We start from the raw sequence: 57,671 nt of genomic DNA, 5'->3' as shown, positions 1-57,671 counted from the left end.
TCAAAATGCCGATGTAGTTATTAGAATGCCCTGTGGAGGTGGTGTTGCTGCGGGACCGTTTCATTCGCAAACTAACGAAGCTTGGTTTACCAAAACCCCAGGTTTAAAAGTGGTTTACCCAGCTTTTCCTTATGATGCGAAAGGCTTATTAGCAACAGCAATAAACGATCCAAACCCAGTTTTGTTTTTTGAACATAAAGGCTTATACCGAAGTATTCGTCAAGATGTTCCAACAGATTATTACACATTGCCTTTTGGAAAAGCTTCAATACTAAAAGCAGGTCACGATATAACTGTTATAAGCTATGGTGCAGCAATACATTGGGCATTAGAAACTTTGGATGCTACACCTAAAGTTTCAGCAGATGTTATTGATTTAAGGACCCTTCAACCTTTAGATACCGAAACCATTTTTAAATCGGTTAGAAAAACAGGAAAAGCCATAATTCTCCAAGAAGATTCATTGTTTGGAGGTATTGCAAGTGATGTTTCAGCCTTAATTATGGAACATTGTTTTGAATATTTAGATGCTCCCGTTAAAAGGGTTGCCAGTATGGAAACACCAATTCCTTTTGCTAAACAACTGGAAGACCAATATTTGTCAAAAAACAAGTTTGAAGATGCTTTAAAGGAAGTGCTTAACTACTAATAAAACTATTATAATCTAACATTTTGAGACTTTTAGTACTCTTTCTAATCGTGATTTTTGGTTGTAAAAAAACGGAGCCTAATATAGAAGCCGACTATATTTGGGATTCCTTGTACGTTACAGCCACAGCTTATAATGCGGTTATTGAACAAACGGATTCCAATCCAAGCATTACTGCTTTTGGAGATAGTTTAAAACCAGGTCTTAAGTGTGTTGCAGTTTCAAGGGATTTACTTCGGTTAGGCTTGAGACATAATATCCCAATTAAGATAGAAGGACTTGAAGGCATATATATCGTTAATGACAAAATGCATTCTAGATGGATCAAAAGTATTGATGTTTACATGGGTGAAGATATTAAAGCAGCAAAACAATGGGGTAGAAAAAGAGTGTGTATAGATTATGGTATTCCTAAGGAAAATTACAATTGAGTTCCCTTAAGCTAATCCTAGAAATAGTTTAAAAACGACTAATTTATTTTGTTTCTGCTTCGCTTAGAATAAATGGACAAGCAGCTTTTACTTGTTTTATTTTAAGTACAATTATTTAGAACATGCTTTGCAAATCACATTCAAATCATAGGTTTGACGCAATTCATAGTAGGCCTTTGTTAATTCATTTTGTACCGCAACAAATTGTATATAAGTCGTTTGTTTTCATTCTGTAAAGCTATTACAACATCTTTTAGAAGGTCTGAAGATTTTTTTTTTTGAGGTTACAATAACTGCATGAATCATCACCATTATTAATAATAACAGACTAAATAGAGCGTTTATGTTTTATGCTATAGCAATCTCCGGTAGGACATTCAGCAGTAAATATTCTGTTTATCCATTGTGGTCACCAAAAGAAAATAAGTAATAAAAATGCAATATCAGCCATAGACCCCACATTCACCTTGGGAATTAGTTTTGAATGCCTCATGATTATCGTTTTAAATATTAATACAAATTATCATTCACAAAAACAAAACTATAACCATTAGGCTAGCGGATTAGTGCGCGTAACGCTTAGTACCTTTCCAAGTACAGTTGTTTGAAGATTGAAAATTTATAATACGTTTATTAGTCAATAAATTTTCTTGAGTAATGCTATTTAAGTGTCTTGATATTTTAATGATTGATTTCATTTTCTTTGATTAAAAATTAATATTGAATTTAATTCAACACCTTTCTGTCTAAAAGTTCAAAACTTGTTGATGAAAGGGTTTTTATTTAAAAGGCGTTACTTTTTATAACGCCTTTTAATGTCCATTGGTGTTAATAAATTGCTATTAATCTACTGTTGATACAAATTTTACAGGAATAGCATAAAACTTATAGTTGCTTTCTTTACTAACCGACAGCTTTTTTAAATTCAATCTTGTTTTAATAAATTTAGAGATTTCATGATTTTTAGAATCATTCGAAATAACAATAATTTTATTATTTTGGTTTAATTTGAATTTTATATTCACTATAATGTCATCGTAAACCGTTATTTCTGAATTTTTTAATAAGCTTTTGATTTGTTCCGATACTAGTTTTAACTCTTTTGCAGAATTGTTAATACTTATATAATCTGTTTTAAGATCTTTTATTGGGCTACTAGTATTTGCCGAAACTTGGCTGCTAAATGTAATTAATATAGCTAATGCTAATGTTTTGATTGTGTTCATTTTTTTTTGATTTAATTGATTGATGAAAAATTTTTGTTTTGTTTAAAAAAGTTATCTATCTATAACGTCTTTTACTGTTCCAATGGTTGCTTTTTGTACTATTTAAAGTTGCTGTTAATTGATTGTTGTTTAAAGTTCTCATAATTTTCGTTTTTTGATTGAATAATTGATTCATGTTGTTTTGTTGTGCAAATATCTTTTAAAGTGCTATTGTTTAGTAATTTAAATATCTGAACTGTTGTTTGATACTACTGAGTTGTTAATTATCTATAACGTCTCTTGTTATTCCAATGGTTACTTTTAGTGCCATTTAATGTTCCTGTTAATTGATTGTTGTTTAAAGTTCTCATGTTTATTGTTTTTTAATTGATTAATAATTTAATATTATTTATTTGGTTATACTAGATAGACGACCATAAATCAAAAACGTTACAGTACTATGCATAACAAAGTAGTAAATTAACATATTTTAACATATTTTGTACAAACTGAGAGGTATAAAAGCATACTTTTTAATATTATTGTGTGTTTTAGGAATGGTTATTGTTAAACACATATTAAATAATGGATGATACTTAGATTGTTTTCAGATAAAATAATAGCTTTGAAACATCTAATACCAAATGAATTTAAAATTTGTTATCATAACTATTAAACCAAATTGTAAACGCATATTAATACTAATGAAACCTTATGTTTTATATTTTGTGATTTTTCTGTTTTCGTTATCCAGCTATGCTCAGATTGATAATGAAAAGAAATCCTTTTCAATTCCAGCTATAGAAAGTCCAAAAGATTCCTCAGATATAGTGCCTTTAAGACCATCAAAGCCCATTTCTGCTAACAATAAAGCTTTTGGAATAAATAGGAAAACATCTACTAATCTTGAATTACCTAAAAAAGACTTTTCAATGTTTCCAGACGAAGAGTTTGGAAACCCTGGAGAATTGCATACTAAAAAGTTAGATAAAATAGAAAAACAACTTTTACCAGAAGGCTATGGTTCTAATGGCGGCTTAAAAGAAGACGCTTATTGGGGAGACTATTACACTAAATCTGAATATATAGATATAAGTTATAGGGATTATGGGCGTATAGATGGTGATTTATTAAATATTTTAGTTGATGATGATGTTATTAAGTCTAATGTTTATTTAAGTGGAGGATTTAAAGGTTTTAGATTACAGCTTAAAGAAGGTTTAAATAAAATTGAATTTTATGCCATTAACGAAGGGAGTTTGCTTCCAAATACTGCTCAATATAAAATTGTAGATCAGTGGAGTTCTGTTATTACCGGAAAAATATGGTCGCTTTCAAAAGGCGTAAAAGTGACTATTATTATCGTAAAAGAGTAATCTTTTAATTACTGTAAATGAACAATATTTTTTATTTATGAAATATGCTTTTTCGTTATTTCTATTAGCTATTTCTTTAAATATATTTTGTCAATCACCAGATATTGATGATGGTAATTGGTATTTAATTAACTTAAACATTAATTCAGAAAATCATAATAGACCATTAAACGTTAGTGGAAATCCAATGATATCTAATTTTAGAACTACTAACGACGGTCAAAGAAGATTTGATACTTGGATTTGTGATACATGGTTTGGCGATTTTGAAATTGATTTAGAAAATTCAACAATTACTTTTTTTGGCTTGGGAAGTACTTTGGGTGGGTGTGATACAATAGAATACGTTACTGGAATTGATACTAGGGAAATTGATATGCTTTTTTACCAATTTTATACTAATAATAATGAACCTAAAGTCTTTGATTATGAAATAACAGAAGGAAATCTTAATATACCTAGAATTTTGAAAATAACTGCAACTAACGGAGATTATATTGAATATTACTTTAATACATTATCAACATTTAATAAGTATTCTAATTTATCATTCTCAATATATCCAAATCCTGTAGTGGATGAATTATTAATTTCTTCTTCACAAAATCTGAAAAATTATAAAGTTGAAGTTTTTGATTTACTAGGAAAGTTAAAAATTTCAAAAAGTATGACAAGCTCTAATTCAATTCATGTAGAAAATTTGTCAAAAGGAATGTATATACTTTTAATTACTGATGAATTAGGCAATTCTACAGAAAAAAAGTTTGTGAAATAATTTTGTATTAAGAAATAATTTTATCAATCAATTTCAATTCGGTATCACTAAATTCTAAACAATTTAATGCCTTTGCATTTTCTTTTAGTTGATTTGCAGAACTTGCTCCAATGAGTACCGATGCCACTTGTTGTTGCCTTAAAATCCAAGCAATGGCCATTTGCGATAGTTTATGACCACGCTCTTGTGCAAGAGTATTTAGCTTTTGAATTTTTTCAATATGATTATTCACCGTATTTGCGTTTAAAAAAACCGAATCACCACCAGCTCGAGAATCTTTTGGAATACCCTTTAAATATTTGTCGGTAAGCATACCTTGAGCTAAAGGCGAAAATGCAATACAGCCCAAACCATTATTTTGTAGTGTGTCTAAAAGACCATTTTCAACCCAACGATTAAACATAGAATAACTAGCTTGATGTAAAATAAAGGGAACATTCATGCTTTTAAGCATTTTAGCAGCTTTTTCAGTTTCAGCAGGCTGATAATTTGATATGCCAACATATAAGGCTTTTCCCTGTCTAACAATATCTGCCAATGCTCCCATGGTTTCCTCTAAGGGGGTATCTGGGTCTGGTCTGTGATGATAGAAAATATCAACATAATCTAAACCCATACGCTTTAAACTCTGATCCAAACTTGATATTAAATATTTTCTAGATCCAAAGTCGCCATAAGGTCCTGGCCACATACCATAACCTGCTTTTGTTGCTATAAATAACTCATCTCTGTAAGACTTAAAATCTTGTTTAAATATAGTTCCAAAGTTCTTTTCAGCAGAGCCTGCAGGTGGACCGTAGTTATTTGCTAAATCAAAATGTGTAATTCCTAAGTCAAAAGCTGTCCTTAAAATGGCTCTTCCGTTATTAATGTCATCAACAAAACCAAAATTGTGCCATAACCCAATAGACAATGCAGGTAATTGCACACCACTTTTTCCAGAGCGGTTATAGGTCATTGAATCGTATCTAGCGTCATGTGCTAGATAACTTTCTAATTTGGAGTTTTCATTTATTTTCATGCCACAATATAAAAAGAAACAAATTTAAAATTAACGTTTAGTTTAATTCCTTTAAAATTTTCATAATAAACATGCTTAAAAAACCCTTTAAAGGTGTTATTTTTGCACGTCTGAAAACTAAAAGTATGTCCAAAATATCAACTCTAGAATTAGAAGAAAGAAAAGCAGGTAAAGATTTATATAGCTACCAAAAAGGCGCCATAGATAAAATTTTTACTGCTTTTGAAGAATCACCAGAAGACTACCATTTATTATATCAGTTACCAACAGGTGGTGGTAAAACCGTCATTTTTTCTGAAATAGTTAGACAATACTTAAAGCACCACAAAAAGAAGGTGTTAGTCATGACACATCGTATTGAGTTATGTAAACAAACCTCTAATATGCTTACAGAGTTTGGAGTGCATAACAAAGTGGTCGACAGTAAAGCCGATTTAAGTGATCAAGCAGAATATAGTTGTTTTGTGGCCATGGTAGAAACACTTAATAACAGGCTTAACGATGATAAATTAGATATATCAGACATAGGTTTGGTTATTATTGATGAAGCCCATTATAACTCCTTTACAAAATTATTCAAATTTTTTAGCCAATCGTTTATTTTAGGAGTTACCGCAACACCGTTAAGCTCAAGTATTGAATTACCCATGACCGATAATTACGATGAACTAATTGTTGGAGAGAGTATAGAATCGCTCATTGAAAATGGCTTTTTAGCACGTGCCGAAATGTTTACTTATAATGTTGGATTAACCTCATTGGTAGTTGGAGCAAATGGTGACTATACTGTTAAATCTTCAGAAGATTTATATACAGATAACGATATGTTATCTAAACTTTTACAGGCTTACGAAGAACGTTCCAAAGGCAAGAAGACATTAATTTTTAATAATGGTATTAATACCTCTTTGCACGTTTATGATACGTTTAGGCGAGCAGGTTATGCCGTAGCACATTTAGATAATACCAATACCAAAAAAGAGCGTGCCATGATATTAAAATGGTTTAAAGAAACGCCTAATGCCATTTTAACTTCGGTAAGTATTTTAACTACTGGATTTGATGAACCAACAGTAGATAGTATTATTCTAAATAGAGCAACAAAATCATTGACCTTATATTACCAAATGATAGGTCGTGGTTCTCGTATTTTAAAAGACAAGAAAACATTTTCCGTTATAGATTTAGGAAACAATTTTCATCGATTTGGCCCTTGGGGCGATGGTTTAGATTGGCAACGTATTTTTAAATCCCCTACTTATTATCTAGATTCTATTTTAACAGATGACGAATTGGAGAGTAATTTTAGGTATGAAATGCCCGATGCGTTGCGTGCAGAATTTTCAAAATCTGAAGATGTCCATTTCGACATTCAAAAAACATACGTGGATTCTATTAGAAATGGCGAATCTTCAAAAGTTGTTTTGGAACGTTCTATAGAACAGCATGGGAAAATTTGTATAGAAAATAGTGAAGATGTCTATGATGCATTGGCTTTAGCTAAAATGCTAGGTGATGATATTGATTTTAGAATCCAGCGTTATACAAAATGTATTAGCAAAAGCACCTATAATTTTGTGGATTGGTTAAAAGGGGATTATAGAAAAAAACTCAACTCGTATTTGCGTTCTAATTTTGATGAGGTTTTTGAACAGATTCATGGGTATCCGCCTGAGGATTAATTATGGTTAAAAATAGTTCTAATACATAAATATTAGCTTACTTTCTTATAAGGAACATTATTTTATGTTTTAAACTGATTATCTTGCGAAAAGGCTATTAATACGTCTATTATTATAGCATCATAAATATTAGCCGTATCTTTACAACATATTAACACAAAAAAACCCAGTAGGATTATTTAAACTATGGCAAAATCACAAGTCACATTTAACAAAATTGAAAAAGAAAAAAAACGCTTAAAGAAAAGAGAAGAAAAGCAAAAAAGAAAAGAGGCTCGAAGAGCTGAAGCTAAAGAAAACCCACAAGGTATTCAGTTTGCTTATGTAGATTTCAACGGAAATTTAACAGATACACCACCAGACCCAGCAATGCGTGAAAAAGTAGAAGCAGAAAGCATTGAATTAGGCATTCCAAAGAAAGAAGATAGAGAAGAAGAGGAGCCAGCAAACAAAGAAGGAAAAGTATCTTTCTTTGACCACTCAAAAGGTTTTGGTTTTATTATAGACAGCATTAATCAAGAAAAATACTTTGTTCATATTAGCGGAACACTTGAACCTATTGAAGAAAATGATAAGGTTACTTACGAGTTAGAGCGTGGACAAAAAGGCATGAATGCTGTAAGAGTAAAGAAAATATAATATCTTCTAGTATTTAAGTTCTAGAGGTTCATAACAAAAAGGCTATTTATGAGTGCATCGCGCAAAACGGTTCTTATCATTTTAGCCTTTTTTGCAATTTATGTTATTTGGGGTTCTACATACTTACTAAATAAAATTGCAGTAACAGAATTACCACCTTTTTTTTTAGCATCTATCCGATTTGTAATTGCTAGTATAATCATATTTATAATAGCTAAGATTTTAAAAATAGATATTTCTATTACCAAAAAACAGCTTAAAAATACAGCCATTGCAGGCTTTTTATTTTTAACTTTTGGTAATGGTGTCGTAGTATGGGCTCTTAAGTATGTAGATAGTGGTCTAACCGCTCTAGAAATTTCTGCACAGCCATTAGTTGTGCTTATTTTAATGCGTATTCTACAAGGAAAAAAAATACCAGCCATGTCTTATATTGGTGTTATTTTGGGGTTTATTGGTATTTATCTATTAGTAAGTCAGAAAGAGTTAGTTAGTCAAGATGGTCAACTTGTTGGAATGATTACCATTTTTATATGTATGATAAGCTGGGCCTATGCTAGCATATTTGTTGGAAAGGCAAATTTACCTGCTAACTTTTTTGTAAATACAGGCTATCAAATGCTTACAGGCGGAATCATGCTAGGTATTGTAAGCTTATGCCTTGGTGAAACTTGGACCAATCCAACATCTTGGACAAGCAATGTACAATGGTCTATGCTTGCCCTAATTATATTTGGTAGCATTATTGCATTTACTGCATTTAACTACTTGTTAAAAGAAGTGTCTCCAGAAAAAGTCGCCACATCCACTTACGTAAATCCAATCATTGCATTGATTTTAGGTTGGTGGGTATTAAATGAACACATTTCACTTCAATCCATAATAGCTGCAGTTGTCTTACTCACAGGCGTTTATTTTATAAATACAAAGCGTGTTTTAAAACCAAGAAGTATTGGACGTTAAATCTGCAATTAAATTCATGATTATTAGTACCATGGCATTTGCTTGCATGAATGGTATTGTTAAACATTTAATGCATATAAATGCATTTCAGATTGTTTTTTTTAGATCGGTAAGTACACTTTTTTTTACATTCGGTTTTCTTCTAAAAAACAATATTCCTCTTTTAGGCAATAATAAAAAACTCTTGGTTTTAAGAGGTTTTGTTGGGGTTACTTCTATGGCGTTATTTTTTATGTCAACTAAATATTTACCTATTGGTACGGCGGTTTCTTTACGATATATGGCGCCAATTTTTGCCGCTGTTTTTGCTGTGTTTTTATTAAAAGAAAACATAAAACAATTACAATGGCTGTTTTTTACTATGGCATTTATAGGCGTATTGGTTTTAAAAGGATTTGATACAGAACTAAGTGCTTTAGGACTATTACTGATATTTATTTCAGCTATTTTTAGTGGTTTGGTTTATATTATTATTAGTAAAATAGGGAAGGGGGATCACCCAGTAGTTGTGGTTAACTATTTTATGGTTATTTCTACAATAGTTGGGGGTGTATTCGCAATAAATAATTGGACAAACCCAGTTGGCACAGAATGGTTTTTATTATTCAGCTTAGGTGTATTTGGTTACTTCGGACAAGTATATATGACAAAAGCTTTTCAGGTAGCTGCAACAAACCAAGTGGCACCGTTAAAATATTTAGAAGTCATCTTCACGGTATTATTTGGAGTTTTCATTTTTAGTGAAGTTTATACTTTATGGAGTTTATTAGGTATAGCTTTAATCATTTTAGGTTTAATTTTGAATGCACTATACAAGAAATAAGGTCATATTCATTAAGTATAGTTCTAATCAACTTAAATATGAAGGTACAAATCATTTTGAAGGATTGAAGTAATTTGACATTTGCCTATTATTTTTATTGTCTTTTCAACGAATTTAATTGAATGCTACACTATTCGTAAAAGTAAACACCATGACTATTCTCTTGACCCGCTTTTGGATATATTTGCTTCCTTAAACGTATCAATCATCATGAAAATAGGTATACTTAAGGAAACCCAAAAAGGGGAAAAGCGGGTTTCATTATCACCAAACATTTCCAAACAACTTATTGATAAAGGATTTAAAATTATTATTGAAGAAGATGCCGGATCAAATTCTTCTTATAAAAATTCAGATTATAAAGATGTAGGCGTATCTGTAGAAAAAAGGGGTGTCGTGTTTAAAGAAGCACAGATACTTTTAAAAATTAACCCTTTTGATGAAGAAGATTTAAAACTTATTGATAAAGGGCAGATTTTAATAAGTCAGTTATATCATAAATCAAATCCAGAACTTATAAAAGCTATTGCGTCAAAGGGAGCAACGGCCTTTTCACTTGACGCCATTCCTAGGATTTCTAGGGCACAAGATATGGATGTTTTAAGTTCACAAAATAACTTAGCTGGGTATAAGGCTGTTATTTTGGGAGCCTATGAAATGACTAAAATATTTCCATTAATGATGACTGCCGCAGGTACCATTACACCATCAAAAGTGCTTATTTATGGTGTTGGCGTTGCAGGTTTACAAGCTATTGCAACAGCCAAACGCTTAGGTGCAGTTGTTGAAGCCACTGATATTCGTACAGAAACTAAAGAACAAGCAGAATCTTTAGGAGCTAAATTTATTTTGGTTGATAATGAAGGGGAAGAGTCTGAAGGCGGTTATGCAAAAGAAGCCTCAGAAGATTATGCACGTAAACAAAAAGAAGCTGTTAATAAATCGTTATTTCAAGCAGATTTAGTGGTGACTACCGCTAATATACCAGGAAGAAAAGCCCCAGTTCTAATAACCGAAGAACAAGTTTTACAAATGAAGAATGGCGCGGTAATCATTGATTTGGCAGCTGCACAAGGAGGCAATTGCGAGGTGAGTAAACTTAATAAAACCGTAGTTAAAAATGGTGTAAAAGTTATAGGAACCAATATTGCTCCAGAAAGTGTTTCTACAAATGCTAGCGAGTTATTTGCAAAAAATATTTACAATTTTATTATCCATCTTACAGAAGAAACTGCTTTTAAATGGGATTTAGAAGAAGAAATCACTGATGAAACACTTATTGTGAAAGAAGGAGAAATCAGAAAAAATTAAACAATCCACATTATGAATCAATTAATAGAATTTATTCGAGATAATATACAAATCACATATATTCTTATCCTGGCCATTTTTGTAGGTGTAGAAGTGATTAAAAGTATTCCTGCTGTATTGCATACTCCTTTAATGTCTGGTGCCAATGCCTTAAGCGGTGTTGTTATTGTAGGTGCCATTTTAGTGATGCTACATTCAGACCCAAATGACTATTTAGCTCTGACTTTAGGTTTTTTAGCTGTAGTATTAGGAATTTTAAATGTGGTTGGTGGTTTTGCAGTGACTCACAGAATGTTACAAATGTTTAAAAAGAAAAAATAATGAGTGTTTTATTAAGTGTTATATATCTAATAGCTACCGTAACGTTTATTGTAGGTTTAAATAAATTGGGCCATCCAGAAACGGCAAAAAAAGGAAATTTAATTGCTGCAGCTGGAATGGGACTCGCTATTATAGGAACTATTTTTATTCATGATTTAAAAGTACCAACAATCATCTATATATTGATAGGAGCTGCCATATTGATAGGCTCAATAATAGGTTGGTTAATTGCAGTAAAAGTAGAAATGACTAAAATGCCTGAGTTGGTATCGTTATTTAACGGTTTTGGTGGTGCTAGTGCAACCCTTATTGGCGTAGTAGAGTTTAGCAAAAATGTAGACAGCACCATGCAAGCCACTACCATTGTGTCTGGTATAATAATAGGAGCTATTACGTTTTCTGGTAGTTTAATAGCCTGGGGGAAACTTAACGGGTCATTAAAAAGTGTCGTTAAAATTCCACAATACAATATTGTTAATAATCTGGTCTTTATTGGCGTTGTTGCACTAGCAGCTTATATGCTTGCTATTGGAGGATTTAATCCGCTGCTACTTTATACATTATTAGCAGGAGGTTTAGTTTATGGAATTCTTTTTGTTTTGCCCATTGGTGGGGCAGATATGCCTGTAGTTATTTCATTATTAAACTCATTAACAGGTATAGCAGCAGCAATTACAGGTATATTATATGATAATATGGTTATGCTTGTTGGTGGTATATTAGTTGGATCTGCTGGTATTATACTAACAGTTGCTATGTGTAAAGCTATGAATAGAACATTAGGTTCTGTTATTTTTGGTTCTTTTACGGCAACAAATGATGTTCCTGGAGCAAATAAAACATTAGGAACTATTAAAAGTACAAATGCAAGTGATGCTGCTATTATGATGAACTATGCCTCAAATGTTATTATCGTTCCTGGTTATGGCTTAGCTGTAGCTCAAGCGCAGCATGTAATTCATGAATTAGAAGAAATACTTGCTGATAAAGGTGTGAATGTAAAGTATGCTATCCACCCCGTTGCTGGTAGAATGCCAGGACATATGAACGTGCTGTTAGCAGAATCTAACGTAGATTATAGTCTGTTAGTTGAAATGGACGATATTAACCCACAGTTTAATAATACAGATGTTGTTTTAGTCGTTGGGGCCAACGATGTTGTAAACCCAGCGGCGCATAACGATCCTGCAAGTCCTATTTATGGGATGCCAATTTTAGATGTTGAAAATGCCAAGCACATTGTCGTAAATAAGCGAAGTATGAATGCTGGGTATGCTGGTATTCAAAATGAATTATTCTATAACTCTAAAACATCCATGCTTTTTGGTGATGCTAAAGCGGCACTAACAGATTTAGTAACAGAGTTAAAAAACATGTAAGTGATATTGGGTAATAAAAAACTGTTGACGGATTAGTAAGATAAATGAGATTCTATAAGCTAGTCTATACCGTTAATTACTTAAAATGTGCATACTTTAAATACAGTTTTTTCCTAATTAGTTTCTTGGCATATCGAACAAGACATATATAATAATATACAGGAAGTGTAGGCATGTAAAACAACTTGTTTTTCTTATATAATCTTAATTTTGAACGCATGATATATTTCACCATTTTTTCTGGTGATGTTAAATAGTTTTTTAAAATAGGAATTTGGTGTTTTAATCCTTCTCTAACACTCATCTTATAACAGTCTTCACCAACTTCATTATTTCCAACATTACTAAAAAAGCCTTTTGATAAATCAATTACCCTATTTAGTTTACGTTTAGGAATAATAGTTCCTATTTTAAGCGCATAATGTGCTGTTACATTTTTTGCCATGTAAGGGTCATAGCATATGGTATTTGTAGATTCACAATACTCCTTAAACATATTAAACATGAAATCCTGCGTATCTTTAATATAATCCTCATAGACTTGTTTTTCATGAGATTCATGGTATTCAACAGCATATTGATTTGGATTATTTTGATATCCTAAAGTACTACCGTGAGGAGCTTGAGCTAATTGTTCATACAGTTCTGTGTTAGCCATCATTAAATGATCCGAATATCCCGTATACGGGTTTGTTTCAAAATTCAAGCCCCATCTCCCAGTTTTTAAGTCCGTAAATTCAATAGAAGGTCGTAAATCCTTTAATCCCAAATAATATCCGTAAACAGGGACTTTATTTTCAAAATATTCAAATAATTTATCTTGCATGGTGCCATTCCATCCAATATCAATCAAATTAATACCCTGATTTTCAAATGGAACATTAAATGACTTTATATAACTATTAAATGCTTTTTTTTGAGCGATCCTATTAGCTTCGTATATAGCTTTAAAGTCTGGATTAGATACTAGGTGTTTATATGTATTAGAGTCAAAAAAGTTTTTAATCAGTTTCTTACCACTTTCATTAAGACCTAATGAATTAATGAGGTTTTTGCAATCATAATCGCTAAAGCAAAAATTATTTAAAAAACCTTCAACAGATAAATTTTTATGGTATTCTCTAAAATAGTTGAAGTTTTCTTCCTCTAATTGTTTTAGATCAATTTGCAATGCTGCCTGACGCGACATTTTCAGATAGTGCGTATTAATGTGATGGTTGTTTTTTAAGCCATTTACGTCTTGGTAATGGTCAAAAAGACGTTTTAAAAACAAGCCTTCTCTTGCTAAAAAAAACAAATCTTTTATATCTTTCTTTATACAAATCGCATAAAGTTTTTCTGTAAAAAAAGCAAAGAAAATGATATAGTCACTGTATGGCGGTGCTTTTCTATGATTACATTTTTTATAAATTTGATTTATGATTTTATTGTAATCACTATAATCATTTCCAAAAAGTAATTTTTTTTGAATTCTTTTTTGATGCTTATTTGGAATGTAAATACCTTTAATACCTGCCTTTTGAGCATTTGTAATATCGCTTCTATAATTATCGCCTATCATTAAAATTTGATTAGGCTCAATGTTTAAATATGTTATCAAATAATCATACATACCACCAACATGCTTGCTACAACCTCTTTCTGATGAAACAAAGACATCCTCAAATAGATTTCTGAGTCCATGAGCACAGATTAATTGTTTAATTAATGACTCAGAAGTATAAAAATCTGATACGCAATAGATTTTACACCCTTTAGATTTAAGGTGTTTAAGCGCCTCAACAGTCTCCGTATTTAAAAACTGAACAGATACCTCGGCTTTATATTCTGCAGCTTCGCTAATATTTACAAAGTACTCAAGCCCTTTACTTGAACCTTGTAAGTTATTGTTTTTTAATCTTCTATATATTTCGCCTAAAAGTTGCTTATACGGTACTTCACTGGCGTTTAATTTTGTTTTGCTTGTTATATAACCAGTAGCTTCATTACGTGTAAAATAAAGCGTATCTATAGTCATTGGCAATGCCAATTGTTGAATCATGTGTTTTGCCCAAAGGCGTAAGGTGTAGTTTGGATGTACTTTTCTATGGACTATTGTATCAAAATAGTCTGTAAAGATGTATTTTATGTTTGAATCATGTAATACAGTATTTGTAAGCTCTTTTCTCATCGTTTGATTTTGTTAAGGCTTTTTTTGAGAAAGGCAAATTTAAATCTTTTTTCCTACTTAATTGTAAAACAATACAACTAATTTACATGTGAAATAGGATTTAAATAAAGATGGAAATATAATAGACCATAACAAAAAAAAATCGTCCTATTAACCTATTAATCAGTTGATATAAGTTAAGTTTTATTTAAAACATTTAATTATCAAATATAGGCAAGCATTTAAAATATTAAAATACCCATAATTTGGTATTTTGGTGATGACTTGTTTCATTTCATCGATAAATTTAAACGTTCATATAACCGTTAATCTATTCATCGTAAAATTTATTCGTTCATAAGGTTTTTTGTTTTATTTATATTTAATCATTTAATTTTGAAGTAATTACAAATATTTACCCATGAAAAATCTATTATACCTATTTTGTCTTGTCTTTTTTACAAGCACCTATTGTAAGCTTAATGCTCAACAAGAACTTTCAGATTATATGAAGCGTAATCCTATTTATGACTATTCTGAGAGTGAGTTAAACAACACGGATACTATTCCTGATTTTGAAACACAGTCAGCTAAATTAAAAATTACTGGAACCATTTTCCTTGCAGATGGTATAACACCAGCTAAAGATGTTATTCTTTTCATTTATCAATCAGATGAAAATGGTGATTATGAAATGAAAGTTAATGATGAAAAACGTTATGTCCACAATAGAGGTTGGATAAAAACAGATGCGGACGGAACATATACATTCTACACTTTTATGCCTGGTAAATATTATGGTAGGGGTGAGTTTAAAACAATTCATCCTGTTATTAAAGAACCAGGAAAAGCTGAGTATAACATGTATTCATTCCTTTTTGATGATGATCCATCATTAACCAAGTCCTGTCGTAAAAAATTAAAAAAGAAAGGTATAGATAACATTTTAAAATTAGATAAAAAAGAAGGCATGTTTGTGGCCACCAGGGATATTGTGCTTGACCAAAATATAGTTAATTATAAATAAGCTCATATTACTATAACATTTTTAACAATTAAAATTAATTCGAATTCATAAAAATTTTATATTTAAAACGTTATAAGTTGTAAGTTATTGATTTTATTATCGACTGGAAAACGGTAAATACAATTAATATTTAACTCTAAACCTTATTAACGTGAAATTACAAATTAGAAATACCCTAACTAGTCTTTTAGTTGCAGTGTTATACATCCATTCAGTTAGCGCTCAAAATACAGATTCAAAATCTGCCGTATTATTGGATGCTTTAGTAGCCGTAAATGGCGGTTACCAAACATTGGCAGCTAAAAAAGATGTCCAATTTCATTATGTTTATGACAATTTTGACAAAGGAAAAGATGTGTCTACCGAACGTCATATTTTTCATGGTGAACATTCTTGGGCGACTTATGAGCAGCACGATTTAAATGTTCTGCCTGGACAAAAAGGGATTGCCATACAATCTTATGTAGATAGTAAACCTTCATTAACATTAGACGGAAAAGCTATAACCGATCCAAAAGCCATTGGAGGCACCGTATTTTTACGTAAAGTAAATTTCTATTGGTTTACCATGATGTACAAATTGAAAGACCCTGGTACAAACTACAAATATTTAGGCACAGAAAAAGTAGGGGACATAACCTATGATAAAGTAAGCCTAATTTATGATCCTAATATTACAAAAAAGGAAAAGAATGATGAATACATCTTATACTTCAACCCGAATACGCATTTAGTAGATCAATTCTTTTTTTCATTGCCAGATTGGGGTATAAATAAACCTATTTTAAAAATGACTTTAACATACGAGATAGTAGATGGTATTTTAGTATCTACTGTACGAAAAGGGTTTATGCCTACTGAAACTGGAGATTATATTCCTATTGGTACTTATACATTTAGCGACATTAAATTTAACAATGGTTTTATAAAAGATGATTTTATGTTGAACTAACATAAAAAGCAAATCGAATTTTAGAGCCCAATGTTATGTTGGGCTTTTTTGTGCAATAAATTTGTTTCCAAAAGTTTCTTTACTATCTTAATGGAACACTTTTATGCGATGGTATAGAAGGGAAGCATAATGTATAAGTAATGATTTAATTTTACAGAAAACACAAAAGTCAAAATTTTTGTAAATTTGATATTGTTAATATGACTAGAGATATTATAGACATAAACGATTTTACCATTTTGGTTGAAGAAGCCAAAGTAAATGAGCCAACAATAGACTCTTGTTTTTTTGATGAGCCTATAATTGCAGTAGCATTTTATGGGTCTGGAAATGTTGATTTAGCTGTCAAATATATCGACAAACAAAAACAGTTTAATTATACTAAAGGTTTAGCACTTTCGTTTTATGCAGATGAAAAAGTAGAATTTGTGCATACTGTTTCCGTCTCAAAACCATTAGAATGCTTAGTAATTGCAACTACTATTAAATCAATCGAAAAACTTCCAAATGAAGAAGGTGATTTGTTTGGCGAAATGCTCAACCAATTAGTAAATCCTAAAGATCATTACGTCGAAGGACCAAGCTTTATAATGACTCCAGAAATGCAATCAATTGTGGATTCCCTCTTTAACATTAAATATACAGGAAAAACAAAAATGATGTTTTTCAGAAGTCAAATAACAACATTGCTTTCACATTTTTTTGGACAATTAGCAGCTTCGAAAATTGAAAAAATAAATACTTCCGAACGTGAAAAACTGAATCAAGCTAGAGATATTTTATTAGAGAACATTGATAATCCACCATCTTTAAATGAAATTTCCAAAGAAATAGGGCTAAATACCTTTAAGTTGAAAAAAGAATTTAAAGCCTTTTTTGGCGTTCCAGTATTTAAATATCTTCAAAATGAACGTCTTACATTAGCTCATAAAATGATTAGTAAACAAGAATCTACAGTTCAGGAAGCGGCTTGGCACGTTGGTTACGACAGTTTGAGTTCGTTTTCTAATGCTTTCGAAAAAAAATTTGGCTATCGTCCTAGTCAGATTAAGTAATATCCTTTCTATTTTAAAATTTACATGATTCTCATATAAACTCCAGAGCTTTAATAGGATTTAAAAATTTAAAAATCAATTTGTTATCATTTCGACAGAACGAGGAACGAGCGACGAGAAATCTCAAAAATAATAAGATTTCTTATCACAAACTTGGTTTGGGTGTTTTAATCAAAATATATTAAAACGCAATAGTGTTCCTAAAGATATATAGACTTTTATAGTATACATTAGAGTGTTGACTATTAAATAATTAAAAATAATATTATGTCGAACTTATATTAAAATTATAATAGAATTACCGTAACTCCTTTTAGAACAAATTTTTATCCATTTATAACAAATCAACCTTTCATCTTCACGGTAGTTTTGTATCATAATTTAAAATCAATTAGATATGAAACTTAAACACGCCATTTTATTAGGTATAGCCATTTGGATTATCGGCATACTATTTTATTTAATGTCTTACTCAGTATTCATTTTAGAAAATGCTGATACACAAGCAAACGTCGTATTATTTATAGTAGTAATGCCGTTGGTTTGGTTTGGCTGTCATTTTTATTATAAAAAAGACAAAAAAACCCATGGATTAAAAGTTGGTCAGACACTATTATTAACTGCAAGTGCACTAGATGCACTAATTACAGTTCCATTTTTTATAATTCCTAATGGAGGAAACCACTATAGCTTTTTTACAGATTTAAACTTCTGGATTATAGCTTTCGAATTTCTAGCAGTAGCAGCACTTTATTGGTATACACGCGTATATCCCAAAAACGCAACAGTAAAACAATAAATTATGGATATCAATTTTCAAAACACATTAATTATTGCACTTATACTATTAACCGGGTTATCAGCAGGTTTATGTTTTACGTGGTCTAACACGATTACAACAGGCATTGGAAATTTAGATAACTATGGGTATTTAAGTGCCTTTCAAGAAATGAATAGAACCATATTAAACTCCTCTTTTTTTATTGTCTTTTTTGGTCCATCCGTTCTAGGGTTAATCAATTTGTATGTCTTTAAAAATGCACCTAGTTCATTAATCTGGTTATTAATATTCGCAACAGTAATTTACTTCTTAGGAGTTGTATTAGTAACCATTTTAGGAAATGTGCCGCTCAATGATATTCTAGATAAAACAGATTTAATTTCTGCAAGCAGCGAAGACTTACAAACATTGAGAAACACTTTTGAAGTTAAGTGGAATCGTTTGCACTTAATTAGAACTATGAGTTCAATAAGTGCATTTCTCTTTCTAATAGGAACACTTTTAATAAAACATTGAAAAACTGACTATTGAAATTTTAGATCGTAAAATACTATCAAACAAAATTTAAATGAATATTAATACATTAAAACACAAATAAAAATGAAAAATCTAAGCAACATTTTAGTCATTGGCGGTACTGGAAAAACAGGACGTAAAGTAGCAACTAAATTAATCGAACTAGGACATAACGTAAGAATTGGTTCCCGTTCTACAACACCAAAATTTGATTGGGACAATTCTGAAACTTGGACAGAAGCACTACAAGGTATAGATAAAGTGTATATAACCTTTCAACCAGATTTAGCAGTTCCCGGCGCATTGGAAGCTATTGAAGTATTAATAAAAAAAGCAAAACAATGTCATGTAAAAAAACTAGTCTTATTATCTGGAAAAGGCGAAAGAGAAGCTGAGCTATGTGAGCAAGTTGTTATTCATTCAGGAATTGATTATACAATTGTTCGTGCCAGTTGGTTTAATCAGAATTTTAGCGAAAGCTTCTTTTTAGACCCTATATTAGAAGGGTTAGTAGCCTTGCCACAAGCAGACGTTAAAGTGCCTTTTGTAGATACTACTGATATTGCAGATGTTGCAGTTGAAGTCTTGCTGAATGAAAAACATAATGGAAATATTTATCAGCTTACAGGTCCAAGATTACTTACTTTCAAGGACGTCGTTGAAGACATTTCTAAAGCGACTAAAAGAGAGATCATCTTTACATCCATTTCTCTTACTGCATATGTAAAAGCAATGAAAGAACAAGGTGTCCCAGAAAATTTTGTATGGTTGGTAGAATATTTGTTCTCTGAAGTTTTGGGTAATCCTATTATTTCTGAAATTACTAATGATATAGAGCAAGTATTAGGCAGAAAACCAATAGATTTTTCAGACTATATAAAAGAAACAAAAACCACAGGAGTTTGGAATCCTGTATTATCAAACTAAAGTAATATGCCACATTTTATAATGGAATGCTCAGAGTCTGTTATTGCTATGAAATCTCCAGAATACATCATGCAAAAGGTATATAATGCAGCCGAAGCCACACAGCTTTTTAGTAAAGGTGATATTAAAGTAAGAATCAAACCTTATAAGCATTACAATATTGGAAACACTAAAGATGATTTCATTCATGTATTCTCATATATTATGGAAGGTAGGAGCAATGCTGAAAAAAACATACTTTCAAAACAAATAATTACTGAACTTAAAATATTATTTCCAAATGTGACTATAGTTTCTATCAATATCAAAGACTTTGAAAAAGTAGGCTATTATAATAAATTTATGATCTAAAACAGTTAAATGATAAATATCAGAAAAGCTACAATAAATGATGTTTCAGCAATTGTGCAAATGATGGCTGATGATGCACTAGGAAAAACAAGAGAAAATTTTCAAATGCCATTACCAAAGGCATACATAATGGCATTTGAAAATATAAATGTGGATAAAAACCAAGAACTCATTGTTGTAGAAAACGAAAAGGCAGAAATTATAGGAACTTTACAGTTATCCTTTATACAATACCTCACATATTCTGGTGGTATAAGAGCCCAAATAGAAGCTGTAAGAATAAAAAAAACACACAGAGGAAAGGGCATTGGCGAAACATTATTTGAATGGGCAATCACACGTGCTAAAGAAAGAAAAGCGCATGTACTGCAATTAACTACAGATAAGCAAAGACCTAAAGCTCTTCAATTCTATGAAAAATTAGGTTTCATAGCAACACATGAAGGCATGAAATTGCATTTCAATTAAAATCAGAAAGAAATGAAAGACAACGAAAAACAAGATCTTATAAAAACAAGTTGGAAACTACACAGTCAAGTTGAAACAAGTTACTTGAGTCATGAAGCAAAACAAGGAGATGATAATTGGTTAGAAAAACAAAGATTTCTTCTTGCCGATATGGCTTTACACTTACTTCAAACCGCTATGGAACCTGGAGAAATAAAACCTGAAAGACTTCGTGATAACCTTCATGCCATCCTAACAATTTCTGATCAGTTCTTACCCAAAGCAAATCTAAAAAAAGCAACTGAAAAATTACATTTGGCATAGTTATAAAGAAAGTTTTTAGGAGAAACTATACATAGCGCCTAATTTTTATTTTTTATAAATGAATATTAACCTAAAGCATCATAATTTTGGTCAGCGCACCATAGCTTTACCATGTTAATGGAACGCGCTTTTTACGAAGCGACGATAGGAGAGTAGTGGAATGTGTGTGAAATAAAAAAATATACAAAACAATAATGACAGATTGTATTTAAGTGATAAAAATCATTACTGAAACAGCAAAATTAAATGATGTATTATAAATAAGATGCTCATTTCAAGAAACAGTAAAATCCTTTTCATCAACAGCTTCAAGGTCTATGTTCTTGCTCCAAGCACATAACTGATTTAATATAGGTAATAAATCTTCCCCTTTCTTTGTTAAAGAGTATTCTACTCTTGGTGGTGTTTCAGCATAAGATTCTCTATTAACAATTCCTCTTAATTCCATTTCCTTTAATTGATTAGAAAGTACTTTTCTACTAATCTTATCAATTCGAATAGCGAGTTCACCAAACCTTAATTTTCGATTGGCCAATACATATACAATTATGGAAGTCCATTTATTACCAATAATATTCATTGAGTGGGTAATAGGACATTCGTTATGGTTTTCAATTAGTTTTCTTCCCATGTTAGTTACCATTTGGTTACTACTTTATTCAATACAAATGTACAAAAATATCTTTTGTATACTAATAATAGTTACTTTTTGTAACTAATTAAATTAATTTTATAAAAATGAACATATTTGAACCGTATACTTTAGGGAACATTCACCTAAATAATAAAATCGTAATGGCTCCATTAACAAGATCTAGAGCAATTGGCAATATTCCAAACGAATTAATGGCAACGTATTACCAACAAAGAGCAACTGCAGGACTTATCATTTCCGAAGGCACATCACCATCGCCAAATGGAATTGGATATCCTCGCATTCCTGGAGCATATTCTGATGCACAAATTAAAGGTTGGAAAAAAATCTCTAGGGCAGTGCATACCAAAGGAGGTAAAATATTTGTACAATTAATGCATACAGGTAGAATTACTGCTAAGGCAAATATGCCTGACGGAAGTGTTACACTTGCTCCATCGGCAATTCAAGCTTCTGGTGAAATGTTTACAGATCTAGATGGATTAGTCGCTCACGAGATTCCCAAAGCGATGACGCTTCAGGAGATTAAGTCAAGTCAAGATGAATTTGTATTAGCTTCAAAGCGTCTTATAAATGAAGCCAATGTAGATGGTATCGAATTACACGCTGCCAATGGTTATTTGCTTAATCAATTTATAAATCCAAAGTCTAACCAAAGAGAAGATGACTATGGGGGTAGTATTGAGAATCGAACTAGATTTGTTCTTGAAATAGCTGAAAAAGTTGCCAATGAGATAGGAGGAGACAAAGTAGGTATTCGTCTTTCTCCTTATGGCGCTTTTAATGATTTGCAATCCAACTATGAAGCGCTGGAAGACACCTTCATTTACTTATCTCAACAAATAGCTAAACTAAACCTAGCCTACATTCATGTAGTTGATCAAAGAGTAGCTTTTGGAGCACCTGATTTCACAACTGATATCAAAAAAACTATAAAAGAAAACTTTAAAGGCACAATCATATCTGGTGGTGATGTTGATTCTATTGCAAAAGGTGAAGCAATTATTAAAAGCGGATTGGATTTAATTTATGTTGGAAGACCTTATATTTCTAATCCAAACTTTGTAGAAAAACTAAAGAACAACCAAGAATTGGTAACTCCAGATGCAGATACATTCTATACACCAGGAGAGCAAGGATACACAGATTATTAACAACACACATATACGATGACTGCTTTAAAAAATTTAGCAAAATATAACTTTAAACTACCCAACGCATCAACACCTGGTGGATCCTATGTTTCAGTTAACATTAGAGAAAATATTGCTTATTTAGCCATCCAATTTCCAATAGTAAACAATAAATACTTTTACAAAGGAAGGTTGGGTAATGAACTATCTACAGAAGAAGGTTATAAAGCAATGGAACTATGTGCAATGAATGTTCTTGCCCAAATAAACGAAAAGGTAGGTTTTGAAAGGTTAGTAGGTTTAAATCATTTAGATGTATATTACCAAGGAAGCAGTAATTGGGATGAAGCTCCAAAAGTAGTAGATGGTGCCTCAGATTTATTTTTAAAAATTCTAGAAGAAAAGGGTAAACATTCTCGTGCCATCTTTGGAGTACAACATTTGCCTTCAAATTTTAGTGTAGGATTAACGGTATCCTTTACTATTAAATAAGCAATATAGAAAGAGAATTTATTCTTGAAAGATTCTCTTTCTACTTTGTTCATTAAATAGACTGAAGCACTAAAGTCTATTGTGCGTAAAAGACTTCCTGGAGGATTTTACATAACGGCTAATTATAGTACTAATATTTTATAAACGCTACGAAGCAAACCGCTTATTAGTTTAATGACCCAAGTCATATAATGTTATTTTTTGTTTTAATATTTAAATTACAATTGCAGACACCAATAATCAGGCTTACCTAGACTATGAGGTTACTTCGTTTGTTCTTTCTCCAATTCCCATCCTACGTTTTTGGATACCGATTAATGGACCGGCTAGAATTGAAGATGCAAGTGCTGCGAATACTATAGCTACGAATATTGTATGCCCAATGAGTTGAAGTTCGAGCGCGAGAGTTGCTACTACAATTTCCATTGCACCTCCTGGAATAAAGGTAATACCCATTAAAATTGATGTTTGCTGAGACTGTTTGCCAAGTCTCGCTCCTAGCCATGCGCCTACAAATTTACCCAAGATTGCAACTGTGCAAAAGATAACTGTAGGCCATAGTACCATACCAGCTAAGAAATCGATTTTGAGACCAAGCGTAGCAAAGAAGAGAGGTACAAAAATGGCATGTAAAGTGTCAGAAACACTTTTACGAAGATTATCCGATACACCTTTTGCACTTCCCGCGATAATACCAGCAAGAAAGAATCCTAAAATAGCATGAATACCCAACCATTGTGTAATAGCGCCACAAAGTAATCCTACACTTACAATTAAGGTTTGTGCTGCTGCTGGCTGGGTTAATGAGGTTGCCTCTACACGTCGTAAAGCAATACTTAACAATTTAGTACCAAAAGTAGTACTTACGAAGATAAATACTATTATACCTATAACCGAACTAACTAATTCAACAGTATTCATTGTCTGAGGTGTTACAAGTGAGATAACCACAGTGAATAAAAACCATCCGAAAATATCATTTATAGCGCACGACGATAGAGCAAGCGATCCCTTTGGTGTATTGCTAATTTCAAGATCACCAAGGGTACGTGCAACCACAGATATTGCAGTTATAGAGCCTGCTATTGACAAAAACAGAGCAAATGAAAGTACGTTTGCTTTGTCTCCCCAATAGATAGAATCAAACGTACTAAACACCGGATAGCCTATAGCAATAGGAAAAAGAACACCAACTATACCGATTAGCATAGCAGCTCTACCACTTTTAAAAGCTTTTCTAATATCTACATGAAAACCCGAGGAAAGCAATAGAAAGAAAACCCCAAGCCAAGAAACAGTTTCAAGCATAGTTGATTGTGTTTGGTCAAAAGGAAAGAGCCATACCTGTAAGGAAGGTAAAACGCGTCCAAGAAATGTTGGTCCCAATAACACACCAGCCAGAATTTCACCTGAAATAGAAGGAATTTTAAAGGCTTCACAGATAACACTAAGAGTTCTAGCACATCCAAGAAGAATAAGGATTTGCAAAAGAAAAAGCAGGATGTGACTTTCGTTAAGGTAATGCATGTCTATAGTTCTCTTGTGTTTTCTAACTTACTTATATTACCGTATTAAAAATTTGATTCATCTTTTAAAAGTGAAACCTAATTTTTCCAATGGTGCATTACCAGCATGACTGTTTGTTCTTACTATTAATCATTAGGAATAATTTCTATTCCTTTTGAAATGTGAGTAGTGGTGTCTTTGTTTGAAATGCTGCACTTTTGGTAACACTTTTATGAAACAATTTTTCAAATAATGCGGTGCGACGTGTAAACATAGCAACCATATCTGCATCAATATCTTCCACATATTGGTTAATACCCTTGATTATAGAATCATTTTCCAGTTCTTTAGTTTTTATTTTTTCATAAGAAAATAATGTTCTAAGTCTATTTTCTTGAAATTGTAAATCGACATCAAAATTCTCCTGTTTATTAATAATATGGAGAATATTAATCCAAGTGTTCATTAACTTTGCAAATGGAATTAATAATTTTAGTTCTTCTTCTAAGTTTTCTAGATCGCTCGAATAAACAATATTGTTGATTCCCTTATATTGTGCATATTTTGGAATTGTAATAACTGGGATGCTACTATTTGCAATAATTCCTGCTGCATTACTTCCAAAAATCATCTTTTTAAGACCTGTAGCTCCTTTAGTACCTATGCATATAATATTAATGTTATTTTTCAATGCAAATGATTCTACAGCTTTTTCTATAGATACACCAAAAATAATTTTAGCACTTATTTTAAGATTATGACTGCTCTCATTCTTAATTTTTTTAAGGAGTTCATTCATATCCCGTTCCGAACTCGTTTTAATAGCTTCTCCTAGTTTTTTAGAACCAATACGAGCCATTGCTGGAGTATTGGTGTTTATAATGTGAAGTAATATTAAATCAAGCTCAAAATCTTTACTAAGCCCGATAGCATATTGAATGGCTATTTTGGACAATTGAGAAAAATCTGTTGGTATTAAAATTTTCATAATATATTGTGTTACAGGTAATAAAACTAACTTTTAAAAAAGTCATGTAACATGATATTTGTCAGTTTGGCCAGCTTAGATTAAGGTTTAAATTACTTACAATCAGCTTTTAAAATCATTTAAGCTATTAAAAAACAAGTACAGGTACATTTGTATGATTTATCATTTTTTTCGATAGGCTTTTATCGAAAATACGCTCAATAAAGTTTCGTTTTCTAGTTATTAAGGCTAACATATCAGGTTTCGAACTTTCTAGAAGCTCTAATAATTTATCTTCAACATCATCACCATAAAGGAGTTCAAAACTGATATTTTGACTGCTGATTATCTTAGTTATTTCCTCTTTTAATTGTGAAAATTTTTCTTTTTCTTTCTTCAAATCTGGAAAATTATCACTTACATGAATCACCCTAAGATTAGTATCATAGTATTTTCGTATTTTCTTGATAAACTCAAGACAGGTTTTATCTTTTATATGAAAATTTGTTGCAAAAACTATTTCAGATAAATTGTTGAACTTCGCTTTTTGGGGAATTGCCAAGACAATAGATTTTGGATTGCGAATGGTTTGGGCTGCAAAACTTCCAAATAGTTTATTTTCAAAATCATGTTTACCAAGGGTACCCATTACAATCATGAGTGGCTCCAATTGTTCCATATACTTTTTAAGAAACGAGGTCTGACCGTGAAGTATGTCGTATTCACATTTAAGGTCAAAAGTTTCTATTTCTTTTTTTAGTTTGGTCAATTTATGATCCGCTTGCTCACAAAATAAATTAATAAAACTTGTATCTATTTCAGGGTTTTGTTCAGTAGCTACCAATGCACCAACCTCAATGGTATGAACAATTCTAATTTCACATTGAAGTGCTTTGGCCATTGCAATGGCATACCCTTTTGCATTATTTGCACAATCGGAAAAATCAGTTGGATATATAATTAATCTTGAGTTCATATCTTTTGGATTATTCACTTTATAAGTTATTTGTTTTTTAAATCATGTAAGGCTAAAATTGGAATCGTGGTATGATAGGTTAGGTTTTTCACCATAGGTTTGGATATAATCCAGCTAAAAAAGTTGTGTCTTTTATTTATAAATGCCACCATATCAATATTTTGTTTTAAAATGTAAGAGTTGATAGCAGATAGTAATTCCGTATCATGTAAGACATGAAATGAGCAGTCTAATTCTTCAAAATAATCTTTCAAAAGATTTTGGTTCTTAAGTTGATTCTGATTCAATTCTTTAGATTCATCTAAGACATTTAGAACTCGTATCGCTGCACCTGTTTTGTTTGCGATATCAATTAGGCAATCAAATTCACGTCTTTTATAAGGGGTGTTATAACCTGTTGGAAATATGATGTTCTGAATTCCTTTAAAGTTTGCCTGTTTTGGAATGGCCAAAACGGGACAATTTCTAATGCGTTCCATCGCGAGTACAGTCTGGCTCCCATAGATTTGGGATCTGGAATCTGTATCGCCTTTAGTACCCATAATTACGATGTCGATATCATGCTTCTCTATAATATCTTTCATGATGTCTATCAAAGCACCGCACTCTGAAACCATATGATACTGATGTTGCTTAGAATTTTCTGCATTTAAAAGTTTCTTAAAAATCAACGATAATCCAGAAATGGATTTTTGTTCAAATGCTTCCAAATCTCTTACTGCAGCAAGTTCCATTGAGAACTCCTCAATATAATACGTGTTTAGGATATAAAAATCACAAGTATCATTCGCATATAGATTAATGGCATAATCAATTGCATTTTGGGCATTATCTGAAAAATCTGTTGGTAAAAGTATTCTTCTTTTCATAATAGATTTTAAATAATAATGAATCAAATGTATTTCTTCATCATGAGATCAGCAATGATTATTATCAGTTAACGTATTGTAATTTTCATTGATTTTTTTCTTCTCAAAAGTTTCCTTTTTTAAAGTTAATGGAACACTTTTTATGCGACGATGTAGGAGGGATGCATAATGTATGTGGAATGAATTAGCCTTATATAATTCAAATTTATTTAAAAAGTTGATTGATATTTGTTTTATACAGTTTTCCTATCGGCACTATATAATTTTCAATATAAATTCTATTTCCTTCAATACTATTTATATGCTTTTTTGCAACTGCAAATGATTTATGAACTTGAATAAATTCTGTTTCTGAAAGCAGTTGTATAGTATTAGATATTTTTTCACGAATGGTGATAATTTCTTTTATTGTCATGACTTTAGTGTAATTCCCAGAAGCTTCAATAAATAGGATACTATCTAAATCTACCTGAATATGGCTATTGTTTTGCTTTAAAAAAATATACTTTTCTTCAGATTTTAGATTTACATTATTTTCTTTTTTTATTTTACTACTATTAGAAGATGTTACTTTATTTATAGCACTTAAAAAGCGTTCAAAACTAAAAGGTTTTAATAAATAATCAACAACATTTAATTCGTAGCCTTCTATTGCAAATTCGCTATATGCAGTAGTTACAATCACTTTTGGAGGAGATGCTAAGGTTTTTAAAAACTCAAAACCTTTTAATTTAGGCATGTTTAAGTCTAAAAAAATCAAGTCCACATCATGTTTATTTAAATAGTCAATAGCTTCTATAGCATCATAGCAATCTGCTTTAAATTTTAAATTTGGTAGCATTTTACAATATCCTTTTATGATATCATGTGCTATATGCTCGTCGTCAATTATTAAATAGCTAATCATAGGAGTATATTCAATTTAGCGTTATAAATAGCATCCGTTATAGAAAGCGTTAAAGTATGCTTTTTTGGATACACTAACTCTAATCTACGTTTTAGATTCTTTATACCAATACCTTCTTCATGTTTGTCTTCAGAAGGATCAAAATTATTTTCTATCTCAAAATTCACTTCACTATTTTGTGCTTTTATGTATACATGAACATAAGCATTTTCTCTTAAGTTTTCAACACCATGTTTAAAGGCGTTCTCTAAAAGAATAATAAAAAGAAGCGGCATTATTTCATAATCATTATTGTTAGTATCAATATTGAACTGTACATCAATAACTTTATGATAACGCATTTTATGAAGTTCAATATAGTTTTCTAAATAACTAATTTCTTCTGATAGCAAAACGGTGTCCTTATCACCTTCATAGATACTATAGCGCATCATATCTGAAAGTTTCAGAATAAGTTTTTGGGCTTTTTTAGAATCTTTATCTACCAAACCATAAAGGTTATTTAGCATATTAAAAAAGAAATGAGGGTTAACCTGACTTTTTAAATGCAACAATTCCGTTTTTGACTTTTCATTTTTTAATCGAATAACCGCTTTAATTTGTTTAAATAACCAATGTGCAATGGTGATAAATATAATAATGAAGTACAATGCTATAAACTCTACAAATCCTTCCACTTTACCAAAGATGTCATTAAATACAACAATGACTACACCTATTATAACAAGCATTACTTTATAATACCGCGTTATAGTTTTCTTTTTTCTGTTTGATATTTTCAACTTCATAAGTCAATATTAATTAAATAAATCGCCTCCTACAAATTAGTTGGCAAACAGTAGGCAATTGGTGATAAACGAATGCAAAAGTGTTTTAAGTATCCTTTGTAATTAAATTTAATCTGTTTATCCCTAATATATCTGTTTGTGTCACTAACATTTTTTATAGGTTGATAACGCACATAAGTTTGCGCTAAATAATCAATCAAAAAAACGAACAATTATGGAACTCATTATTGACAATCTATCAAAAACCTATTCTAATGGTGTTAAGGCATTGCAAAACATTTCTTTAGAAATTCCAACAGGAATGTTTGGCTTATTAGGACCTAATGGTGCAGGGAAATCTACTTTAATGAGAACCATTGCAACATTACAAGAAGCAGACAATGGATCTATTACTCTTGGAGGTATTGATGTGTTAAAACAAAAAGACGAATTACGTCAAGTACTAGGTTATTTACCACAACAGTTTGGTTTGTATCCTAAAATTTCTGCCGAAGTATTACTCAATCATTTTGCTGTTCTAAAAGGAATCACGTATAAAGGAGAACGTAAAGACTTAGTAGATGCACTTTTACATAAAACCAATTTGTACGAAGTACGACAACAACATCTTAAAGGTTTTTCTGGTGGAATGAAGCAACGTTTTGGTATTGCACAAGCATTAATTAACAATCCGAAATTACTAATTGTAGATGAACCCACTGCTGGATTGGATCCTGTGGAGAGAAACCGATTTTACAATGTGTTAAGTGAATTAGGAGAGCATACTGTTGTGATCTTATCTACACATATTGTTGATGATGTTAAAGAACTTTGCACCAATATGGCAATTATTAATCAAGGCAAAGTTTGCTTAAAAGGAAATCCGTTACAAATACTGGAAAACCTAAAAGATAAAGTCTATAAGAAAACAATCCATAAGCAAGAGCTAAAGACTTATAAGCAAAACTATAAAGTCATTAGTGAAAAGCTATTTCTAGGAAAACCAACCATTCATATTGTAAGTGAGGTGAATCCAGGAGACGGCTTTTCGCTTACTAATGCAGCATTAGAAGATGTGTATTTCTCGGAAATATTTAACAATGCAAACTTAAAATTTAATTAATTATGTGGTATGCTATTTTTAAATTCGAAATACAATATCGAATAAAACGACCAGACACGTATGTGTTCTTTCTGTTTCTCTTTTTATTTTCAATTGTTGGAGTAGACTTTATTTTTCAAGGTTCAGAAATGGGGCTCATGAAAAAAAATTCACCCATAGTAATTGCAAAAACGATGGGAGCAATTACTGGTATATTTATGATTTTAGCCTCTATGATTATGGGAGTTTCTGTGTTAAGAGATTTTGAATACAATATAGAATCCTTGCTATTTACTACACCAATCAACAAAAAAGACTATTTATTAGGTCGATTTTTAGGATCGTTCGCAGTATTACTATTTGCATTTACAGGCATTTTATTTGGTATGATACTAGGTGAATTTATACCATGGCAAAATCCAGAAGACTTTTTAGCATTTAATGTCATAGTATATGTTAGGACATTTATAATGATAACCTTGCCAACCTTGTTTTTTGGTGCAGCGCTGTTTTTTGTCACTGGAGCTTTAAGTAGAAACCTAGTGGTTGTCTATACACAAGGTATCATTGTCTTTGTAATATTTATGCTTACCAAAGCCATAAAAAATGACCTTTGGCAAGCCATTCTAGATCCATTTTCACTAACCACTACCACTTTTGCTACAAAATCTTGGTCTACTTTAGAAAAGAGCACAGAAAGTATTCCTTTTTTAGGAGTTATTATGTATAACAAACTGTTTTGGATTGCTATAGGGATAATCGCATTAATTTATGGTTATCAAAAATTCAATTTTAATGTGGTTAAAGAAAAGCGTTCTAAAAGAAAGCAAGCGTTAGCTATTAAACGTTCAAATACAAGGAAAGATTTACAGATACCTGAAGTTCAAAAGCAATATGGGTTACTATCTAAATGGACTCAATTAAAACAATTTTCCTGGTTCTATTTTATAAGTATTTGTAAGCAATCAGCATTTTGGGGTATTGTTATTTGTGGAATGATTATCATCCTTATTAATTCTGTGAATCTCGGAACGGTATATGGTGTAGATAGCTATCCAACAACCTATTTTATTGTTGAAGAACTCAAAGAAACATCCATGTATTTCTTCTTAATCCTTTTGGTGTTTTATTCAGGAGAATTGGTATGGAAAGAAAGAGTTGTTAAACTAGATTTAATCTATGACGCTACACCAATGTCTAGCTTTATTAATCTATTAGGTAAGTATATTGGATTGAACTTAATTTATCTGGTATTAATGCTCGCTTTAATTGGTTCAGGCATTCTATTTCAAACAGTAAATGGTTATTATAACTACGAATTCTCAGTGTATATTTCTGGTTTCTTTCTAGAAATTTTACCGTTTTTAGCATTGTATACCTGCATTGCATTTTTTATTCAATCTATTGTAAATCATAAATTTGTAGGTGTTATGTTGGTAATTTTATTCTTTATTATCAATGTGGCTTTAGGTTTATTTGGGTTTGATCACGATTTATATTTCTTTGGAGGTAGTTCTTTAGGTGCATATTCAGATATGAATGGTTATGGTCATTATTTAAAACCATATCTAATTATTAAATCGTATTGGTTTCTCTTCGGAATGCTATTACTAATCATAGGATCTTTATTAATAGTTAGAGGCACGGAAACCAATTTAGGAAAGCGTCTTATAGCAAGTAAATACAGATTAAGCAAGCCGCTTTTTAAACTCGCTAGCGTTGTCTGTTTGGTATTTATAGCTATTGGAAGTTTTATCTTTTATAATACGAATGTTTTAAACACTTACTGGTCTAATTCTGAAGCCACTGACTTTAGAGTTGCATATGAAAAAGAGCTTAAACAATTTGAATATATACCACAACCGAAGTTAATAAATGTAAACTTACAAGTAGAACTATATCCTGAAACTCGAGATTATAAAGTTGAAGGCTATTACATATTGAAAAACACCAATTCGGAAGACATCAAATCCATTCATATTCAAAAACTTTTAGAAGAGAATATTACTTTAGATACGATCTCTTTTGAAGGCGGATTTACGGCTGATAAGCAATATGAAAAGTTTGATTATTCCATTTTCAATCTAAATACAGCTTTAAACCCTGGAGATTCTATAAAAATGTACTTTAAACAAAGCTTTACAACCAAAGGGTTCGAATCTGGAAATTCCAATGTAAGTATTAGTCTTAACGGAACATTTTTTAACAATACGGATTTACCAACTATTGGTTATAATAAAAAATATGAGTTAAATAATGAGGAAGAAAGAAAAGATTATAGTTTGCCAATAAGAATGTATAGTGCCAGTAGAAAAGATGTACAGGAGCTTAAAAACGCAAGGTCAGGTAGTGATTCAGATGGAATTAATTTTGAAATGATTATAGGAACATCAAAAGATCAAACCGCATTAGTTCCTGGCAATTTATTCAGAAAATGGACTGAGAATAATCGTAACTATTTTCATTATAAAATGAATAAACCAATGATTAATTTTTATTCCATAGTTTCCGCAGTATATGAAATAAAAGAAGACAAATGGACTTCTGGTGTAGATGCTAATTCAGTTGATCTGGAGATTTATTATCATAAAGCCCACCATTACAATGTGGATAGAATGATGGCTTCTATGAAATCTTCTTTGGAGTATTTCAGTCAAAATTTCAGTCCTTATCAATACGAGCAATTACGTATTATGGAATTTCCACGTTATGCACAATTTGCTCAATCATTTCCTGGTACCATTCCATTTTCAGAAGCTATCGGTTTTGTTTTAGATATAGATGATGAAAAAGATGTAGATATGGCATTTTACGTAACAGCTCATGAAATTGCACATCAATGGTTTGGTATGCAAGTAGAAGCAGCAAATGTTAAAGGACGACTAATGATATTAGAAACCTTGTCGCAATACGCGGCGATTATGGTATTAAAGCAAAAGTATTCCGAAGAAAAAGTATTACAGTTTTTAGAAACTCAAAAAGAGGTTTATAAAAAAGGAAAAGATAGAGAAGTAGGAAAAGAACCATCCCTTGCCTTGGTGGAGAATCAAAACTATGTGTATTATGCAAAAGGAGCAATCAATATGTATGAATTTCAAAAAGCACTAGGAGAGGAGCAAGTAAATAAAGCATTAAAACGCTTTCTTAAAGATTGGAATACTACAAGTGGTTCATTAAAGTTAAAAATGGACAGATATGCCACAACGCAAGACTTATTAGGCTATTTTAGAGAAGTAACACCAGATTCGCTTCAGTATCTAATAACAGATCTGTTTGAAAAAGTGAAGCTTATAGAATTGTAATCATAAATATTATGTTAAATAAAATATCGATGTTAAACTTGACCTCAAAAAATTTTGGTAAAACAATAAGGTCAAGTGAACGTCCATACATTTTCTTAACGCCAAATAGTCTAAAATATAGCGTAACGAGCCGTTAATTGTTTCCAAAATTATATACTATTTGAGATATTGATTGAGTCTCATTTTTAAAATACAAATAATGAAACATTAAATAAAAGGATTAATTTAAGATCTACATATAACAAGTTGTATAGAATTTTATTTTTACTCACATATTTAATTATTTGCAGAAACTTCAAATGTGTTCGTGAATCTCCTAAAAAGTCGATTTCTTAAAATTTATGCAAGTATTGAGTATTCTTTATAATCGAAAAACTTTCTGGGACATTTTATATACTTTTTAAATAAGAACATCCAGTGGATGTTTTTGTTTGAAAACAAATTATAGGTTACATCATAATTAGTAGTTCTCATTGTTTTAATATTGAATCATCCACTGGATAATCCAATATTAAAAGTGTACTATAATTTATATTATGTAAAATAGAATATTTCAAATACGCTATAACGCTATCCTATAACATTACAATTTTATGTATTTCATCGAATAAATGTTAATTAACATTTAATTATTACTCTAGATTCTTTTCTAATTATACGCAAGTATTATATTTGTTATCCCTTGGATTAAAAGTGCTATGAACCCAAAAAACAAAACTAAAGTAAAAAAATCGCGGATGCAATTATTGCATCAGTATTATAGCTATACTGGTTTTTACACTTTTGTATGGAACGCTATAAAAAAAGCATTTCCTTATATAATGGCTTTAGTTGTTCTTATATATGTTGCTAATCATTTTTTTGATATTAATGGCGCTTTAACACAGCTTACTGAAATACTACCAACGTTTGGTGTATTAAGTTTCTTTTTTGTGTCAGAAACCCTATTAGGACTAATACCCCCAGAAATTTTTATTGCTTGGTCGGGTAAAATGTATAGCCCTTGGCTTTATTTAAGTATTCTAGCCATTTTATCATATGGTGGCGGTCTTGTATCATATTGGATGGGACGTACCATTACCAAAGCCCCTTCAGTACATAATTACTTAGAGGTTAAAATGGAAAAGCAACTCAAAAATTCTAAAAAATGGGGCGGCTTTTTAATTATGGTTGGTGCTGTATTACCACTACCCTTTTCAATAGCCTGTATTGCTGCTGGTATCATCGAATTTCCATTTAAAAATGTCTTACTTTATGGTTCGTTACGATTTATTCGTTTTGCCATTTATGGACTTATCATTTTTAATGTGCTGTAGCCCCATTGCTTTTATTTTCCCTAAAGTATTATGATGTCTAAATATGAATAAGGCTTCATACCTTATCAATAAGTTAAATATCAATAAATTATGCAATTTCTCTCTTTGGTCGAAATGACTCAGTACTTTTAATAGGCACAAACTTTATATGATTCTGTATTAAATCCTATAAATCAAGGATATATTATTTTTCTAGCTTATTTTTGCATGAAAATTTAACTATGTTGTCATTTCTTAATATTTTTAGAATAGTAGCTTTTCTTGAAGGCTTATCTTATATTTTACTGTTGTTTGTAGCCACGCCAATTAAATATATAGCTGGTAACCCTGAATATGTAAAATTATTAGGGATGCCTCACGGACTACTTTTTATCTTGTATCTTGTCTTAGCAGTTTTAATTAAAAGCGATATGAAATGGTCTACAAAAACCTTTTCTTTTGTCCTTTTGGCTTCTATTATCCCTTTTGGAACCTTTTATGTAGAAAGAAAATATTTAAATCTTGTTAACTCATGAATACTATAAAACATTGGCTTTACGATTATTTAATGTCTGTTGGGTGCTCTGAAAATTTAGCTAAATATTTAAATATGTTAGCGTTGTTATTGGCCTTACTAATTGTTGTTTTTATTGTTGACTTCATTACAAGAAAATTATTATTAGGCGCATTTAATAGATTTGCAGCAGCTTCAAAATCCAACTTTGATGATTTGATGGTAAAAAACAAAGTCTCAAGAAATATTGCGCATATTATACCTTTATTAATTGCATTGGAATTTATTCGTGATGTATTTATTGATTTCCCTACTTTCGAAAATATTGTTGAAAAAGGCCTTCAAGTTTTTGCTATCATACTAACACTTTGGATTGTTAGAAGTTTACTCAATACACTCAAAGATTATTTTAAAACCTTACCTAGGTTAAAAGACAAACCAATTGATAGCTACATTCAGGTATTCATGATTTTTGCTTGGCTAGCTGGTTTTATGTCTGCTATTGCTATTATTACCGGTATTCCTTTCTTAACCTTTGCTACAGGTCTTGGTGCCATTTCTGCAGTTATTATTTTAGTATTTAAAGATACTATAATGGGTTTTGTTGCCAGTATTCAAGTGTCTATAAATGATATGGTGCGCATTGGCGATTGGATTACCTTTGAAAAATATGGCGCGGATGGTGATGTTACAGAAATAACATTGGCTACCGTTAAAGTTCAAAACTTCGATAAAACCATTACAACAATCCCTACTTATGCCTTAATTTCAGAATCATTTAAAAACTGGAGAGGCATGACCAGTTCTGGAGGTAGACGTATTAAAAGAGCACTATTTATAAAACAGGAAGGGGTTAAATATTTAGCGGAAACCGATGTTAATAAACTTAAAAGCATTCAGCTTATTACTTCTTATTTAGAATCTAGGCAAAAGGATATTTCAACGTATAACACATCAAATAAAATTGATAAAACCCTGCTTTTAAACGGAAGAAATCTAACCAATATTGGGGTTTTTAGGAAGTATATTGATTTGTATTTAAAACAACATTCGGCCATCAATAAAGACATGATGATTATGGCACGTCAATTAGCACCAACAACACAAGGTATTCCTATAGAAATATATGCCTTTAGTAGTGATAAACGCTGGGAAAATTACGAATATATTATGTCCGATATATTTGATCATCTTATGGCGGCCCTTCCCTATTTTGATTTAGAAATTTTTGAGCTCCCTAGTAGTTCAAGTTTTAAGTCTTAAAAACTATTTAATTATTAATTTAGAAGTTTTGTCATTCACTTTTAAAAGGTAAAGTCCAGAATTAAAGCTTTTCAGGTTTAAATTAACTGTATTTAAGCCATTATATTTCATGTCTAAAAGCTGCTTGCCTAAAATGGAATATAATTTAATGTTATTAATTTGTTTTCCTTGAATGATTAAGGGTCTAGACGATTTTAGCGGATTAGGATATATATTAAAGTTATTACTTAAGCTTGATTTATCAACAGATAAGGTCCCTAAATTATCTTTTAAAGACACAACTAATGTTGTTCCTGTATTAAAATTTACAGTATTACCAGCGGCATCCAATTGGTTTGCATTATTAGAAACTGGATCAGTTAAAAACAACATGGACATAAATAAATAGTTGTAATCTGGAGAAAAGGTTATCCCAGTTGGTTCAGAGCCAATAGGCGCACTACCAAATATTTCAACATCGGGATTAGCTTGCGTGTGACCATTTTTAACCACCCATATATAGTTGTTTCCCCCATCTTGAAATACCCATAAATTCCCTTGACCATCAAATGCTAAATTATCATTTCCATTACCCCATGTTACAGATGTTACAGAAACCCCATCATCAATATCATAATTCATATCACCAACATAGGTCTCCATAGTCACTGTAGACGTTGAAGTTTCCAAAGCATCAGAATCTGTAAACCTGTATACCCGAGCTTCATTTTTAACAGCAAAATAGACCATACCATCAGCACCAATTTCTACATCTTCAATACCATTAAAAACCGTACCACCTGCATTAGCACTTAAGGCAATTGTCGTATTCCTTTCAGTAATAGACGTATTAGCAATTTGTACCCAAGCACCTGTTCCACTTTTAGACCCAGAATACACATATAAGTTTCCTGAACTTAAATCTTGAGCATTGGTCGCTACAAATTTGTAAAGATATCCAGGATTTGAATCTGCACCTTGATAAACAGTTCTTTCATTAGCATGTATTGTTACATTTTCATGTGCCATATTACCCATGGCCCAATGTTTGCCAATAACTGTTTTTGTTACAGGGTTTATTTCTACATTCCAACCAACATCATTATAACCGTCAAAATTAAAATCTATTAATCCAAATATAGGATTAAAGGCAACCTCTTCAGATGATATTACGGTTCCCCAAGGTGTTACCGTACCAGAACAATTAGCTGCTGTACTTCCAACACTTGAAAAATCAACTATTTGTGAAGCTGTAGTTTCCCAAAGCTTTGTCGTATTATTAAAATTAATGTCTAAAATGGTTACACCGCCTCCACCAGTACCTCCAACTGCCACAGGTGCATCTTCAGAATTAACACTTAAATACCCATTGGTACTACTACCAGCAATAGGAACATAAGCTGTAAAGTCAGGCTTTGTAAGCATATTTCCACCTGCAGTTAATACATCTCCAACTTTTATTATCCTTTGAAAATCATGACTAGAAGGCAGTACAAATCCCGAAGTTTGAGTTGTTGGCGTTACTGATGTAAAATCAGCTATATTTTGGCTATAATAGCTTTGTATTCCAAGCCATAAGAATATTAAAGTATAGTGTAATTTTGTTTTCATAATATTTAAGTTAGAGGTTAGCAGTAAATTACAAAATTTATTAGCTGGTATTACTTGGGTATTGTTTTTTTTTTAACAAATAAAAAACCCTGTAAAGTTATAATTTACAGGGTTCGATTATATATTGAATTAAAGTTTAGATATTGGCAGCTAACCAATCCCCTACTTCTTTAGTTCCGTATGCTTTTCCACCATCGGCCAAATCTTCAGTAACAATACCTTCTGCTAAGGCTTTGTTTACAGCGTTTCTAATAGCTTTTCCTTCTTCAGGTAAATTAAAAGCAGTTTCAAACATCATGGCTGCCGATAAAACCGTTGCCATAGGATTAGCAATATTCAATCCTGTTGCTTGTGGATAAGACCCATGAATTGGCTCAAACAAAGCAATGTCTGAACCCATAGATGCTGAAGGCATTAAGCCCATAGACCCAGAAATTACAGACGCTTCATCCGTTAAAATATCACCAAACAGGTTTTCAGTAATCAACACATCGTAACTGTTTGGCCATTGCACTAAACGCATGGCTACAGCATCAACAAATTCATAACTTACTTCTACTTCTGGATAGTCTTTTTCCATAGCTTGCACAGTTTCTCTCCATAAACGAGATGTTTCCAATACATTAGCTTTATCAACACAACATAGCTTTTTAGAACGTGTCATTGCTAATTCAAAACCTTTTTTAGCTAAACGCTGTACTTCTACTCTGGTATAAACACAATTATCATAAGCCGTTTCGCCATCATCCCTTCTTCCTTTTTCACCAAAGTAGATACCTCCAGTTAATTCTCTTAAAAATACTAAATCGGTACCTTCAATACGTTCTTGTTTTAAAGGCGATTTATCTAATAATGAAGGAAATGTAAATGTTGGACGTACATTGGCAAACAAACCTAATTTTTTACGCATTTTTAATAAACCTTGCTCTGGACGTACTTTTGCAGAAGGATCATTATCAAAACGCGGATGCCCAATAGCACCAAATAATACCGCATCAGCAGCTGCGCAAACATCATGTGTAGCATCTGGATAAGGTTCTCCAACAGCATCAATAGCTGCTGCACCAGTTAAGGCAGGTTTCCACGTAATAGCGTGTCCGAATTTAGTAGCTACTGCATCACTCACTTTTACAGCTTGATCTATAACTTCTGGTCCAATACCGTCTCCGGCTAAAAGGGCTATATTAAATTTCATTTTTTATTTGTTTTATATTTTTATCTTCAGTTAATATTCAATCTCTGCCTGCAACAGGCAGACCTAACGCAACTTATCAAACAACTTCTGTCCTTTTTTAACTCACAATAATGTTCAACATTTTTTCAGTCGCTTTAATGGCAGATACCGTTTGATCTGAATCTAATCCACGAGTTTTAAACTCATTTTCTGAATTTTTCCAAGTAATAATCGTTTCACATAAGGCATCAGAATTACTTCCAGGTGGTATTCTTACGGCATAATCAATTAGACTTGGTAGTATCATTTTTTTCTTTTTGAATACACTTTTAATAGCATTCATAAAAGCATCAAATTGACCATCACCTTGTGAGCTCTCTTCAAAAATTTCATTATTAATAGTAATCGAAACCGTTGTTGATGGTTTCAATCCTTTGGAATGTGTTAATACATAAGCATTCACCTTTACTTTTTCCTCATATGTTCTGTCTAAAACATCCGAAATGATATATGGCAAATCTTCTTTGGTAACCACTTGCTTTTTATCGCCTAACTTAATAATACGTTGGGTTACTTTTTTTAAGTCTTCATCATTAAGTTGAAGTCCTAATTCCTGTAAATTCTTTTGAATATTGGCTTTTCCTGATGATTTTCCTAAAGCATATTTTCTGGTTCTACCAAAACGTTCAGGTAACAAATCACTGAAATATAAATTCTTTTTATTATCACCATCAGCATGAATTCCAGCTGTTTGCGTAAAAACATTAGCACCAACAACGGGTTTGTTAGAAGGAATCATTACTCCTGAAAACGTTTCAACTAATTTACTGATTGTATATAAAAAGGTTTCGTTTACCCCAATTTCAATATCTGGCATAAAATCATTAATCACAGCAATGGCACTGGCCATAGGGGCATTTCCAGCACGCTCTCCCATACCATTTATGGTTAAATGCAAACCATCGGCTCCAGCTTTTAGAGCTTCCATAACATTAGAAACCCCTAAATCGTAATCATTGTGCGCATGAAAATCGAAATGTAAATTTGGGTATTTATCTTTAATCTCCTTAACAAAATCATAAGATTCGGAAGGCGTTATAACGCCTAAAGTATCCGGAAGCATGATGCGTTTTACAGGCTGGGTAGACAAGAACTCTAAAAATTCCAAAACATAGGCTTTAGAATTTCGCATACCATTACTCCAATCTTCTAAATAAATATTGGTTTCAATATTATTTTCTTGAGCAAAATTTATATTTTGTTTAATTTCTGTAAAATGCTGATCTGGAGTCTTTTTAAGCTGGTGAGTTAAATGATTTAAAGAACCTTTGGTCAATAGATTTTGAACCTTTGCCCCTGCTTCCATCATCCATTTTATAGATACACCTTTATCAACAAAGGTTAAAACTTCAACAGCATTTAGATAATTATTTTCAGAAGCCCATTCTGTGACATCTTTTACCGCTTGAAGTTCGCCTTCAGAAACTCTAGCTGATGCAATTTCAATACGATCTACTTTTAATTCTTCAAGTAAAAGTTTTGCTATGGTGAGTTTTTCTGAAGCAGAAAACGACACACTCGAGGTTTGCTCACCATCGCGTAATGTCGTATCCATTATTTCTATGCGTTTTACTGCCATGTTTTAGAAAGGACGAGATTCTGTAAACGTTTCTATCTCACTCTTCATATTTTGTAAATAGTCAATATCATCAAAACCATTTAGCATATTTCCTTTTTTATAGCCGTTAATATCAAAAGATTCATGTGATCCTGATGATAATAAGGTAATCGTTTGTGCTTCTAAGTTAATTTCTAATTCTGTTTTTGGATCCGCATAAATCGCTTCAAAAATTTCATTAGAAAATTCAGGACTAATTTGTACTGGTAACACACCAATATTTAAACAGTTGTTTTTAAAAATATCTGCAAAAAAGCTAGATACCACACAACGGAAACCATAATCGTAAACCGCCCAAGCTGCATGTTCTCTGGAGGATCCAGAACCAAAGTTCTTTCCACCAACCAATATTTTACCGGTATAGATAGGATTGTTTAAAACAAAATCTTTTTTAGGCGTATTGTCTCCGTTATATCGCCAATCACGGAATAGATTATCTCCAAATCCATCACGCGTTGTCGCTTTTAAAAATCGTGCCGGTATTATTTGATCGGTATCTACATTCTCAATTGGCAACGGTACTGCTGTACTCGTTAATGTTGTAAATTTATCGTAAGCCATTCTAATTTGCTTTTGGCCTTTAGCTTTTTGCTATTGGCGAATATTTATATAATTTTAATTAGTTACTATTTTAGCTAATGGCAAACAGCCAAAAGCTATAGCCACTATAATAATTCTCTAGGGTCTGTAACCACACCTGTAACCGCAGCTGCAGCCGCAACTAACGGACTAGCTAATAAGGTTCTAGAACCTGGACCTTGACGGCCTTCAAAGTTTCTGTTTGAGGTACTTACTGCATATTTACCGGCAGGAACTTTATCATCGTTCATTGCTAAGCAAGCTGAGCATCCTGGTTCTCTTAATACAAAACCAGCATCTTCAAAGATATCCAGTAAACCTTCTTCCTTAATTTTTGCTTCTACAACATGTGAACCCGGAACTAACCAAGCTGTTACATTATCTGCCTTTTGTCTGCCTTTAACTATAGAAGCAAAAGCTCTAAAATCTTCAATACGTCCATTTGTACAACTTCCAATAAACACATAATCGATTTTTTTACCAATCATTTGCTCATCTTCTGCATAGCCCATGTAAGCTAAAGATTTATCATAAGTTGCTTTACCACCTTCTACAGATTCAGCCGATGGAATATTCTTAGAAATCCCCATACCCATTCCTGGATTGGTACCATAAGTAATCATTGGTTCAATATTACGGGCATCAAAAGATATTTCTTTATCAAAAGTAGCACCTTCGTCGGTTTTTAGAGTTTCCCAGTAATTCATGGCTTTGTCCCAATCAGCACCTTTAGGTGTCATGGCACGACCTTTAATGTACTCAAATGTTTTTTCATCTGGAGCAATCATACCACCACGTGCACCCATCTCTATTGATAGATTGCAAACGGTCATACGGCCTTCCATGGTCATGTTTTCAAAAACATCACCAGCATATTCAACAAAATAGCCTGTAGCACCAGAAGTTGTTAATTGCGAAATGATATATAATCCAACATCTTTTGGAGTTACACCTTTACTTAACGGCCCATTAACACTAATACGCATTTTTTTAGGCTTAGGCTGCATGATGCATTGGGTAGTCAATACCATTTCTACTTCTGAAGTTCCAATACCAAATGCTATAGCGCCAAAAGCACCGTGCGTTGATGTATGTGAATCTCCACAAACGATAGTCGCTCCTGGAACTGTAATACCGTTTTCTGGCCCTACAACGTGAACAATACCATTATTTTGATGTCCTAATCCCCAGTGACTAATACCGTATTGCTTAGCATTATCTTCTAATGTTTTTAATTGATTAGCCGATAATGGATCTTGAACTGGTAAATGTTGATTGATTGTTGGTGTATTATGGTCAGCAACAGCAAATGTACGCTTTGGATATAATACGCTTAATCCTCTGCTTTTTAAACCAACGAAAGCCACAGGACTTGTAACTTCATGAATTAAGTGACGATCTATATACAACACATCTGGTCCATCTGCAATGTTTCGCACAACATGCGAATCCCACACTTTGTCAAATAATGTACTACTCATAAAAATTTTAAATTTTGTATTAAAATAGCTTTTAGAAGCTAAATAGATAAACAAATTTAGATTTTATTACAGTATTTTAAAACTTTAAGATGCTTTGTTATTGAATTTTTATAAAATTGCCAATAGATGCATTATAAATTGAATTATCTTCAACAGATTAACACTATTGATTATAATTTATGAAACCCATTTTTTATGGTTTTAAAAAAGACTTTGTTGGTCATCTTCATTAGGTATAGTAAGCGAATACCCCAATTCTGTATTCAATTTTTTAATGAAATATGCTGAAAGCAAAGGGGATTCTTTTTCAATGTTTTGATGAATGAAAAAATCGATTTCTTGAATACCCAAATCCTTCCAATGTTTTAGGCGTTCTACCCAATCATCTAAACGTGTATAATCCGTTGGGTGATTTGCACCAACATAGCGAACAAAAGCGGTTGCATTGGTTAATCGCATATGCATTAAATCACGTCGACCTGCCGTATCTACTATCACATTTGAAATATTATTTGCTTCTAAAAGTTGATATAAATCTTCGGCAACAGCAGCATCATTATACCAATTTGTATGTCTAAATTCTATAGCCAATGGAATTTCTTTTGGCCAATTTTCAACAAAATGGATAACTCTATCAAAATCTTTAGGTGCAAAATTAGAATGCATTTGAAGAAAGATCGTTCCTAATTTTTCTTTTAAATTTGAAGCGTTATACAAATAGTTTTCAACTACGGATTGTGTTTCATTTAAGCGTTTCCAATGACTAATTTCTTGATTTAGTTTTGGGAAAAATTTAAATCCTTTCGGGGTTTTATCATACCATTTTGAAAATTGTTCTGCAGGAAAAATTCTGTAAAACGTGGCGTTTAATTCTATAGCATTAAATTGTGAAGAATAATAACCCAGCTCATCTTTTGTGCCGCGCGGATAAAACCCTTTAAGGTCTGCCCTATTCCATTTGGCACAACCTACATAAATTTCTGGATCCAAAAAATTAGAGGTTTCGCCCTTAACCTTTTCTAGGGTTTTTTTAGTATCCGGATGGTCTTTGGGTAATGTAAAGTCAACTATTTCTGGATTATCTACGCTTCCAAATTTCATATTTAAAATTTTCAATAAAGATAGAAAAATCTGAAATGTTAATAACCTCGTTAACAATTAGAAAGTCTTGAATAAAAATTAAGGATTAATAATCTATATTTTTATTAAAAATCTACAAGATGAACTCCAGACAATCCAACCTTAAAGGTATTCGCCCAGAAATCTTAAGCACTACAATTAATGATAACATGAGTAATGACGAGCGTTTTCAGAATTTAGTGTTGCGCCCAATTATTAAGTTACAAAACGATTTATTAATTCAGGTTTTTAAGAATTACATAGCCAAGCATAAATCTGTTTTTTATGATTTACCTTTAGAAAAACGCATGGACTACATTGAAAATGCGATTCAAAAAGACATGAAACTTCGTAATGCTATGAAAGGCATGATTATAGGGCTTTTTACCGTTGAAGAATACCTGATTTATATTGAAAACTCATCCGCATTAAACAAACGTATGATGAACATTACTAAAGACCGTTTGTTAAGTCATATTCAATTGTTTGAGAAACCGGAGTTATTGGCCGCGGTATAATTCTATCATGTCGAACGCACGTGAGACATCTCATAGTGTAACAAACCAAAAACAATGAAATATCTCAATAGTGCCTCATTTCGATATAACAATGCCTTCATCTAAATCAAAGAAACCCCATTCAAATCAGTAGTCAATACATCACTCATATAATCAAAAAATGGGCGAATGGCCTTAAAAGACACATCAACTTCATTTAAAAAATTGGCATCCAAAACCTCTTTATCTGTATACTTCTTAGTGAAAATATATTGTTTTTTCTTTATTAAATCTATGGCTTTATGATCTTTTGAAAATCCTCTTGGAGCAGATTTCACTTCATCACCAACAAAGGAATTACCCCAAACAGCATTGAATTTTTTATCAGCTAAAATTTCTCGTATTTCAGAATCATCCATTTCAAATTCTTTACGTATTCTTAATAAATCTGCTGGTGCTGGCTCCCAAAACCCAGTAGCTATAAAGCTTTCATTATTTGGTTGAATATGAAGATAGTATCCGCCTCTTAATCTAGGTTTTGTTCTATGAAAAGATCCTCCAAAATGGGTTTTATAAGGCAATTTATTCTTTGAAAAACGTACATCTCGATAAATTCTAAATATTTTTAATTTATCGATTTCATCATGCTCATTTAGGGTTTCAAAAATAGAATTGTAAATATTTTTAATGTCTTTTTCAATAGCCTTGAATTCGGGCTTATTCTCATTAAACCAATCACGATTATTATTTTTTTCTAATTTTTTAAAGAATGAAAAAACATCTTTAGATACAGTAATACTCATAAGTTAGATACTTTGATTGATAGACAATTTGTAAAGCTAAGTTGTTTATTGCGTGTGTAAATTACAAAAGCTTTAGCATTATTCAAATTCTATTTTGTTAAGAATCAATCCAGATGCTGGTGCTATATAATTCATTTTTACCGTACTATTAGGCAACAGACTGGTTTTAATAGCTTCTAATGTTAGTTTACCTTTTCCTAAATCTATAAGTGTCCCCATCATTAACCGGATTTGATTTCGCATAAATCCTTTTCCTTTTACTCGAAGAATATATGTTTTTTCAGGAAAATAATTGGCGGTATAGATGGTGTTTTCAACTAATTCGCACAGTAAAATTTCACGATTGTAAATGCCATTATCGCTTGGCTTATAGCAATAGGTTTTAAAGTAATGCTTCCCTTGAAATAATTTAGCGCCTTCTTTCATAATTTCAATATCTAAATCATCTAGAATAGTTGTCATTATAGGCGCACAAAATGGATGGTTTTTTTGTCCAAAAGAAAATAAATAAAGGTATTCTTTAACTTTTGAATGATTAATAATATTAAATTTCTCATCAACTTCACGAATATGTAATGCTCGAATGTCTTGCGGCAAATTATAGTTGAATAGTTCTAAAAAGGTAGATTGGTCTTCAATAGGTTCTTGTAAAAACAATTCGAATGCAGCACTTTCCGCCGATACCATAGCATCTGTTCTCCCAGAACTTAGGCTTTTAAATGGTTTGCCTTCCAAAATATAATTTAATGTTCTGTCGACCATTAAATGTAATGTTTTCACACTTGGCTGTTTTTGCCATCCATGAAATCTATATCCTAAATATTGAATGGAAATGACGTAAAAATGCTTCTTCATGATGTGCTTTTAGGAGGCCGAAAAGTACATTCTTTTATTAATTGTAGCAAAAAATTTATAACTTGTTACTCTAATTTCTAACTAAAAACTAAATATTATGTCTAAATCATCAACTAATAAACCACCAATTTGGTTTTGGATTGTAAGTGTTATTGCGCTTGTTTGGAACGGTATGGGTATAAATGCTTATTTGCAACAAGCTTATAATACCGAAAGCTATCAAGCTATGTATACTACAGAACAACAAGAAATAGCTGCCAACCTGCCAATTTGGGTTACCGCTGCTTTTGCTATTGCGGTTTTTGCAGGTGCTTTAGCCGCTTTATTATTATTGCTTAGAAAAAAACTAGCTACAAAACTTTGGATGCTCTCCCTTATTGCAGTAATACTTCAAATGGGGTATTTACTTATTAATGGTTATGCTTCCAGTATTGGAATGACCATAATGATCATTGTATTTGCCTTTGTTTTTGTATGGTTTTCAAGACTATCTGCCTCGAAGGGGTGGATATCATAAAAATTACTAATCAGTCAATAAAAAGTGTTAGAACAATGTTTTAACACTTTTTATTTATGTCTTCCTTTTAATTCGCTTTCAATATCTTTTAAAGTAAATCCTTTTGCTTGTAATAACATTAAATAATGAAACAGTAAATCTGCTGATTCATAAAGAAATAATTCATCGTTATTATCCATAGCTTCAATAACGGTTTCTACAGCTTCCTCACCTACTTTTTGAGCGACTTTATTAATACCTTTTGAAAACAGACTAGCTACATAAGATTTTTCAGTATCCTTATTTGCAACGCGCTCTGATATAACATTTTCTAAGGTTGAGAAAAAACCATATGATGACTTATTGTCTTCTCCCCAACAATTATCTGTTCCTTTATGGCATGTTGGACCCGTAGGATTTACCTGAATTAAAAGTGTATCATTATCACAATCATTTTTGATATCAACAAGGTTTAAAAAATTACCGCTTTCTTCACCTTTTGTCCATAGGCGTTGTTTACTTCTACTAAAAAAAGTAACTTGTTTTGTTTCTATAGTTTTTTGATAAGCTGCTTCATTCATGTAGCCTAACATCAATACATTTTTTGTTATGGCATCTTGAATAATTGCTGGAACTAAGCCCTTTGAGTTGTATTTTATTACCATGATTATTTTTTTATAAATTGCTAAAACTGCCAAATATTTGGAACAGCAGCATGACGACTAAAGTCGCACTTCTATATGATTCTTTTTTAATTCTTTTTTTAATTCAGGGATGGGTATTTCTCCGAAGTGGAATACACTTGCCGCTAAGGCTGCATCTGATTTTCCATCTTTAAACGTGTCTATAAAATGCTGCACATTTCCCGCACCTCCTGAGGCTATTATTGGAATATTTAATTCTTCAGATAGTTTAGCTAAAGCTTCATTGGCAAATCCGTTTTTTGTACCATCATGATTCATTGAGGTAAACAAAATTTCACCAGCACCACGTTGTTCAACTTCTTTTGCCCATTGAAATAAATCGATCTCTGTTGGAATACTTCCTCCTGCTAAATGCACTTTCCAATTACCATCAACCTGTTTTGCATCAATGGCCACAACAACACATTGGCTTCCAAATTTATTCGATAATTCATTTACCAATTCGGGTCTTTTAACTGCTGAAGAGTTTATAGATACTTTATCTGCACCACATTGCAAAAGTGCATCCACATCCGCGACAGATGAAATACCACCCCCTACAGTAAATGGGATATTAACTTGTTCCGCAACGTGTAAAACCATATCTAAAGTGGTTGCACGTCCTTCTAAAGTCGCTGATATATCTAAAAACACTAACTCATCGGCTCCGTAATCAGCATATTGTTTAGCGAGTTCTACTGGATCTCCAGCATCACGCAAATCAACAAAATTGACACCTTTTACTGTGCGTCCATTTTTAATATCTAGACAAGGTATAATTCTCTTTGTTAACATCTGTTTTTTTTTAAGTAAATAGTATTTAGTCGTTAGTATCTAGTTTATAGTAGTTAGTATTTAGTAGTTGGCTTAAGGCTATTTTGTAAGGATCTGTTCATTTTTTGAATTTCTTCCTGCTCCTTCAGCAATGTTAGACGGTATTGAAACACTACATCTTTTTATCTGAGAAATTAACCCAAAACGTTCTTCATTAGGCAACGCTTTAGATGTCAAATAAATTTGTTCTACCAAATCCATTGATTTTTTTCCAAATATGTAAATCTTCAAATTTATTCATTCTAATTACTAACGACTAACTAATAATCACTTTATAGCTATACAAATTTTTCTAGTTCATAAAGGCTGATTCTGTTTTCGTAAATAGCTTTTCCTATAATAACACCTTCACAACCTAATTCAATTAATTTTGGTAATTCATCAATATGAGAGATTCCACCTGATGCAATCAACTTTATAGATTGCCCGATACTACTATTACTACATGCTTCAATGATTTCTTTATACAAATCAAACGATGGCCCTTGCAACATCCCATCTTTTGAAATATCTGTACAAATTACATACTGAATTCCTTTCTTTTGATAGTTTTTTATAAATGGAATAACATCCTCTTTACTTTGCTCCATCCATCCGCTTATAGAAATTTTCCCAGCATCACTATCTGCTCCAAGAATGATTTTGTTTCCGCCATATTTATTAATCCATCCTTCAAAAGTTTCAGTATCTTTAACTGCAATACTTCCCCCAGTTATTTGTCTTGCTCCAGAATTAAAGGCAATGTGTAAATCTTCATTGGTTTTTAAACCACCTCCAAAATCTATTTTTAATTTTGTTTTCGAAGCAATCTGTTCAAGGACTTTGTAATTTACAATGTGTTTTGCTTTAGCTCCATCTAAATCAACTAAATGCAAGTATTCAATACCTGAAGCTTCAAACATTTTTGCCACTTCAAGCGGGTTTTCATTATAAATCTTTTTAGTATCATAATCGCCTTTGGTTAAGCGAACACATTTTCCATCGATGATATCTATTGCTGGTATTATTCTCATTTTTTTAAGCTGTTTGCTTTTGGCTTTTAGCTATTGACTAATTTCCAATGTTATTTATAAATCTAAAAAGTTTTGTAATATTCTAGCTCCTGCTGTACTACTTTTTTCTGGATGAAACTGAACGCCATAAAAATTTTCGTGCTTTAAAGCAGAAGCGTAATTGATGCCATAATCCGTCTTAGCTATAGTTTCATTACAATGTTCTGCATAATAACTATGCACCAAGTACATATACTCATTTTCTTTAATACCTTTAAATAAATCTGACTTTAAATCTTTAATAACATTCCAGCCCATTTGCGGGACTTTTACATTACTGTCAAATCGTTTTACATCTGTTTGAAAAATACCTACACCTTTTGTATGGCCTTCTTCTGTTGATTTACAGAGTAATTGCATCCCTAAGCAAATCCCTAACACGGGTTGTTTAAGTGTCGGGATTAATTTATCTAAGCCACTTTCTTTTAGCATTTTCATGGCACTACTAGCCTCTCCAACACCTGGGAAAACAATTTTATCTGCAGATTTTATTACATCGGCATCATTTGATAAAATAGCATCTACGCCCAAACGTTTAAAGGCAAACTGGATACTTTTTATGTTTCCAGCTCCATAATTTATAATAACTAATTTCATTTTTAAGCTTTTAGTTCTAGGCCCTTGGCTTTTAGCAAGTTGCTAATTGCTAAAGGCATAAAACTATTTATAACATTCCTTTTGTTGATGGTAAAATCATTTTTTCAATATCGCGTTTTACAGCCATTTTAATGGCTTTTGCAAAAGCTTTAAATATGGCCTCAATTTTATGGTGCTCATTGGTGCCTTCTGCTTTGATATTTAAATTGCATTTGGCTCCATCGGTAAACGATTTAAAGAAATGATAAAACATTTCGGTTGGCATTTTACCAATCATTTCTCGTTTAAAATCGGCTTCCCAAACCAACCAATTCCGACCTCCAAAATCAATCGCAGCTTGTGCATAGCAATCATCCATAGGTAGGCAAAAACCATAACGTTCTATACCTAGTTTTTTACCTAGTGTTTTGTTAAACAATTCACCTAAAGCTATGGCTGTATCTTCTATGGTATGGTGTTCATCAACGTCTAGGTCGCCATCAACCTTAATGTTTAAATCTAATTGTCCGTGACGTGCTATTTGATCTAGCATATGGTCAAAAAAAGCTAATCCTGTATCAATTTTACTTTTCCCAGTGCCATCAAGGTTTAATTGAATGGCTATTTTTGTTTCATTCGTATTTCTGATTAAACCTCCTGAACGCTCATCCGCTTTTAAAAATGCATATATTTTGGCCCAATCATTACTTTCTAAAGCAATAAAATCATTTAAGGTTTCACGTTTTACAGTAATTTCGTTTGTTCCTAAATTGGTTTCATCATTAATGAATATACCTTTGGCTCCCAAATTTTTAGCCAATTCAATATCGGTTAACCTATCACCTATTACAAATGAATTTTCTAAATCATAATCTTCAGAAAAATATTTAGTCAACAAGCCTGTATTAGGCTTTCTTGTTGGAGCATTGTCTTTTGCAAACGTTCTATCTATAAACTGTTCTTTAAAAGTAATTCCTTCGTCTTCAAAGGTTTTAATTATAAAATTGTGAACGGGCCAAAATGTGTTTTCTGGATAAACATCTGTACCTAATCCATCTTGATTGGTAATCATGACAATTTCATAATCCAATTCATTAGCAATTCTACCAAGATATTGAAATACTTTTGGGTAAAACTCTAACTTTTCAAAAGAATCTATTTGTTCATCTGCTGGCTCTCTAATAATGGTGCCATCTCTATCGATAAAAAGTACTTTTTTCATTATATAGAATTTAGAGTATCTATTAATATTTTATTTTCTTCAGGTGTACCGATGGTAAAACGCAAACAATTTTCGCAACCTGGCTGTGTTGTTCTATTTCTAATAACTATGCCCTTTTCTATAAGCTGATTATAACGTTTTGTTGCATCATCCACTTTTACCAGAACAAAATTAGCATCTGTTGGATATATCTTAAATATGAAATCCACCAAATTTAATTTGCTTATTAAAACATCTCGCGCTTGTAAAATATCTAAAACTTGTTGTTTTGTCAATTCATTTTGCTCTAATTGTAAAATCGCTTTTTGTTGCGTTAATTCGTTTACATTATATGGCGGCTTAATGCGATTCAAAACTGAAATAATAGCTTCTGATGCAAAACAAATTCCCAAGCGAATTCCTGCCATACCATAAGCTTTTGAAAGTGTTTGGGTTACAATTAAATTAGGAAATTCATTTAATCTACTTACCCAACTTTCTTCATTTGAAAAATCAATATAAGCTTCATCTATAACGACTATACCTTTAAATTCTTTAATTAGTTTTTCTATAGCTATAGCCTCAAAACTATTTCCTGTTGGATTATTAGGTGAACATAAAAACAACAGTTTAGATTTTGTGTCAGCTTCATTTAAAATAGTATCAACTTTGGGTTGGAAATCATCATCTAACTGAACTCTTTTAATTTCAACAGCATTAATGTTTGCCAACACACTATACATGCCATAAGTTGGTGGTAATGTAATGATGTTATCCTGATTAGGCTCACAAAAAGCCCTGAATATTAAATCTAAAACTTCATCACTTCCGTTTCCTAAAAGTATGTTTTTAACAGGAATGCCTTTTATTTCTGACAATAATGATTTAACAGTCCTTTGTTGTGGGTCTGGATATCGGTTTACGCCATTTTCAAAAGGATTTTCATTGGCATCTAAAAATACCATATCATCACTATTACCTTGAAATTCATCTCTTGCCGATGAATACGGTTTTAGTGCTTTTATTGTTGGTCTTATTAAATCTTGAATGTTCATTATTTCAAATCCTTTAAACGAATGGTCACAGCGTTTTTATGTGCTTGTAAGCCTTCAGCTTCTGCCATTAACTCAATAGTTTCTCCTATATTTAAAATACCTTCTTTTGATATTTTCTGAAAGGTCATACTCTTCAAAAAACTATCGAGATTGACTCCTGAATAGGCTTTTGAAAAGCCATTTGTAGGCAAGGTATGATTGGTTCCTGAAGCATAATCGCCGGCACTTTCTGGTGTATAATCCCCTATAAAAACTGAACCTGCATTATTTATTCCGTTTACGTATAAAACTTCATTTTTAGCACAAATAATAAAATGTTCTGGACCATATGCATTAATTAATTCTAGTGCGATGTCATCATTCTCAACATAAATTAGCTTTGAATTTGCTATGGCTTTTTCTGCAATGGTTTTACGCGGTAGCACCTTTAGTTGTTTTTCAATTTCTTCTGAAACTGAATTGATTAAATCATTGGATGTTGATACTAAAATAACTTGACTATCGGTACCGTGTTCTGCTTGACTTAACAAATCGGAAGCAATATAAGATGCGTTTCCTGATGCATCGGCAACAACCAATAATTCACTTGGCCCTGCTGGCATATCAATGGCTACACCATACTTTGTTGCTAATTGTTTAGCTACTGTAACAAACTGATTTCCTGGTCCGAAAATTTTATAAACCTGAGGGATAGTAGCTGTGCCAAGAGTTAAACCAGCAATAGCCTGTATACCTCCAACTTTTATGATTTTGGTCACCCCACAAAGTTGTGCCGCAAATAAAATTTCTGGTGCCAAATGACCTGTTTTATTTGGTGGTGAACATAAAACAATGTCTTTACAACCAGCAAGTTGAGCTGGAACCGCTAGCATTAAAACTGTTGAAAACAAAGGTGCGGTACCGCCAGGAATATATAAACCCACTTTTTGTATGGGACGTTTTTCTTGCCAACATTGTACACCATTAGTTGTTTCTATTTCTACTTTTGATGTTTTTTGTGCTTTGTGAAATGCTTCTATATTTTGCTTTGCTAACTTAATAGCATTTTGAAGTTTTTCTGGCACGTTTTGGATAGATGTTTGAATCTCTTCCGTTGTAACGATGTTAGAATCCAGAGAAATTCCATCAAAATATGACGTATATTTTTTGATAGCTTCATCACCTTTTTGAGAAACTTCCTCAAAAATCTGATTTACAGTAGCTTCAATATCATCAACTGTTTGTGTTGGCCGTTTTAGAATTTCCGACCAGTCACTTCTATTTGGATTATTTATGATTTGCATTTTAATTAAAGCTAAATTATAATACCATTTTTTCTATTGGGCATACCAAAATACCTTGAGCGCCATTATTTTTCAATTCATCAATAACATCCCAAAACTCATTTTTACTAATCACGGAATGTACTGAACTCCAACCCTCTTCTGCTAAAGGCAAAACTGTTGGGCTTTTCATTCCTGGCAATACATTTATAATGTCTTGTATTTTATCATTTGGTGCATTAAGTAAAATATATTTAGATTGTCGTCCTTTTAAAACGGATTGAATCCTGAATTGAATTTTATCTAATATTGCTTGTTTTTCTTCACTTAAAATGGGTGAAACTGCTAATACAGCTTCAGATTTTAGAATAGTATCTACTTCTTTTAAATTATTTTTAAACAAGGTGCTTCCACTTGAAACAATATCGCAAATGGCATCTGCAAGTCCAATATTCGGAGCTATTTCCACGGAACCATTAATAATATGTAGATTGGCTTTTACCCCATTTTTATCTAAATACATTTGCACTGTATTTGGGTAAGAGGTCGCTATGCGTTGGCCTTCTAAATCTTTAATACTTGAATATTTTGCAGATTTTGGAACTGCTATACATACGCGACAAGTTGAAAAACCAAGCTTTTCAACGACATGAATGCCTTTTCCTTTTTCTATTAAAACATTTTCTCCAATTATGGCAGCATCAACCACACCATCTTTTAAATACTGTGGTATATCGCCATTTCTTAAATAGAACACTTCTACAGGAAAGTTTCTAGCTGAAGCTTTCAATTGGTCTTTTCCATTATCGATGGAAATACCGATATCTTTTAAAATTCTCATCGAGTCTTCATTTAATCGTCCCGATTTCTGTACTGCAATTCTTAATTTACTCATTTTATTGTTTTTATGAGTTTGAAACAATCTAGTTGGTATTATAATTAAAAAACCCGCTTGATTGTCTCAAACGGGTTTAAAATATATGTTGATTTTATTCAATACATTTTCACTTCGCTTGAGGGCAAATATGAAAATGATGATGTAATTGAATAAAAATCATGTCTTGTTTTTTTTCTTATGCAAATATCTGTAATTTATATGGATAATTCCAAATTATTATTACAATTCTTAAAAACTATTGATTATTATAGATATTTAGTTTAAAATATTATTTATTATTCAAAATAATCAACAGTTATCTAAATTTCTTAATTTTAATCCTATTGATTTCCAAGGATAATTGGCATTCCACTATCACCTGAACCAATAACTATCACTTTGCTATTTGATGATTCAGAAAGCTTAACAGTTGCTTCTATACCTTTATCTTGAAGAATTTTATCTGTCAATGATGCGCTTAATATACGGTTAGCATCTGCTTTACCTTGTGCTTCAATAATTACTTTTTCGGCTTCTTTCTTTGCTGTAACCAGCCTAAATTCATACTCTAAAGATTCTTGCTCTTGCTTTAGCTTACGTTCAATGGCATCTTTAATAGTATTTGGTAGTTTTACATTTTCTACAAGGACACGTTTTACATTAACATATTGTCCTTCTAATTCTATTCTAACTTGTTCTAAAATTTCTAATTCTATAATATCTCTTTTACTAGAGTAAAGTTGCTCAGGTGTATAACGTCCAACAACACTTTTTGCAGCTGCATTTATGGCTGGACTTAGGAGTTCTCTAATATAATCCTCACCTTTTGTTTGAATTAGTTTTCCTAGGTTTTTATATTCTGGCTCAAACCAGATAGTGCCGCTTACAGTAATATCTAACCCGTTTACTGAAAGGACATTCATGTTGTCTGAAATAGATTGCTGACGAACTTTTTGAACAATCATATCATTCCAAGGTGCTACAATATGAAAGCCTTCACCGTAAGTTCGCTCTGTATTAATACCGTCGCCAAGAGGTTCAAATAAAACGCCTCCTTCACCTGGCCCTATAGTTACTAATGATTTAGATAATATTATTACTAATACAATTGCGCCAACTATAAAAGGCAATGCTATTTTTGGTAATTTTTCCATTATTTATTTTTATTTAAGTTAATCCGTTATATTTTCTTAAAAACCACTCTATACCAAGGCTTAATGCTATAATGGCAAGTAGATATTTCCAATCTATCAAAGGTATGCTATTTTTGCTGCTTTTTTGAATTGGAACGTATCTATTATCATTTATTAATGTGCTAACTAAATCTTGAGTGGTATTAATAAAATGACTTGAACCTGAACTGTTAGTAGCTAACTGCTGTAATTTTGTTACATTGGCATTTAAAAATTGTTGTTCTACGTTATACTCTAGAATCTGAAAACTGCCTGATTTAGATATATTTTCATTGGAAGCTTTTATTGTAAAATCATATTCTGCTGCTGGCAAACTACTTAAATCTACTTGATAATTATTGTTTTTTAGAATTAGAGGAAATGTTTTTTGTGCTTTTGAAAGCTTATCCAGTACAATGATTTTTAGTGTTTCACGTGTGTCAAATACATAGTTTTTATCAAAAAATTCTGCTTTTATCACAATATTGCTACTACCATTGTAAAATGATTCGTAATCGATATTCAATCTACTTCTTTGTTTATTGGATGCTAAATACTGAATAAGCTTACCAACAAAATCATCAAATTCGTTAAAGGAATTACTATTTATATAACTTTGTGCACGCCATTGCCAAATATTTTCTCCAAACAACACAGCTTCCCTTCTACCGTTAGTTTCAAAAGTTGCCAATAACGGGCTTTCTGTCGAAACACCATTTATGGTTTTATTTAAAATAGATTCAAAAGGTACTGAAAATCTTGTAGAACCAAAGTTTGAAAGTAATGGTGGAAATGACTCGAAATTCAAATCCTCAATAATAAATGGTGAGTAATTAATATTTAATTCTGCTTGATAGTTTTCTGTTTGATTTGTTATGTCTTGGGTATAGTTTTTATTAATTCTATTTAAAAAACTCAAGTCTGTTTTTGCTCCAAAAACACTAAATCTGTTCTTGTTTTGTAGATCTAAAAGTGTGAATAATTTATTGAATTTATTATTTGGCTGATACAATATAATTAACTGAAAATCATTTATTTGACTTAATATTTCTTTTGAGTTAAAAAATAACACGGAACGCTGTTCATTGCTTTCAATACTTTTCTTAAGCGTACCTAAATCTGGATGTGGAAAATCGCTAACAATCGCTATTTTTGTTTTCTGATTGATAACTTCAACTGCAAAATTTTTAGAATTATTTATTTTATTTTTTTCACTTTCTAAAGGAACTAGGGTAGCTTTATAATTACTAACCCCGACCTTATTTGCTGGTAATGTGAAATTGATGACTTTTGAATTATTGCTTTTCGAAAATTTTACGCTTTCAGAATAAACAGTTGTATTACCGTTATTAACTACAAACCTTGAATTTATAGTGTTATTTCCATTATAAACTAGAATAGCTTCAACAGGAAATTTATTCTTTAAGTAGGCATACTTGTTAACATTTAATTGCTGAATCTTTAAATCGGTATAAGTAATCGTATCTCCTAATATTATTGGATATATAGGTTGATTATATATATTTGAAACAAATTGATAATCATTGCCGTAGGTTTGATTTCCGTCTGAAACTAAAAGTGTTGGTGCTGTTGTTTGTTTATATATTTGGGTTAGTTGACTAAAGGCATTATAGATATTGGTTTGCTTTTCTGTAAAAGTTACCGAATCGGAAGCTTTTAATGATTCTCCAAACGTATAATATTCTAAATTAAATTTATCTTTTAAATCTTTATTCGCTGATAATTTTTCAAAAAAATCATTAACCTTTTTATCTTGATTAAGGTGTTTAATTGAACTTGAATTATCAATAACCACTACTAAATCAGGTTTTTCA

The 57,671-nt window shown here is 31.7% G+C and carries 59 protein-coding genes (2 of these 59 cut by a window edge); 29 read left to right on the top strand and 30 right to left on the bottom strand.

Annotated elements, in window-relative coordinates:
* A protein-coding gene (locus ABD941_RS13060) for an alpha-ketoacid dehydrogenase subunit alpha/beta (RefSeq protein ID WP_345274588.1) crosses the window boundary here: on the top strand, positions 1–649 show its end. The gene continues 1,328 nt to the left of window position 1, outside the view; only the last 649 of its 1,977 coding nucleotides appear in the window; its start codon lies beyond the left edge, outside the window; the stop codon is at positions 647–649.
* A 23-nt stretch (positions 650–672) separates the two neighbouring features.
* Positions 673–1,080, top strand: coding sequence for a 3D domain-containing protein (locus ABD941_RS13055; protein ID WP_345274587.1), 408 nt, complete (start codon positions 673–675; stop codon positions 1,078–1,080).
* Between the two features lie 563 nt (positions 1,081–1,643).
* Here the strand turns inward: ABD941_RS13055 and ABD941_RS13050 are convergent.
* Together ABD941_RS13050 and ABD941_RS13045 are read right to left on the bottom strand one after the other, a co-directional pair.
* A complete protein-coding gene (locus ABD941_RS13050) occupies positions 1,644–1,778 on the bottom strand; it encodes a hypothetical protein (RefSeq protein WP_345274586.1) in 135 nt (44 codons plus the stop codon).
* 144 nt (positions 1,779–1,922) lie between these two features.
* Positions 1,923–2,306: a hypothetical protein gene (locus ABD941_RS13045; RefSeq protein ID WP_345274585.1), complete on the bottom strand. Its 384-nt coding sequence runs from the start codon at positions 2,304–2,306 to the stop codon at positions 1,923–1,925.
* A gap of 623 nt (positions 2,307–2,929) precedes the next feature.
* Between ABD941_RS13045 and ABD941_RS13040 the strand changes: the two genes are divergently transcribed.
* Positions 2,930–3,661 (top strand): hypothetical protein, encoded by a 732-nt coding sequence (locus ABD941_RS13040; protein WP_345274584.1) that lies wholly within the window; start codon positions 2,930–2,932, stop codon positions 3,659–3,661.
* Positions 3,662–3,698: 37 nt separating this feature from the next.
* Complete coding sequence (locus tag ABD941_RS13035) at positions 3,699–4,436, top strand: T9SS type A sorting domain-containing protein (RefSeq protein ID WP_345274583.1); 738 nt, start codon at positions 3,699–3,701, stop codon at positions 4,434–4,436.
* Positions 4,437–4,443: 7 nt separating this feature from the next.
* On the opposite strand, the gene mgrA is transcribed toward ABD941_RS13035, so the two are convergent.
* Positions 4,444–5,457: an L-glyceraldehyde 3-phosphate reductase gene (mgrA, locus tag ABD941_RS13030; protein ID WP_345274582.1), complete on the bottom strand. Its 1,014-nt coding sequence runs from the start codon at positions 5,455–5,457 to the stop codon at positions 4,444–4,446.
* 125 nt (positions 5,458–5,582) lie between these two features.
* Here mgrA and ABD941_RS13025 point away from each other — a divergent pair, with 125 nt between their 5' ends.
* The 7 genes from ABD941_RS13025 (at position 5,583) to ABD941_RS12995 (ending at position 12,575) form a co-directional block, all read left to right on the top strand.
* Complete coding sequence (locus ABD941_RS13025; RefSeq protein ID WP_345274581.1) at positions 5,583–7,139, top strand: DEAD/DEAH box helicase; 1,557 nt, start codon at positions 5,583–5,585, stop codon at positions 7,137–7,139.
* 186 nt (positions 7,140–7,325) lie between these two features.
* Positions 7,326–7,778, top strand: coding sequence for a cold-shock protein (locus ABD941_RS13020; protein ID WP_345274580.1), 453 nt, complete (start codon positions 7,326–7,328; stop codon positions 7,776–7,778).
* 48 nt (positions 7,779–7,826) lie between these two features.
* Positions 7,827–8,741: an EamA family transporter gene (locus tag ABD941_RS13015; RefSeq protein ID WP_345274579.1), complete on the top strand. Its 915-nt coding sequence runs from the start codon at positions 7,827–7,829 to the stop codon at positions 8,739–8,741.
* 16 nt (positions 8,742–8,757) lie between these two features.
* The gene (locus ABD941_RS13010; protein WP_345274578.1) at positions 8,758–9,564 is read left to right on the top strand and encodes a DMT family transporter; all 807 of its coding nucleotides are present in this window, start codon (positions 8,758–8,760) and stop codon (positions 9,562–9,564) included.
* Positions 9,565–9,774: 210 nt separating this feature from the next.
* The gene (locus tag ABD941_RS13005) at positions 9,775–10,875 is read left to right on the top strand and encodes a Re/Si-specific NAD(P)(+) transhydrogenase subunit alpha (protein ID WP_345274577.1); all 1,101 of its coding nucleotides are present in this window, start codon (positions 9,775–9,777) and stop codon (positions 10,873–10,875) included.
* A 12-nt stretch (positions 10,876–10,887) separates the two neighbouring features.
* Entirely contained in the window at positions 10,888–11,196 is a 309-nt protein-coding gene (locus tag ABD941_RS13000) for an NAD(P) transhydrogenase subunit alpha part 2 (RefSeq protein WP_345274576.1), read from the top strand.
* Positions 11,196–12,575, top strand: coding sequence for an NAD(P)(+) transhydrogenase (Re/Si-specific) subunit beta (locus tag ABD941_RS12995; RefSeq protein WP_345274575.1), 1,380 nt, complete (start codon positions 11,196–11,198; stop codon positions 12,573–12,575). The genes ABD941_RS13000 and ABD941_RS12995 overlap by 1 nt, the downstream gene beginning before the upstream one ends.
* 76 nt (positions 12,576–12,651) lie before the next feature.
* On the opposite strand, the gene ABD941_RS12990 is transcribed toward ABD941_RS12995, so the two are convergent.
* Positions 12,652–14,745 (bottom strand): HAD-IA family hydrolase, encoded by a 2,094-nt coding sequence (locus tag ABD941_RS12990; protein WP_345274574.1) that lies wholly within the window; start codon positions 14,743–14,745, stop codon positions 12,652–12,654.
* Between the two features lie 400 nt (positions 14,746–15,145).
* Between ABD941_RS12990 and ABD941_RS12985 the strand changes: the two genes are divergently transcribed.
* The 9 genes from ABD941_RS12985 (at position 15,146) to ABD941_RS12945 (ending at position 21,104) form a co-directional block, all read left to right on the top strand.
* Positions 15,146–15,751, top strand: coding sequence for a hypothetical protein (locus ABD941_RS12985; protein WP_345274573.1), 606 nt, complete (start codon positions 15,146–15,148; stop codon positions 15,749–15,751).
* A gap of 151 nt (positions 15,752–15,902) precedes the next feature.
* Positions 15,903–16,703 carry a hypothetical protein gene (locus tag ABD941_RS12980; protein ID WP_345274572.1) on the top strand — a complete coding sequence of 267 codons (801 nt, stop codon included), beginning with the start codon at positions 15,903–15,905 and terminating at the stop codon, positions 16,701–16,703.
* A 200-nt stretch (positions 16,704–16,903) separates the two neighbouring features.
* Complete coding sequence (locus ABD941_RS12975; protein WP_345274571.1) at positions 16,904–17,758, top strand: helix-turn-helix transcriptional regulator; 855 nt, start codon at positions 16,904–16,906, stop codon at positions 17,756–17,758.
* A 397-nt stretch (positions 17,759–18,155) separates the two neighbouring features.
* Positions 18,156–18,557, top strand: coding sequence for a DUF5367 family protein (locus ABD941_RS12970; RefSeq protein ID WP_345274570.1), 402 nt, complete (start codon positions 18,156–18,158; stop codon positions 18,555–18,557).
* Positions 18,558–18,560: 3 nt separating this feature from the next.
* Positions 18,561–19,055 carry an anthrone oxygenase family protein gene (locus tag ABD941_RS12965; RefSeq protein WP_345274569.1) on the top strand — a complete coding sequence of 165 codons (495 nt, stop codon included), beginning with the start codon at positions 18,561–18,563 and terminating at the stop codon, positions 19,053–19,055.
* Between the two features lie 84 nt (positions 19,056–19,139).
* Entirely contained in the window at positions 19,140–19,982 is an 843-nt protein-coding gene (locus tag ABD941_RS12960) for an NmrA family NAD(P)-binding protein (RefSeq protein WP_345274568.1), read from the top strand.
* A gap of 6 nt (positions 19,983–19,988) precedes the next feature.
* Complete coding sequence (locus tag ABD941_RS12955; RefSeq protein ID WP_345274567.1) at positions 19,989–20,333, top strand: 5-carboxymethyl-2-hydroxymuconate Delta-isomerase; 345 nt, start codon at positions 19,989–19,991, stop codon at positions 20,331–20,333.
* Between the two features lie 9 nt (positions 20,334–20,342).
* A complete protein-coding gene (locus tag ABD941_RS12950; protein WP_345274566.1) occupies positions 20,343–20,801 on the top strand; it encodes a GNAT family N-acetyltransferase in 459 nt (152 codons plus the stop codon).
* A gap of 12 nt (positions 20,802–20,813) precedes the next feature.
* Positions 20,814–21,104, top strand: a complete 291-nt coding sequence (locus ABD941_RS12945) for a hypothetical protein (protein WP_345274565.1) — start codon at positions 20,814–20,816, stop codon at positions 21,102–21,104.
* 274 nt (positions 21,105–21,378) lie between these two features.
* Here ABD941_RS12945 and ABD941_RS12940 read toward each other — a convergent pair whose 3' ends face one another.
* The gene (locus ABD941_RS12940; protein WP_345274564.1) at positions 21,379–21,735 is read right to left on the bottom strand and encodes a winged helix-turn-helix transcriptional regulator; all 357 of its coding nucleotides are present in this window, start codon (positions 21,733–21,735) and stop codon (positions 21,379–21,381) included.
* Between the two features lie 107 nt (positions 21,736–21,842).
* Here ABD941_RS12940 and ABD941_RS12935 point away from each other — a divergent pair, with 107 nt between their 5' ends.
* Positions 21,843–22,913: an alkene reductase gene (locus ABD941_RS12935; RefSeq protein ID WP_345274563.1), complete on the top strand. Its 1,071-nt coding sequence runs from the start codon at positions 21,843–21,845 to the stop codon at positions 22,911–22,913.
* A 15-nt stretch (positions 22,914–22,928) separates the two neighbouring features.
* The gene (locus tag ABD941_RS12930; RefSeq protein WP_345274562.1) at positions 22,929–23,384 is read left to right on the top strand and encodes a RidA family protein; all 456 of its coding nucleotides are present in this window, start codon (positions 22,929–22,931) and stop codon (positions 23,382–23,384) included.
* 255 nt (positions 23,385–23,639) lie between these two features.
* Here ABD941_RS12930 and ABD941_RS12925 read toward each other — a convergent pair whose 3' ends face one another.
* The 6 genes from ABD941_RS12925 to ABD941_RS12900 all read right to left on the bottom strand — a co-directional run bounded on the left by ABD941_RS12925 (position 23,640) and on the right by ABD941_RS12900 (position 29,397).
* A complete protein-coding gene (locus tag ABD941_RS12925; protein WP_345274561.1) occupies positions 23,640–24,911 on the bottom strand; it encodes a cation:proton antiporter in 1,272 nt (423 codons plus the stop codon).
* A gap of 145 nt (positions 24,912–25,056) precedes the next feature.
* Entirely contained in the window at positions 25,057–25,878 is an 822-nt protein-coding gene (locus tag ABD941_RS12920) for a universal stress protein (RefSeq protein WP_345274560.1), read from the bottom strand.
* A 127-nt stretch (positions 25,879–26,005) separates the two neighbouring features.
* Positions 26,006–26,851, bottom strand: coding sequence for a universal stress protein (locus ABD941_RS12915; RefSeq protein WP_345274559.1), 846 nt, complete (start codon positions 26,849–26,851; stop codon positions 26,006–26,008).
* An 8-nt stretch (positions 26,852–26,859) separates the two neighbouring features.
* Entirely contained in the window at positions 26,860–27,702 is an 843-nt protein-coding gene (locus ABD941_RS12910; protein WP_345274558.1) for a universal stress protein, read from the bottom strand.
* Between the two features lie 205 nt (positions 27,703–27,907).
* On the bottom strand, positions 27,908–28,609 hold the full coding sequence (locus ABD941_RS12905) for a LytR/AlgR family response regulator transcription factor (protein ID WP_345274557.1): 702 nt from the start codon (positions 28,607–28,609) through the stop codon (positions 27,908–27,910).
* Positions 28,606–29,397: a sensor histidine kinase gene (locus ABD941_RS12900; protein WP_345274556.1), complete on the bottom strand. Its 792-nt coding sequence runs from the start codon at positions 29,395–29,397 to the stop codon at positions 28,606–28,608. The genes ABD941_RS12905 and ABD941_RS12900 overlap by 4 nt, the downstream gene beginning before the upstream one ends.
* 214 nt (positions 29,398–29,611) lie before the next feature.
* Here ABD941_RS12900 and ABD941_RS12895 point away from each other — a divergent pair, with 214 nt between their 5' ends.
* From ABD941_RS12895 to ABD941_RS12875, 5 genes are all read left to right on the top strand, one after another.
* Positions 29,612–30,499: an ABC transporter ATP-binding protein gene (locus ABD941_RS12895; protein WP_345274555.1), complete on the top strand. Its 888-nt coding sequence runs from the start codon at positions 29,612–29,614 to the stop codon at positions 30,497–30,499.
* 137 nt (positions 30,500–30,636) lie between these two features.
* Complete coding sequence (locus ABD941_RS12890) at positions 30,637–33,780, top strand: ABC transporter permease/M1 family aminopeptidase (protein WP_345274554.1); 3,144 nt, start codon at positions 30,637–30,639, stop codon at positions 33,778–33,780.
* A 698-nt stretch (positions 33,781–34,478) separates the two neighbouring features.
* A complete protein-coding gene (locus ABD941_RS12885) occupies positions 34,479–35,096 on the top strand; it encodes a YqaA family protein (protein WP_345274553.1) in 618 nt (205 codons plus the stop codon).
* Between the two features lie 221 nt (positions 35,097–35,317).
* A complete protein-coding gene (locus ABD941_RS12880; protein ID WP_345274552.1) occupies positions 35,318–35,611 on the top strand; it encodes a DUF3817 domain-containing protein in 294 nt (97 codons plus the stop codon).
* The gene (locus ABD941_RS12875) at positions 35,608–36,852 is read left to right on the top strand and encodes a mechanosensitive ion channel family protein (RefSeq protein WP_345274551.1); all 1,245 of its coding nucleotides are present in this window, start codon (positions 35,608–35,610) and stop codon (positions 36,850–36,852) included. The genes ABD941_RS12880 and ABD941_RS12875 overlap by 4 nt, the downstream gene beginning before the upstream one ends.
* Positions 36,853–36,855: 3 nt before the next feature.
* Here ABD941_RS12875 and ABD941_RS12870 read toward each other — a convergent pair whose 3' ends face one another.
* The 6 genes from ABD941_RS12870 to ABD941_RS12845 all read right to left on the bottom strand — a co-directional run bounded on the left by ABD941_RS12870 (position 36,856) and on the right by ABD941_RS12845 (position 44,455).
* Positions 36,856–38,442, bottom strand: coding sequence for an alkaline phosphatase PhoX (locus ABD941_RS12870; RefSeq protein WP_345274550.1), 1,587 nt, complete (start codon positions 38,440–38,442; stop codon positions 36,856–36,858).
* Positions 38,443–38,578: 136 nt separating this feature from the next.
* Positions 38,579–39,637, bottom strand: a complete 1,059-nt coding sequence (leuB, locus tag ABD941_RS12865; protein ID WP_345274549.1) for a 3-isopropylmalate dehydrogenase — start codon at positions 39,635–39,637, stop codon at positions 38,579–38,581.
* A 97-nt stretch (positions 39,638–39,734) separates the two neighbouring features.
* Positions 39,735–41,255, bottom strand: a complete 1,521-nt coding sequence (locus ABD941_RS12860; RefSeq protein WP_345274548.1) for an alpha-isopropylmalate synthase regulatory domain-containing protein — start codon at positions 41,253–41,255, stop codon at positions 39,735–39,737.
* Positions 41,256–41,258: 3 nt separating this feature from the next.
* A complete protein-coding gene (gene leuD, locus ABD941_RS12855) occupies positions 41,259–41,855 on the bottom strand; it encodes a 3-isopropylmalate dehydratase small subunit (RefSeq protein ID WP_345274547.1) in 597 nt (198 codons plus the stop codon).
* 104 nt (positions 41,856–41,959) lie between these two features.
* Positions 41,960–43,354 (bottom strand): 3-isopropylmalate dehydratase large subunit, encoded by a 1,395-nt coding sequence (gene leuC / locus ABD941_RS12850; RefSeq protein WP_345274546.1) that lies wholly within the window; start codon positions 43,352–43,354, stop codon positions 41,960–41,962.
* Between the two features lie 201 nt (positions 43,355–43,555).
* Positions 43,556–44,455 (bottom strand): DUF72 domain-containing protein, encoded by a 900-nt coding sequence (locus tag ABD941_RS12845; protein ID WP_345274545.1) that lies wholly within the window; start codon positions 44,453–44,455, stop codon positions 43,556–43,558.
* Between the two features lie 119 nt (positions 44,456–44,574).
* On the opposite strand from ABD941_RS12845, the gene ABD941_RS12840 reads away from it, so the two are divergent.
* Complete coding sequence (locus ABD941_RS12840) at positions 44,575–44,991, top strand: glyoxalase (protein ID WP_345274544.1); 417 nt, start codon at positions 44,575–44,577, stop codon at positions 44,989–44,991.
* Positions 44,992–45,092: 101 nt separating this feature from the next.
* Here ABD941_RS12840 and ABD941_RS12835 read toward each other — a convergent pair whose 3' ends face one another.
* Both ABD941_RS12835 and ABD941_RS12830 read right to left on the bottom strand, forming a co-directional pair.
* The gene (locus tag ABD941_RS12835) at positions 45,093–45,773 is read right to left on the bottom strand and encodes a DUF2461 domain-containing protein (protein ID WP_345274543.1); all 681 of its coding nucleotides are present in this window, start codon (positions 45,771–45,773) and stop codon (positions 45,093–45,095) included.
* A 78-nt stretch (positions 45,774–45,851) separates the two neighbouring features.
* Positions 45,852–46,628, bottom strand: a complete 777-nt coding sequence (locus ABD941_RS12830) for a tRNA pseudouridine synthase A (protein ID WP_345274542.1) — start codon at positions 46,626–46,628, stop codon at positions 45,852–45,854.
* 97 nt (positions 46,629–46,725) lie between these two features.
* On the opposite strand from ABD941_RS12830, the gene ABD941_RS12825 reads away from it, so the two are divergent.
* Positions 46,726–47,145 carry a hypothetical protein gene (locus ABD941_RS12825; protein WP_345274541.1) on the top strand — a complete coding sequence of 140 codons (420 nt, stop codon included), beginning with the start codon at positions 46,726–46,728 and terminating at the stop codon, positions 47,143–47,145.
* 50 nt (positions 47,146–47,195) lie between these two features.
* Here ABD941_RS12825 and hisIE read toward each other — a convergent pair whose 3' ends face one another.
* The 11 genes from hisIE to ABD941_RS12770 form a co-directional block, all read right to left on the bottom strand.
* The gene (hisIE, locus tag ABD941_RS12820) at positions 47,196–47,789 is read right to left on the bottom strand and encodes a bifunctional phosphoribosyl-AMP cyclohydrolase/phosphoribosyl-ATP diphosphatase HisIE (protein WP_345274540.1); all 594 of its coding nucleotides are present in this window, start codon (positions 47,787–47,789) and stop codon (positions 47,196–47,198) included.
* A 57-nt stretch (positions 47,790–47,846) separates the two neighbouring features.
* Positions 47,847–48,602, bottom strand: a complete 756-nt coding sequence (gene hisF / locus ABD941_RS12815; RefSeq protein WP_345274539.1) for an imidazole glycerol phosphate synthase subunit HisF — start codon at positions 48,600–48,602, stop codon at positions 47,847–47,849.
* A 78-nt stretch (positions 48,603–48,680) separates the two neighbouring features.
* Positions 48,681–48,872 carry a four helix bundle protein gene (locus ABD941_RS12810; protein ID WP_345274538.1) on the bottom strand — a complete coding sequence of 64 codons (192 nt, stop codon included), beginning with the start codon at positions 48,870–48,872 and terminating at the stop codon, positions 48,681–48,683.
* 47 nt (positions 48,873–48,919) lie between these two features.
* Positions 48,920–49,654, bottom strand: coding sequence for a 1-(5-phosphoribosyl)-5-[(5-phosphoribosylamino)methylideneamino]imidazole-4-carboxamide isomerase (gene hisA, locus ABD941_RS12805; protein WP_345274537.1), 735 nt, complete (start codon positions 49,652–49,654; stop codon positions 48,920–48,922).
* Between the two features lie 54 nt (positions 49,655–49,708).
* Positions 49,709–50,290, bottom strand: coding sequence for an imidazole glycerol phosphate synthase subunit HisH (gene hisH, locus ABD941_RS12800; RefSeq protein ID WP_345274536.1), 582 nt, complete (start codon positions 50,288–50,290; stop codon positions 49,709–49,711).
* Positions 50,291–50,357: 67 nt separating this feature from the next.
* Positions 50,358–51,491, bottom strand: a complete 1,134-nt coding sequence (gene hisB / locus ABD941_RS12795) for a bifunctional histidinol-phosphatase/imidazoleglycerol-phosphate dehydratase HisB (protein WP_345274535.1) — start codon at positions 51,489–51,491, stop codon at positions 50,358–50,360.
* Complete coding sequence (hisC, locus tag ABD941_RS12790; protein ID WP_345274534.1) at positions 51,491–52,525, bottom strand: histidinol-phosphate transaminase; 1,035 nt, start codon at positions 52,523–52,525, stop codon at positions 51,491–51,493. The genes hisB and hisC overlap by 1 nt, the downstream gene beginning before the upstream one ends.
* Complete coding sequence (hisD, locus tag ABD941_RS12785; protein ID WP_345274533.1) at positions 52,525–53,808, bottom strand: histidinol dehydrogenase; 1,284 nt, start codon at positions 53,806–53,808, stop codon at positions 52,525–52,527. The genes hisC and hisD overlap by 1 nt, the downstream gene beginning before the upstream one ends.
* Before the next feature lie 16 nt (positions 53,809–53,824).
* Positions 53,825–54,682: an ATP phosphoribosyltransferase gene (gene hisG, locus ABD941_RS12780; RefSeq protein WP_345274532.1), complete on the bottom strand. Its 858-nt coding sequence runs from the start codon at positions 54,680–54,682 to the stop codon at positions 53,825–53,827.
* A 323-nt stretch (positions 54,683–55,005) separates the two neighbouring features.
* Positions 55,006–55,818 carry a prohibitin family protein gene (locus tag ABD941_RS12775; RefSeq protein ID WP_345274531.1) on the bottom strand — a complete coding sequence of 271 codons (813 nt, stop codon included), beginning with the start codon at positions 55,816–55,818 and terminating at the stop codon, positions 55,006–55,008.
* Between the two features lie 13 nt (positions 55,819–55,831).
* Positions 55,832–57,671: the 3' portion of a VWA domain-containing protein gene (locus ABD941_RS12770; protein ID WP_345274530.1), read on the bottom strand. It continues 194 nt past the right edge of the window; only the last 1,840 of its 2,034 coding nucleotides appear in the window; its start codon lies off the right edge, out of view — the gene reads right to left on this strand; its stop codon occupies positions 55,832–55,834.

This window comes from Flaviramulus aquimarinus, assembly GCF_039543205.1.
In the GTDB taxonomy this organism is placed as follows: Bacteria; Bacteroidota; Bacteroidia; order Flavobacteriales; family Flavobacteriaceae; genus Flaviramulus_B; species Flaviramulus_B aquimarinus.
The sequence above is the reverse complement of the archived record's forward strand: the minus strand, read 5'-3'. Positions and strand labels throughout refer to the sequence as shown.

Bases quoted from the DNA above. Each gene is read 5' to 3' on its own strand.
- ABD941_RS12860 (WP_345274548.1), bottom strand. From the start codon at position 41,255: ATGGCAGTAAAACGCATAGAAATAATGGATACGACATTACGCGATGGT.
- ABD941_RS12925 (WP_345274561.1), bottom strand. From the start codon at position 24,911: ATGCATTACCTTAACGAAAGTCACATCCTGCTTTTTCTTTTGCAAATC.
- ABD941_RS12920 (WP_345274560.1), bottom strand. From the start codon at position 25,878: ATGAAAATTTTAATACCAACAGATTTTTCTCAATTGTCCAAAATAGCC.
- ABD941_RS13015 (WP_345274579.1), top strand. From the start codon at position 7,827: ATGAGTGCATCGCGCAAAACGGTTCTTATCATTTTAGCCTTTTTTGCA.
- ABD941_RS12905 (WP_345274557.1), bottom strand. From the start codon at position 28,609: ATGATTAGCTATTTAATAATTGACGACGAGCATATAGCACATGATATC.
- ABD941_RS12960 (WP_345274568.1), top strand. From the start codon at position 19,140: ATGAAAAATCTAAGCAACATTTTAGTCATTGGCGGTACTGGAAAAACA.
- ABD941_RS12775 (WP_345274531.1), bottom strand. From the start codon at position 55,818: ATGGAAAAATTACCAAAAATAGCATTGCCTTTTATAGTTGGCGCAATT.
- hisC (WP_345274534.1), bottom strand. From the start codon at position 52,525: ATGAACATTCAAGATTTAATAAGACCAACAATAAAAGCACTAAAACCG.
- ABD941_RS13025 (WP_345274581.1), top strand. From the start codon at position 5,583: ATGTCCAAAATATCAACTCTAGAATTAGAAGAAAGAAAAGCAGGTAAA.
- ABD941_RS12840 (WP_345274544.1), top strand. From the start codon at position 44,575: ATGAACTCCAGACAATCCAACCTTAAAGGTATTCGCCCAGAAATCTTA.
- ABD941_RS12985 (WP_345274573.1), top strand. From the start codon at position 15,146: ATGAAAAATCTATTATACCTATTTTGTCTTGTCTTTTTTACAAGCACC.
- ABD941_RS13050 (WP_345274586.1), bottom strand. From the start codon at position 1,778: ATGAAATCAATCATTAAAATATCAAGACACTTAAATAGCATTACTCAA.
- ABD941_RS12875 (WP_345274551.1), top strand. From the start codon at position 35,608: ATGAATACTATAAAACATTGGCTTTACGATTATTTAATGTCTGTTGGG.
- ABD941_RS12910 (WP_345274558.1), bottom strand. From the start codon at position 27,702: ATGAAAAGAAGAATACTTTTACCAACAGATTTTTCAGATAATGCCCAA.
- ABD941_RS12950 (WP_345274566.1), top strand. From the start codon at position 20,343: ATGATAAATATCAGAAAAGCTACAATAAATGATGTTTCAGCAATTGTG.
- ABD941_RS13035 (WP_345274583.1), top strand. From the start codon at position 3,699: ATGAAATATGCTTTTTCGTTATTTCTATTAGCTATTTCTTTAAATATA.
- hisD (WP_345274533.1), bottom strand. From the start codon at position 53,808: ATGCAAATCATAAATAATCCAAATAGAAGTGACTGGTCGGAAATTCTA.
- hisB (WP_345274535.1), bottom strand. From the start codon at position 51,491: ATGAAAAAAGTACTTTTTATCGATAGAGATGGCACCATTATTAGAGAG.
- ABD941_RS12895 (WP_345274555.1), top strand. From the start codon at position 29,612: ATGGAACTCATTATTGACAATCTATCAAAAACCTATTCTAATGGTGTT.
- ABD941_RS12935 (WP_345274563.1), top strand. From the start codon at position 21,843: ATGAACATATTTGAACCGTATACTTTAGGGAACATTCACCTAAATAAT.
- leuC (WP_345274546.1), bottom strand. From the start codon at position 43,354: ATGAGTAGTACATTATTTGACAAAGTGTGGGATTCGCATGTTGTGCGA.
- ABD941_RS12830 (WP_345274542.1), bottom strand. From the start codon at position 46,628: ATGAAGAAGCATTTTTACGTCATTTCCATTCAATATTTAGGATATAGA.
- ABD941_RS13020 (WP_345274580.1), top strand. From the start codon at position 7,326: ATGGCAAAATCACAAGTCACATTTAACAAAATTGAAAAAGAAAAAAAA.
- ABD941_RS13045 (WP_345274585.1), bottom strand. From the start codon at position 2,306: ATGAACACAATCAAAACATTAGCATTAGCTATATTAATTACATTTAGC.
- ABD941_RS13010 (WP_345274578.1), top strand. From the start codon at position 8,758: ATGATTATTAGTACCATGGCATTTGCTTGCATGAATGGTATTGTTAAA.
- leuB (WP_345274549.1), bottom strand. From the start codon at position 39,637: ATGAAATTTAATATAGCCCTTTTAGCCGGAGACGGTATTGGACCAGAA.
- hisIE (WP_345274540.1), bottom strand. From the start codon at position 47,789: ATGGTAATAAAATACAACTCAAAGGGCTTAGTTCCAGCAATTATTCAA.
- ABD941_RS13005 (WP_345274577.1), top strand. From the start codon at position 9,775: ATGAAAATAGGTATACTTAAGGAAACCCAAAAAGGGGAAAAGCGGGTT.
- ABD941_RS12890 (WP_345274554.1), top strand. From the start codon at position 30,637: ATGAAAAAAAATTCACCCATAGTAATTGCAAAAACGATGGGAGCAATT.
- ABD941_RS13040 (WP_345274584.1), top strand. From the start codon at position 2,930: ATGAATTTAAAATTTGTTATCATAACTATTAAACCAAATTGTAAACGC.
- ABD941_RS12975 (WP_345274571.1), top strand. From the start codon at position 16,904: ATGACTAGAGATATTATAGACATAAACGATTTTACCATTTTGGTTGAA.
- ABD941_RS12885 (WP_345274553.1), top strand. From the start codon at position 34,479: ATGAACCCAAAAAACAAAACTAAAGTAAAAAAATCGCGGATGCAATTA.
- ABD941_RS12870 (WP_345274550.1), bottom strand. From the start codon at position 38,442: ATGAAAACAAAATTACACTATACTTTAATATTCTTATGGCTTGGAATA.
- mgrA (WP_345274582.1), bottom strand. From the start codon at position 5,457: ATGAAAATAAATGAAAACTCCAAATTAGAAAGTTATCTAGCACATGAC.
- ABD941_RS12825 (WP_345274541.1), top strand. From the start codon at position 46,726: ATGTCTAAATCATCAACTAATAAACCACCAATTTGGTTTTGGATTGTA.
- ABD941_RS12930 (WP_345274562.1), top strand. From the start codon at position 22,929: ATGACTGCTTTAAAAAATTTAGCAAAATATAACTTTAAACTACCCAAC.
- ABD941_RS12970 (WP_345274570.1), top strand. From the start codon at position 18,156: ATGAAACTTAAACACGCCATTTTATTAGGTATAGCCATTTGGATTATC.
- ABD941_RS12835 (WP_345274543.1), bottom strand. From the start codon at position 45,773: ATGAGTATTACTGTATCTAAAGATGTTTTTTCATTCTTTAAAAAATTA.
- ABD941_RS12990 (WP_345274574.1), bottom strand. From the start codon at position 14,745: ATGAGAAAAGAGCTTACAAATACTGTATTACATGATTCAAACATAAAA.
- leuD (WP_345274547.1), bottom strand. From the start codon at position 41,855: ATGGCTTACGATAAATTTACAACATTAACGAGTACAGCAGTACCGTTG.
- ABD941_RS12845 (WP_345274545.1), bottom strand. From the start codon at position 44,455: ATGAAATTTGGAAGCGTAGATAATCCAGAAATAGTTGACTTTACATTA.
- hisF (WP_345274539.1), bottom strand. From the start codon at position 48,602: ATGTTAACAAAGAGAATTATACCTTGTCTAGATATTAAAAATGGACGC.
- ABD941_RS12940 (WP_345274564.1), bottom strand. From the start codon at position 21,735: ATGGGAAGAAAACTAATTGAAAACCATAACGAATGTCCTATTACCCAC.
- ABD941_RS12955 (WP_345274567.1), top strand. From the start codon at position 19,989: ATGCCACATTTTATAATGGAATGCTCAGAGTCTGTTATTGCTATGAAA.
- ABD941_RS12880 (WP_345274552.1), top strand. From the start codon at position 35,318: ATGTTGTCATTTCTTAATATTTTTAGAATAGTAGCTTTTCTTGAAGGC.
- hisH (WP_345274536.1), bottom strand. From the start codon at position 50,290: ATGAAATTAGTTATTATAAATTATGGAGCTGGAAACATAAAAAGTATC.
- ABD941_RS13000 (WP_345274576.1), top strand. From the start codon at position 10,888: ATGAATCAATTAATAGAATTTATTCGAGATAATATACAAATCACATAT.
- ABD941_RS12945 (WP_345274565.1), top strand. From the start codon at position 20,814: ATGAAAGACAACGAAAAACAAGATCTTATAAAAACAAGTTGGAAACTA.
- hisG (WP_345274532.1), bottom strand. From the start codon at position 54,682: ATGAGTAAATTAAGAATTGCAGTACAGAAATCGGGACGATTAAATGAA.
- ABD941_RS12965 (WP_345274569.1), top strand. From the start codon at position 18,561: ATGGATATCAATTTTCAAAACACATTAATTATTGCACTTATACTATTA.
- hisA (WP_345274537.1), bottom strand. From the start codon at position 49,654: ATGAGAATAATACCAGCAATAGATATCATCGATGGAAAATGTGTTCGC.
- ABD941_RS12900 (WP_345274556.1), bottom strand. From the start codon at position 29,397: ATGAAGTTGAAAATATCAAACAGAAAAAAGAAAACTATAACGCGGTAT.
- ABD941_RS12995 (WP_345274575.1), top strand. From the start codon at position 11,196: ATGAGTGTTTTATTAAGTGTTATATATCTAATAGCTACCGTAACGTTT.